The sequence below is a fragment of the Pedobacter sp. 05L430 genome, assembly GCF_056397585.1.
The window spans coordinates 1-57,671 of the sequence record NZ_JBFTNT010000025.1; the positions used below are offsets into that span (position 1 = coordinate 1).

A 57,671-nucleotide genomic window follows, 5' to 3' on the forward strand; every position below is an offset into this window, starting at 1 on the left:
TTTCAATCCCATCCTGGGATTTTAGATGGCAAGAAATTTACCAATTTAAAAGTTTAGTAAAAATTCCCAAGGGCTCTGTATTAACCATAGAGGGTACTTATGATAATACAAAGAGTAACCCTAACAATCCCAGTAGTCCGCCTCGAAACGTTTATTCGGCCAATGACATGAAGTCAACCGATGAGATGATGACCATGTTGCTTGTATTTTTACCTTATAAAGAAAATGACGAACAAATAGAACTAAAATAAAGATTTGCAGCTACCCATGTAATAATACTTTAGGTTGATTTAAAAAAAAAATACCATGAAAATAAAGATATGGCTATCTGCACTTTTCTTCTCAGTACTAGCTGTTGTTAACAATGCCAATGGGCAACAGCCTTTATTTTCCTTGCTACCAGCAAAAGAAACAAATATCAGTTTTGTAAATAGGGTAATTGAAACCGATTCATTACATGTGATGAATTATGAATATTTGTATAACGGGTCGGGAGTTGGAGTAGCGGATTTTAATGGTGATGGTTTGCCTGACATTTTTTTTTCGGCAAATGCCGGAGATTATAAATTATACCTTAATAAGGGTAATTTAAAGTTCGAAGATATTACCAATAAAGCAGGTGTAAAAGGAAATGGCACCTGGGCCACAGGAGTAAGCATAGCAGATGTAAATGGAGACGGTTTGCCTGATATATATGTTTGTCATTCAGGAAAATTTCCTGATGATAAACTCAAAAATGAATTGTTTATTAATCAGGGAATTAAAGGAGGTATACCTATTTTTAAAAACATGGCCGAAACTTATGGTCTTGATGCAATAGGAACTCAATCCACACAGGCCGTTTTTTTTGATTATGACAATGATGGTGATTTAGATATGTTTTTGCTAAATCATTCCAACCAAACTTATAAGCCTTTTTTAAATACTAAAAAAGTACGATCTACCCCAAATATGAAATACGGGAATCGTTTATTTAGAAATGATTCTAAAAATAATCAACCTCATTTTGTAGACGTTACTTTAGCCTCAGGGATTATAAACAATGCCTTAAATTTTGGGCTAAGTGTAGCGGTAAGCGATTTAAACAATGATGGCTGGCCAGATATTTATACCTCAAGTGACTATACCGAACAAGATTGCCTTTACATCAATAATAAGAATGGAACTTTTTCGGAAAGTATCCGGAAATCAATTAAACACATCTCAAAATATTCAATGGGTTCGGACATTGCCGATTATAACAATGATGGAAGACCGGATATCTTGACTCTTGACATGCTGCCAGAAGATAACCACAGGCAAAAACTGCTTAAAGGGCCGGATGAATACGATCAATATCACTTATTGTTAGACAGTGGATATTATAACCAGCAAATGAGAAATATGCTACACTTAAATGAAGGTGTGGCGCAGGATGGTAGCTTGCGCTTTAGTGAAATAGGTCAGTTGGCAGGTGTTTCTAATACAGATTGGAGTTGGGCATCGTTATTTGCAGATTTTGACAACGATGGCTGGAAAGATTTATTTATATCCAATGGTTATTTAAGAGATTTTACCGACATGGATTTCTTAAAATATACAGTTGCCAGTGCACAAAAAGAATCGCTTAAACAAGGGAATTTAAAGTTTCAAACTTTCGATTTGGTAAAAAAAATGCCCTCAAACAAAATTTCAAATTATATTTTTTCTAACAATCATGATTTAACTTTTAGTAACAAAACGGCAGAGTGGGGAGTTTCAGAGCCTTCTGTTTCCAATGGTGCCGCTTATGCTGATTTAGATAATGACGGTGATCTGGACTTGATTGTTTGTAATATAAACTCACCTGTAATGGTGTATAAAAATAACTCAGAATTACTAAAACCCAACTATTTGAAAATTGAGCTTGTCGGTACAGGGTTAAATACGGCTGCAATAGGAGCTAAAATTTATGTTAAAACAAAAGATAACATACAGTATCAGGAAAAATATGTGGTACGTGGTTATCAATCTAGTGTAAGTCAAACAAATTGTTTTGGTGTAGGTAAAAATACTGAAATAAATTCCGTTAGGGTCATTTGGCCTGATGGAAAAGAGAGCTTTATTGAAAACATACAATCGAACCGAACATTAACTTTCAATCAGAAGGATGCGGTAATCAAAAAAGAGAATATTACTAAAACAAAACCCTTGTTTGTAGATAACAAACTAGAATCGGGACTAGAATTTAAACATAATGAGAATGATTTTATAGACTTTAAAGTCGAAACGCTTTTACCTTATCAGCTATCAAAATTCGGCCCTGCTTTAGCCAAGGCAGATGTTAATAAAGATGGAATAGAAGATGTTTTTATAGGAGGGGCAATTGGACAGACAGGTCAATTATTCTTAGGTAATAAAGAAGGAAACTTTAATCCCTCGCCAAATCAACCTTGGGATGAAGACAAAGTGAGTGAAGATGTAAATGCAGTTTTTTTTGATGCAAATGGCGATGGGGCTCCTGATCTTTGGGTGGTAAGCGGTGGAAATGAATATGATGAAAACGCGCCTGAATATCAGGATCGATTATATCTAAATGATGGGAAAGGTATTTTTCACAAAGCTAAAGACGCATTGCCGAAAATGTGGAGTAGTAAACAGGCTATTAGCGTTGTTGACTTTGATAAGGATGGAGATTTAGATGTTTTTGTTGGCGGAATGAGTAAACCGGGCTCTTTCCCGCTATGTAGTAAAAGCTATTTGCTGCGAAATGAATCAAAAGGAGGGGAAGTAAAATTTAGCGACGTAACCAGCCAACTTTCTCCCGATTTGGAGTACGCGGGAATGGTTGTTACATCTTGTTGGCAGGATTTGAATAAAGATGGATATCCAGAATTGTTAATTGGCGGAGACTGGATGTCGTTAAAGAAGTTTAAAAATGAGAATGGGGTTTTGAAATATGATAAAGACTCGGGCTTAGAAAATTCAGACGGTATGTGGAGTAAGATCGTACCAATGGATGTGAATAATGATGGAGCAATTGATTTCGTTGTAGGGAATTGTGGTTTAAACAATCAATTTAAAGCGAATAGTAAGCAACCAATGACCATCTATGCTTCAGATTTTAATAATGATGGCGTATTAGATCCAATTATGTGTTACTACATTCAGGGAGAAAACTATCCAATGGCATCTAGAGATGAACTACTTGATCAGATGGTTCAATTAAAAAAACGGTTTTTAAGTTATAGTTCCTATTCGGACATAACTATAGATAAGTTATTTACACCGGAGCAGTTAAACCAAAGTCAGAAATTTTACTGCAAACAACTCGAAACATCAATTTTGTTAAATGATGGAACCGGGAAGTTTACCATTAAGCCCCTTCCGATCGAAGCGCAGTTTTCCAGAACATGGGGTATAGTTGTAGATGATTTTAACAAGGATGGAAAAGATGATCTCCTTTTGAGTGGAAATTTTTATCCCTATCGGGTTCAGCTAGGTCAGGCAGATGCTGGTTTGGGTTTACTTTTAATTGGAAATGGCAAAGGTGATTTTAAACCAATGTCTCCTTACGATTCGGGGCTGTATATAGATGGAGACGTTAGAAATATGATTGAGATTAAAGGAGAAACCAAAAAAATTATTATCGTTAAAAATAATGATAAAGTTCAGCTTTTAAAGGCTGCTAATTAAATCGAACAGCATGAAGATATACTTGTTTTTATTTATTTTTTGTATTTCTACAGGTGCAAATGGGCAGTGGAGCAAAATTGAAAATGATCCCTTTCCTCTGCACAGATCTCAAAAAGCCCTTTCTGATATTATTGTAAGCGATATATTTTCTCCACCTGTTGCGAGTAGAATATTTGTTTATTCAAACATTGCCGCATATGAAATTCAGGCTAAGAGTAATAGTCAGTTTCAATCCTTAAAAGGACAATTGAACGGCTTTAATGGAATTCCAAACGCCGACAACAAACAAATTAGCTATTCACTAGCTGCTACCTACGCATATTGGCAGGTTGCAAAACGGCTTGTATTCTCCGATCAGGTAGCTTTAGATAGTTTAAACAGTATCCTTTTGTGGTATAAAATAAAAGGATATCCTGAAACTGTAGTTCAGAACTCAATTTTATATGGTAAAAAGGTGTCAGATTCTATATTAAGGTGGGTTGATCAGGATCAGTATAAAGAAACACGTAAATTAAGACGTTATAGTATTGTTAAAAAAGAAGGTAGTTGGGCACCTACTCCACCTGGTTATATGGCGGCAGTGGAACCTTATTGGAATAAAATAAGACCACTATGTATGAAAACGGCCGATCAATTTAAACCTTCTCCTCCTCCGGCTTATAGTAGGGATAAAAATAGTGCCTTTTACAAAACTGCCAATGAGGTTTATCTAACGGGTAAAAACCTAAATGATGAACAATTAAACATTGCAAAATTTTGGGATTGCAATCCTTTCTTTTTAAATGTAAATGGACATATGAATTATGCAACGAAAAAGATATCACCAGGAGCACATTGGATTTCTATTGCTGGCATTGCCTGCAAACTGAAAACTTTTAATTATATACAAAGTAGTTTTGCATACACGTCTACATGTATTGCATTGTTTGATGCGTTTATTAGTTGTTGGGATGAAAAATACAGGAGCAACTATATCCGGCCGGAAACATTTATAAATTCTAATATTGATGAAAATTGGCAGCCAATTCTGCAAACGCCACCATTCCCAGAATACCCAAGTGGGCATAGTGTTGCTTCAACATCAGCAGCCTATATTCTAACTAAAATATTTGGAGATAATTTTAAATTTCAAGACAATACAGAGGTTGATTATGGATTACCAATAAGAAGCTTTACTTCTTTTGATCAGGCGGCTAAAGAAGCGGCTATCAGTAGGCTTTACGGTGGAATTCATTATAGGCCGGCTATTGAAAATGGCCAAATTCAGGGGAGGGATATTGGGAAGCATCAGACAGAAAAAATTATAATGCAAAAAAAATAATTTAAGAACACAGTCGAGATTCAACCGTTTGAAAGCACCAAGCCAATACCTTATCTTTACAATCTTAGAATTTTGCAGGATGAAAAGATACCTTTTACTACTCTTATTATTCACCGCGCTGTCGGGGTATACACAAAACACGATCAATAACTACAAATACATACTGGTGCCTGAGCAATTCAGTTTCTTTAAAGAAGTGAACAAGTATGGTCTGAACAACCTGACCAGGAAGTTGTTGGAAGAAAAAGGGTTTACGGTTTATTTTGATAATGAAAATTTGCCGGTGGAAATCGCCGCTAACAAATGTAAGGCAATGACTGCAGATCTTACAGAAAAAAAAGGAATGTTTACCACCAGACTTACGCTGATATTAAAAGACTGTCAGGGTAACGTAGTTTTCAAGGGCGAGGAAGGTAAAAGTAAGGAAAAGGATTTTACTGCGGCTTATCAGGAGGCCTTACAAAACGCCTTTRTTTCTTTCAATGAACTTCCCTATGCTTTTTCAGGTGATGTCCAGATGGCTGAAAGTGTAAAAGCACCCGAGGTCGTTGCTGCGCCGGCAAATCAACAGGCAGCAGGGGCTGAAACTACCGAGCCATCAGGTACACTATATGCCCAGGTAACGACAACTGGTTTTCAGTTGGTCGATACCACACCGAAAAAAATGCTGACCCTATTTAAAACTTCTGTTGAGAATTGTTTTATTGCCGAGGGTAGTCAGCACAAAGGTATGGTACTAAAAAAAGACGGGAAGTGGTTCTTTGAATACTACAACAATGATAAACTGATTATTGAAGAATTACTGATTAAGTTTTAGTTTCTCATTTTAAAGTAAGGTTATTGATGTTGTTTAAGCCACTCTGCGCGTCGTTGATCGGGAAGATGTTTTACAGAGAAATTTTCAAACCGGGCCTCAAAGCCGTTTCCATCAGGAGAGGCAGCCATAAGGCCAACCATAACAGGAGTATTGTCCTGTAACGGAGCATTGCGGGTCATGATATAGTTTTTATCATCAAAAGAATAATAAATCTCGATAGCATCCAATCTCCGTAATGCCTTAATCCAAATAAAAGGAGGCATCTTGTTAAGTGTGGTCACGCTCCAGTCACTCTTTTCATTGGTCACCACTGTACTGATATTAAATTTACCATCCACAAATTCAACCCCGGTTTTAATATAGTTTTTTTGATCAATACGAATCATAAGTCCCATTTGATCGAATCGGGCTTTGTAATCACCTGTTAACTTTACCTTTGTTTCAAACTCGCCACCGTAAGTGCTGTAATAAAAAGGCGCATCGTCAACCGTGAAACCATAATGTGATATTCGCCAATAATCAGTTTTGGGTGTTACCTGCATAATTAAGCTGCCGTCTTTGATCTGCCATCGTTCCGGTTCATTATACCAATTCATTTTCTCCAGACTCTGGGCACTGATTTCGCTGAAACTCAGCATTAGCGTAATCGCCAGTAAGGTTTTTTTTATATTTTTCATAGCTTCGAAAGCTTAACTTGTGCACTCCAAATTTACAGTTTGCTAATCTTACACAAATGGCTATAAATAACCATCAATACACCAAAGAGATGCGTGATTTGCTTGACATAAAACTATTTTCTCAACCAATTTCTGGTAAACTTCAACCTGATCTGCTACTCGATGACGGCAAAATAATCGCTGGAATGTATTCAAAACTAGAAAATGCCATCAGCGTATTGAGTGATATGAGGGCAAGAAAAAGTTATATCTATCCTGGTGGAGTTGCCCGTCAACTTGGTTTTGAACCCACGCGAACAGAAATAAATTCAATCTGGGAAGATGAACTGTTAGCCCGGGTTCATCCTGAAGATCTTCAAAAGAAGTACAGACTGGAATTTAAATTTTTCCAGCTAATTAAATCTATTGACTTAGCTGATCGTCTCAATTACAGTCTGATCACAAGGTTACGGATAAGAAACAGCGAAGGAAAATATGTCATGATCAAACATCGTCTGCTTTACCTTAGCAGTACCAAAGAAGGGGATGTTTGGTTAACCCTCTGTTTATACAACGTGGTGTATGATCATCCTGGATTTGACGTCCCTGAAGGTCTTATCATTAATTCCGGTACAGGTACAATAGTAGATAGTGAGCAGGGACGGTTCGAAGACATACTCTCTATACGAGAAGGACAGATTCTTCACCTTATTAACCAGGGGTTAAGGAGTAAAGAGATAGCCAGTAAACTGTCTCTGAGTATCCATACTGTGAACAGGCACAGGCAGAATATTTTTCAGAAACTCAATGTAAACAACGCAATGGAAGCCTGCAGGGTTGCCGATGCTGCGGGTCTACTACATCGGCCATAGAGAATGGATTAATAAACAAGGGACATTCGGAATGTTTTGGCATGATTTTGAACCGATTTTTCATTATTTACTTATTAAACGCTCAGCACATTGACCAGATCCAGTTTATCAGCAAATGCCAAGTATTTTAAAGACGGGGGTGAGATGGGAGAACTTACCCGGAACTTTGACTGGTCAAAGTCTGTTTTAGGTAGTCCGGAAAAATGGCCGCAAAGTTTGCTGACCACCGTAAATATTATCCTCAGATCAAAGTTTCCAATGTTTTTGTGGTGGGGGAAAGAACTCATTCAGTTTTACAATGATGCTTACCGCCCAAGCCTCGGTAATGAAGGGAAACATCCTGTCGCATTGGGACAAAAGGGTGCGGAATGTTGGCCGGAAATTTGGCCTACTATAAAGCCGTTGATMGATCAGGTTATGGGAGGAGGAGCGTCTACCTGGAGCGAAGATCAACTCATTCCTATCTATCGCAATGGCAGAGTAGAGGATGTTTACTGGACTTTCAGCTACAGTGGTGTGGATGACGAAAACGGAGCCGTTGGCGGGGTATTGGTCATTTGTTCTGAAACGACTAAAAAGGTAAAAGCCTATGATGAAGTTGAACAAGCCAAAAAGGAATTGGAATTTGCAATTGAGGCTGCAGAACTTGGCACATGGGATCTTAATCCACAAACCAATAGGTTTATTGGAAACCAACGGCTAAAAGCTTGGTTCGGCTTGTCTGCGGACGATGAAGTTGAACTGCCTAAGGCGACAAGTATTATTGCTGAAGCCGATCGTCCGCGTGTATTGGATGCCATCGGCGAGGCGATGACTTATAGTTCCGGAGGAAGTTATGACATCGATTATATCATTCAGCCTCCTGACAATCCTATCCCCAGGCATGTACGCGCTAAAGGGAAAGCATTATTTAACACGGATTTGCAGGCCATTCGATTCAGTGGCATATTGCAGGATATTACGGAGCAAAAGAAAGATGAGGTCCGAAAAAATGACTTTATTGCGATGGTCAGTCATGAACTGAAAACACCATTAACCTCATTAAAAGCTTATGTGCAGGTGTTGATGCGAAAAGCGAATATCAAATCTGATGAATTCAGTGCAGCGACGCTGATTAAACTCGATACCCAAGTGAATAAAATGGCAGGCCTTATAAACAGCTTCCTGGATGTCTCCCGTTTAGATTCTGGTAAAATACACCTGGATAAGAAAGAATTTCTGATCAACGATCTGATTTTGGAAGTGCTGGAAACCTTTTTTGCACCTGTTATCATTACCCCCCTTCATTTTAAGCCTGGTCCAGATTTAACAGTCATGGCCGATCGGGAAAAGATTGGTCAGGTAATCAATAACCTGGTCAGTAATGCCATAAAATATAACGTGGGAGGGATGCCCGTAGCCCTGAGCTGCCATAAAGAAGACGGTAAAGCTATAATTTGTGTGTCTGACCAGGGCTTGGGCATAAAAGAAGAGGACCTCCCTCATGTATTTGAACGTTTTTATCGGGTGAATGATGAACAGGGCCGATCCATTTCCGGGTTTGGGATAGGGTTGTACCTCTGCTGGGAGCTAATTCATTTTCATGATGGAGAAATCTATGCAGAAAGTGAGTGGGGAAAAGGTTCTGTTTTTTCTTTTAGTTTACCCTTAATTTCTGATTAATCAATTTCAAGATTGTATCCTTCATTCAACCAATGGAATTAGCCGGCTAAAATTAATCTTTTACAACCTTAATAAACGAAGGCCCAAACTGGCATACTTTATCTTTGATTCTGTTCCATACTACAAATTTATGGCGATATGGGTATGCGAAAGTTATTCTAAACCGGCAATGTTGTTGTTGGATTAACGATGGTAAATAAAAATCAATTATTTAGGCAATGGTTACCAAAAACAGAAAAAGATTGGACAAGGCTTAACAATAAGTTATATTTCCATTCCAAAAGATTAGGCGGAGCCGGAAGGAATTTGTTTACCTCAGCCTCCTTTTATATAACAATATGGAAATCAAATGAAATTAATTAAGACCTTACTACTCCTTGCATTAGTTAATAGTTGTATGCATCTGTTTGCACAAAAGCAGCAAAGGGGAACTGCGGCAAAACGACCAAATATTGTGATTATCATTTCAGATGATCATGCCTATCAGACCATAAGCGCCTATGGTAGTAAATTGATGAAAACCCCCAATATAGACCGGATTGCAAATGAAGGGGTTCGTTTTGATAAGGCATATGTAACCAACTCCATTTGTGGTCCCAGCAGGGCAGTAATCCTGACTGGAAAATACAGTCATAAAAATGGATTTAAAGATAATGAAAGTTCAGTTTTTAATGGCGACCAGGACTCCTTTGCAAAGCAGTTGCAGAGAGGCGGCTATCAGACTGCATGGATTGGCAAATGGCATCTGGAAAGCAAACCCCAGGGTTTTGATTTTTGGCAGGTATTGCCTAATCAGGGACAATATTTCAATCCGGATTTTGACATGATGGACGGTAGCAAAAAAAGAATTGACGGCTACGTAACCAATGTAATTACGGATGAAGCTGAAAACTGGTTGGATAAAAGAGACGAATCCAAACCATTTTGCCTTGTTATCGGACATAAGGCCACACATCGTGTTTGGTTGCCAGATACTGCTGATCTGGGGCGCTTTGATAAGGTTAACTTTCCGCTTCCGGCCAATTTTTACGATACCTACCAAAACAGAAAAGCTGCCGAGATACAGGACATGTCCATTGAAAAGACCATGCTAATGGGGTATGACCTAAAGATGTTCGGTTCTGATGATAAGGAGAATAAAGATGGTAATTTTAGTAGGATGAACGCCGCCCAGCGTGCTAAAGTTGATGCTTATTATAAGCCTATAGAAGCACAATTTAATGCATTGAAATTACAGGGAAAAGCACTTACCGAATGGAAATTCCAACGTTATATGCGCGATTACTTAAGTACTGCAACCTCCCTGGACCGAAACATCGGGCGCACACTGGACTACCTGGATCAACATGGTCTGAGCAAGAATACTATTGTAATCTATCTGTCTGATCAGGGATTTTATATGGGAGAACACGGATGGTTTGATAAACGTTGGATTTATGAGGAGTCATTCCGTACCCCTATGGTTATGCGATACCCCGGCCAGGTAAAAGCAGGCACTGTTTCCAATCGTTTTGTGATGAACCTGGACATTGCCCCAACCGTACTTGATGCTGCGGGGTTGCCTATCCCAAAAGATATACAAGGCATATCTATGTTGCCGGCCTTAAAAAACCATGCTGATAAAGGCAGACAGGTTTTATACTATCATTATTATGAAAATGGTGAGCATTCAGTTTCCCCTCATTTCGGGATTCGCACAAAGAGGTACAAGTTGATCCGGTTCTATAAGCGTGTAGTAGGGTGGGAGTTGTACGATCTGCAAAAAGATCCACATGAAATGGATAATAAATATGGGAAAAAAGGATACGAAACCATCACTGCCGACTTATATCAAGAGCTAAACAGGCAAATCAATAAATTTGAAGATCAGGATGCGTTGCAAATCTTGAACGAAAGATAAGATCAAGTTATTGATTAAAAGAAAAAAAGCCGGTCTAAAATTTTAGACCGGCTCTTTTTATAAGAAATTGTTGTTATTTCCAACCACCACCAAGTTCCTGATAGATATTGGTTACAGCACTGAGCTGGTTCTTTTTTGTTTCTATGAGTTCCAGTTTTGACTCCAGGGCATCCCGCTGGGTCATTAGCACTTCCAGATAATCTGCCCTTGCCGATTTAAATAAGTCATTGGAGATATCAATAGATTTGTTGAGTGCATCTACCTGGTCAGACTTCAAACGAAAACTCTTTTCCAGGTTATCTATATTCGACATTTGAGTAGAAACTTCTAAGTATCCATTTAAAATTGTTCGCTCATAGTTATACATGGCCTGAAGCTGACGCAAGTTTGCATTTTTAAACTCTGCCTTAATTCCGTTTCTATTAATTAGCGGGCCAGCAAGATCTCCGGCAAGTGAATACAGCATTGATTCGGGCGATTTCACCAGATAAGATGGGTTAAATGCCTGAAACCCGAACGCTGCGGAAATATCGAGTGAAGGATAGAATTCCGCTTTTGCTACTTTTACATCTAATTTCGCAGCAGCCAGCTCCAGTTCTGCTTGTTTAATGTCTGGTCTGTTGGCCAGCAGCTGCGATGGAATACCTGTGCGAACTGCCGGAGGCAAGAGGTTCAGAAAATTGCCATGATCTCTTGGGATTTCCTGAGGGAATCGACCAAGTAAAAAATTGATCTTGTTTTCACCCTCCTTGATCTTTTGAAGAATGTCAAACTCCAAACTTTGAGAATTCAGTACTTCCGCTTTAAATTTCTGAACAGCTAATTCGGTTACCCTGGTTGCTTGTTTTTGAATTTTTACTATCTCAAGGGCATCCTTTTGAAGCTGGATGTTCTGTTTAACAATCTCTAACTGATTATCCAAAGCCAGCAATTCATAATAAGAGTTGGCAACCTCAGCAATTAAATTAGTCAGCACAAAATTTTTGCCCTCTACGGTAGATAAGTATCTGCTAATTGCAGCTTTCTTAGAGTTACGGAGTTTTTTCCAAATATCTACTTCCCAGTTTGCATACACTGCAGCGGTATAGTCCATCAGTGGGTCTGGAGTTTCTTTTCCCGGGGCAATTTCTGTTGAAGCATCACCCGCACCCTGGCTGGTGTACCTTCCTACTTTTTCAACACCCAAGCCAAGCTTTGCACCTACGGTTGGTAAAAGCGCTCCCTGTTTAAATTTGATGTCGTTCTTGGCTATTTCCACTTCCTGAAGTGTTATACTCAACTCCTGGTTATGTTTAAGGGCCGTGTCAATCAGATTCACCAAATTTGGGTCGGTAAAAAAGCGCCTCCATTCAAGCGCAGCCATATTGGTGGTATCCCTGTTGTCATTATAAGATTCGGGAACAGATTTGTTTTCAGCAGACTGCATGAACGCAGGGACCTTACAGCTTGCAACGGCCAGGCAAATACCCACCAGGCCAATGCATTTATATATCTTGTGTTTATACATTGTGATCAATTTCTTCAGTTAAAGGATTTTCTTCTTCATTTTTAACAAGAGCATATTTTTCTGAGATTTTGCCGAAGATGTAGTACAATCCCGGTATGATAAGAACACCGAAAACAGTTCCGAAAAGCATACCTCCGGCAGCAGCCGATCCGATTGTCCTGTTACCTGTTGCACCCGGTCCGGAAGCAAAAACCAATGGGATCAATCCGGCAATAAATGCAAAGGAAGTCATCAGAATAGGGCGGAACCTTACGGCCGAACCTTCAATAGCCGCCTGAAGTACTGAGCTTCCTGCCCTGTGTTTCTGAACGGCAAACTCTATGATCAATACAGCATTCTTACCCAGCAGACCGATAAGCATAACCATAGCCACCTGAGCATATATGTTATTCTCTAACCCGAATAATTTCAACAAGAGGAATGCTCCGAAAATTCCGGCCGGAAGTGAAAGAATTACAGGGAATGGTAAAATAAAGCTCTCATACTGTGCAGCAAGGAGCATATACACGAAAACAAGGCAGATGATGAAGATATAGATCGCTTCATTTCCACGGGCAACCTCGTCTTTGGAAATACCTGCCCAGTCAATCGAGAATCCTCTTGGTAAACTGGTTTTAGCCACTTCCGATACTGCATTAATTGCTGAACCACTACTATAGCCTGGCGCAGAGGAACCACTAATCTCTGATGCATTATACATGTTGTGTCTGGTGATCTCTGATAATCCGTAAACCTTCTCAATTTTCATGAAGGCCGAGAATGGCACCATCTCGTCACGGTTATTCTTCACATATAGTTTCAGAACATCTTCAGGTAAGGCCCGGTATTGTGGCAAGGCCTGCACCATCACTTTGTATTGCCTATCGTATTTGATAAAGCTGGTTTCATAGTTACTTCCCACTAATGTAGAAAGCGTATTCATCGCATTCTCAATAGTTACTCCTTTTTGCTGAGCAATGTCGTTATCAATCTTGAGCATGTATTGCGGGAAACTGGCACTGTAAAACGTAAATACCGATGATAATTCAGGGCGTTTACTCAGTTCCTTTACAAAATCCCTGCTCACCGTTTCCATCTTTTTGTAATCACCTGTTCCGGCTTTATCCAGCAAACGCAACTCAAAACCACCAGCAGCTCCGTAACCCGGTACAGCGGGTGGTTGGAAAAATTCAATGGTGGCCCCCGTTACATCTTTAGATTTCTCTTCCAATTCATTAATTACCTCCTGTACAGAGTGTTTACGTTCCTCCCAGCTTTTCAAGTTGATCAGACAAGTTCCTGAATTGGCTCCGGTACCCTCTGTAAGGATCTCATAACCCGCCAAAGAGGAAACGGATTGTACATCTTCCATGCCTTCGGCAATTTTCTGTAGCTTCTCGGCAACTTGATTTGTTCTTTCCAATGATGAACCGGGAGGGGTTTGTATTACCGCATAAAACATCCCCTGATCTTCGTTTGGTATGAAACCTGAGGGAAGGCTGTTGTTTAGTAGCCATATACCAGCGCAAAAGGCAACTAACATGATAAAAGTGACCGCCCGTCTGTTAACAATTAAACTTAACAACTTCTGGTACTTGCCCGAAACCCTGTTGAACCAATTGTTAAAACCATCCAGCACTTTATTAAGCCACGTTTTCTTTTGGGCTTTTCCATGATTATTCTTCAGCATAATTGCACACAGGGCAGGGGTAAGGGTAAGTGCAACCACTCCTGATAAAATAATTGATGTTGCCATGGTAATAGAAAACTGTCTGTAGAATATTCCTACGGGGCCAGACATAAATGCAACAGGAATAAATACCGCTGCCATTACAAAAGTGATCGCAATAATAGCCCCGCTAATCTCATGCATTGCTTCTTCGGTGGCTTTAAGCGGCGAAAGATTCTTTTCTTCCATTTTGGCATGGACTGCTTCAATTACTACAATGGCATTATCTACCACAATACCTATTGCCAGCACCAGAGCGAATAAGGTGATGAGGTTAAGTGTTATCCCAAAGAATTGCATAAATACAAAAGTTCCTATAAGAGATACCGGTACTGCAATGGCCGGGATTAATGTTGAGCGCCAGTCGCCAAGGAAAAGGAATACAACCAATCCTACAAGAATAAATGCCTCTACAAGGGTGTGTATTACTTTTTCAATAGAAGCATCCAGGAATTTGGATACATCATAACTGATCTCATAATCTACACCTTTAGGAAATGAGCTCGATTTGATTTCCTTCAGTTTAGCTTTTATGTCCTTGATTACCTGGCTCGCATTACTTCCATAAGATTGCTTTACAACTATAGCAGCCGAAGGTCGGCCATTAAGATTGGAATAAAGATCGTAATATGAACTTCCAAACTCCACATCAGCTACATCCTTCAGGTGAAGTATCTCTCCTTTTGCGGATGATCTTAGTATGATGTTCTCATATCCCTCTTTGGTACTAAACCTTCCGGGATATTTTAATACATATTCAAATGCCTGAGATCTTTTACCGGAGCTTTCTCCGGTTTTACCTGGCGAAGCTTCCAAACTCTGCTCGTCAAGTGCTTTTAAAACTTCATCGGCCGATATCTTGTAAGCCAGCATACGGTCTGGTTTTAACCATACCCTCATGGCATATTCGCGGTTACCAAGGATATCTGCAACTCCAACACCATCAACTCTTTTTAACTCTGATAATACGTTGATGTCGGCGAAGTTGAAAAGAAACTTCTGATCCATATGCGGGTCTTTACTGTACAGGTTGATGTACATGAGCATATTAGACTCTTCCCTCGTAATCTTTACACCTTCACGCACCACCAAAGGAGGTAGTTTATTGATAACAGAAGCTACACGGTTTTGAATATTTATTGATGCCTGGTTGGGGTCGGTACCCAGATTAAATACGGCCTGTATGGTGGCTTCACCATCATTACCGGCATCTGATGCCATGTATTTCATTCCTGGAACACCGTTAATCGCCCGTTCCAGCGGAATGATTACTGATTTGATCATTAGTTCACCATTTGCTCCCGGATATTCCGCAGTGATGTTCACCTTTGGTGGAGAAATGGAAGGGAATTGTGTTACCGGTAATTGGGTGGTAGCCAACACACCCAGAAATGTAATAATGAGCGATATTACTATAGACAGGACTGGCCTGTGTATGAATTTATTAAACATAGAATTACTTTTTTAAGGATGGAATTACTATTCCGTTTTCAATTGCAGACGGGAAATAACTTCCTTGGGTGCTATAAATTCATATTTGATCTTATCATCATCTTTAACCTTTTGTACACCTTCAAGTAGGATTTTGTCATTTTCAGACAGAGTATTTCCTACTACATACAAGTCAGGCATTCTGCTGCTTATACTAATATTCCGCGATCTCACTACTCCATTCTTGTCAACCACAAAAACATATACTTTGTCCTGAATTTCGTAGGTTGCTTTTTGAGGGATTATTAATGCACCTTTAAGTGGAACTGTCATTTGAACTTTACCTGTCTCGCCATTTTTTAAAAGCTTGTCAGGGTTTGGGAATCTTGCCCTGAAAGCGATGTTTCCTGTTTCATTATCAAATTCACTTTCAACGGTTTCTACCTCACCTTTATATTTCAAGGGTTGGCTATTAGCCAAAAGCAGGCTTACCTTGTTGTCGCCGCGACCTTTGATATTAGTCTGATAGTCCAGATACTCCGGTTCAGATACATTAAAGTAGGCAAACATCTGGCTGTTATCAGAAAGGTTAGTCAATAATTCACCTTCGTCAACAAGACTTCCCAGTTTCAAAGGAATGCGATCAATGGTGCCATCAAATGGTGCTTTGATTTCAGTGAATGACAAGTGTAGTTTTGCTAGCGCCACTTCAGCTTTAGCCTGATCAAGTTTAGCTTGAGCCATTGTCAGCTCATTTTTTGACACTACATTTTTATCAGCCAGAGTTTTGGTATTCTGTAATTCTATCTCTACAGATTTGGCTTCAGCCTGCGCTTTCATTAACTCTGCTTCGTACATTTTTGGCATGATCCTGAACAAGAGCTGGCCCGCTTTTACAGATTGACCTTCGTCAACATAAATGTTCTGCATATATCCTTTTTCTTGTGCCCTAATCTCAATGTTCCTTACAGATTTTATTTGTGAAACATATTCCTTGGTAAATGAGGTGTCAATTTTTAAAGGAGTAGTAACCGCATACTTGCTGATTTCTTCCTTTTCTTTTTTTTCAGATGTACAGCTTGTATGGCATAATATAACGCCCAAGCCCATGAGCATTGCAATTCTCTTCATAGTATGAATTAATTATTAATCGATTTGATGATCAGGAATCAGAGATTCCCTGAAATGAGAAATAGCATCAGTTATCGGGTATGAAACCAGAATTACCTCTACGGGCATGTATGATMACGACTTCGATAACTGAAGCGTATTGTTGATCATATTTTTAGAACTCTTTGTAGAATGTATTTGTAAGAAGAAGTGTAGGAAAGGTGCTTGCAAAAAGGCAAGCGGTTTTTGAAATAAGCGTTGGAATAAATTAAAATAGAAGCATAGGTAAGTGTTGCAAAGTACTTGGCAGGCAATACGGATTTCCTGACAGATACAAGATCATCATCTTCGTCTTCAACACTGATGAAGTCTTCTTTTTTATCACCTATGGTACTGGTTTTAACTTCTGAAAGGCCCTGATTGGCAATCACAAGATTTGTTTGTTGCGATTTTTCAACCTTTTGAACAGCAGAATAACTGCTTGTGCTTTGATGAGTGCCCGCATAAACGTGATTTGATCCTCCTAAAAGGAAGAAACACAGGGATAGGAAGAATACAACAGCAGTTTTCATATTCGGCCACAAAAATAGTATTAGCCTTGAAAGTTAACGTAACCTAACTCTTTTTAACTGTCAAAATTGTGTCAATAATTTTCTTCCTATCTATGTAGTACTTAAAAATGAACAACAGTAGTGTCAACCAGCCACTTATCGTTAATGGTAACTTTAAAACTGGTTGATGTAGAAGGGACTAGTAGTTTGCCTTTCACAATTGTACGCTTGTTTCTGTAAATGGGTACACTCAGGGTTTTTCTTACACCACCTCCGGATATCTCAATTAGAATAGGTCTTTCCGTACTCAGAATATAAATGCTGATTGGGCCATTTGCATTGCTTACCTCGTAACCCGCATTATCATCAATACGGCCGAAGGTTTTTTGATCTTTCAATGTAAAACCTGTTGCTTCGAAATTAACATCAACGATGAACTCAGGTACATCTTCCACAAGTACTTCCAGTTTGCCAACAACCCGCTGCATGGTAAGGTTTATTGTTTGGTTTCCATCGATGCTTATTACTGAAGATTTTGCATAAAAAGTATCATCTGTTTTATAATGCTTATCAGCCATTGTTGGGTTAGGTTGCCAATACTGCATGTTTGCCTCGGCAAGAGGTAATAGTATAGGAACTTCGTTGTCCCGGTAATATTTATTGATCCCAAAAAGTGATTTGGAGCCAACCGCAATAAATATATAATTACCAACAGGCAAATCGAAATATATTTCTCCCATGCCAGGCAAATTGCTGGTTTGAGTTGATCTATAATATTCATTTCCGGTGTCAAAATTAAATATGATAAAGGTCAATTGATTGACTAAATTTTCTATGGGCGTAACTAATGTTGTTTCAGTGCCACCATCTAAGCCTGTTTTTCCATTCTCAACAGAGAGACCCACTTTGTAGGTTGTTTTATTTGGTTCGGGAACTTCTTGCCCAGCTTTTTTACTGCATGCTGATGACAGCAGGATGAAAGTAATTGAAGAGATAAACGCTAATTTTTTCATGATCTTTTTTAAGATGAAAATACCCAACATTTAATGAAAAGAAATGGAACTTTTATGATTGTGTAGCAAAGTGTATAAATATCACATAACCTGTATAACCTGTTATTTATCGCAGTTTAAAGATCGAGAATTACCATTCAATAAGTTTGCTGTATAATCTGAACGTTTTCARATTAAATTGGTGTTATAAAGAACGCAATTATGATTAACAAAGATTTGTATTACACTCAAACCGAGGCTTGCAGTGTTTTAAGAATTTCTCTGAAGAAATTTAAGAGCATTGTTAAAAATAATAAACTCCTTATTTATAGAAGTTCTGAAACTTCAAATTCCTATGTGAAAAAGAGAGATTTTCTGAATGCAATGCTGAATGGAATATAGCTTCCTAAAAGCATTTGTATCATTTTTGTTGCGCAAACGTTTGTTTCGGGTTGTGTAAAGGCTGTCTTTTTCACCATTAAATAGTGCCTCTGGAGTGCTTTAAACTAACTTCTTAGTAGATAATTAAACATTGGGTTAATTATTATTCCCATAGAAATAAAAAAGATCATGATTCATAAGATCAAGCTTTGCCGAACAAAGCCTGACTGAAGTTTGATATACCTAAAAGCAATTTATTAAAGATTTCAAGAGGAAGTTATACTGGCGTCCGTGCTAAATCAATCGATTGCGTTAAGTTGTACATAATATGTGACCTCCCGACTCTATACATTAGAGCTGAAAAGTTTTAACCATCTAAGTCCTTCCTCTCAATTCATGAGATTAAATAGTATGATAACCTAACAAAGTAATTACTGCAATTCCAATAACTAACTAACAACTAAACTAAATAACAATTATGATTGACTATTATTTAAAACGGCAGCTAAGGCCGTTCGTTAAAACACTAGTATTGATAAAACTTTGTTTTTTAATATTGGTGACTGCATCTATAAGTGCTTATGCAGGAGGCCTGCCTGTAAACTACACACGAGCTGACATTAATGTTAAAGGAACAGTTAAAGACAGTCAAGGTAACCCTATACCTGGTGTTTCTGTACAAGTGAAAAATTTAACAAGCCGCGGAACGTCAACCAATGCAGAAGGAGCCTATGCACTCACTGTACCAGAAAATAGTGTTTTGGTTTTCAGAGCTATAGGTTTTAAAACCAAAGAAGTTACTGCAGCAAAAGCTGGTACAATAGATATAAGTCTTGAGGATGAATCTAGCAACCTGAATGAAGTTGTAGTTGTGGCCTATGGTACACAAAAAAGAACGAGTTTAACTGGTGCTATTGCCACTGTAACTCCTAAGCAGTTAAAGGACAGGCCAGTAACTTCAATACAGAATGCATTACAAGGTGTTTCTCCTGGTCTTACTATTTTACAGCGTCCTGGGGACTTAAGCCGAGATGCATCTGCTTCAACTACTGTAAGCATTAGAGGTAGAAGTAGCCTGGTGTCTGGTGGAAGCAATCCAATGTATGTTATTGATGGCATACCTGCCTCTGCACAGGAATTCGCTACCTTAAATCCTAACGACATTTCTAGTATGTCTGTTTTAAAGGATGCATCTTCTGCTGCATTGTATGGGTCAAGAGCAGCCAATGGTGTTATCATGGTAACTACTAAGCGTGGTAACGGAGAGAAAACTACGGTAGAACTTAATGCAAATTACGGATGGCAATCGCCTACCAAAATGGCGAAATATGTAGGCTCAGGCGATTATACTACACTTTACAATGAGGCATTAACAAATGCTGGTGGTGCTCCACTTTTTACTGCAGAACAAATTCAATGGTATAAAGATGGTTCAAAACCAGATCTTTACCCAAATACTGATTGGTATGATAAAGTTCTTCGCAAAACTGCACCCTTAAGTGATATCAATTTAAACATAAATGCACCAGGTAAAATTACCAATAGTTATTTAGGGGTATCTTATCTTAGTCAGGAATCTATTATTCCGAATAAAGATCAGAACMGTTTTGTGGCTAAGTTAAATACTGAAACTACTATTGTACCTGAAATTTTAAAGGTTGGAACTAACTTCTCGTTCATAAACCAAAATTTTGACCGTAAAGGCAACATGAGCTGGACAGAGCTTAACAGGTCTTTGCCAACTTCTGTATTTCGCCAGAGCAATGGCGATTGGGGATCAATCGATAATGGCAAAGCCAATGCGCAAACAGCAGGTCGTAATCAGGCACGCATAATTGAAGAAGGCGGTAAAGCCTGGGATCGTGATAATTATTTCCAGACCTCTGCTAATGCTACTTTAACACCATTAAAAGGGCTGTCAATAAATGGATTAGTTTCCCTAAAATATACAAATGGCAACTCATGGTCTTTTAACAATACCCTTGATCCTATTAATGACTTTTTAACCGGAAAGCCAATTACTTCAACTCAAAAAGTGCAGAATGATATGCTTGAATACTGGCGTAAAAGGAGGGAGCTTTTAACGCAGGTAACAACTGATTATGAACGTACTTTTGGCAAACATTATGGTAAATTAACAGTAGGTGCATCGCAAGAAAGCAATACCTACAGAACAGCATTTGTGGGGCGTAAAAATTTCCCGAATAATGATATGACCACTGTTGTATCGGGATCATCAAATCCTGAAGATATCAACTCTGATGACGATGGACAGGCAAACCGAAGTAACCAGCAAGATTGGGCTATGCGCTCTGTTTTTGGACGTTTCAATTATGCTTTTAACGACAAATACCTTTTAGAAGTTAATACACGTATAGATTATTCATCCCGTTTTCGTAAAGATATCCGCAGAGCAGTATTCCCCTCGTTTTCTGCAGGTTGGAATGTAAGTAAAGAGGACTTTATGAAAAATGTGGATTGGATCAATAATTTGAAATTGCGTGGTTCATGGGGTTCTTTGGGTAACCAGGATGTCGTATCAATTGGAAACTATTTCGACCTGTTAAATACTGGCTATCAATATAGTTTTGAAGAGGCTCCACAAGGCGGAGTGTGGTCAGCAAAAATTGCCAACCCATTGGCAACCTGGGAAAAAGTATATATGACAGATTTGGGTATCGACCTAAGTATGTTCAACGGTAAACTAGATATTACTACAGATTACTATATTAAAAATACTAAGGATCTTTTAATGAGGGTTCCTGCACTTGCAACCAGTGGAGTAAATACAAGCACTACCGATGCTATAAATAGTGGGCTTCCACTATCAAATGGTGCCGCTACCCAAAACAAAGGATTTGAGCTTGCGATTACTCACAACAACAAAATTGGCAGCGATTTTACGTTCAGCATTGGAGGTAATTTATCAATTATTAAGAGTACCATTACTAAGCTAGGCGATGGTAGCGAAACATTTGACGGACGATTTATACAGAAAGTTGGTGAATCAATAGGTTCTTTTTACGGATATGAATCAGAAGGTCTTTTTGTTGATGCTGCTGACGTAACAAATCACGCTTTCCAAACAGCTACCACCAAAGCAGGAGATATTAAATATAAAGATTTAAATGGTGATAACCTGATCGATGCTTCCGATCGCAAGATAATTGGCAACAATGTTCCGTGGTTAAATTATGGGTTTAATTTAAACGCTACATACAAAGGTTTCGATTTCAGTGTACTTACTTACGGGGTGGCAAAGGTTAAAACTTATTTATCTGAAGAGGCTGCTTATCCATTCTTTAATGGCGCCAATGTAAAAGAGCAGTGGTTAAACAGATGGACAACTGCTAATCCTGATCCGAATGCTGATTTCCCACGCATTTTAACAACAGCTGCTGGGGCACATAATTATAATCCTACTTCATCATTCTGGTTATTCAGTGGGGCCTATTTCAGAGTAAGAGGCATAACCTTAGGTTATACTATTCCACAAGATGTAACTAAAAGAATTGGATTGGCTAAACTAAGAATTTATGGAACAGCGAATAACCCTTTCACTTTTATGGCTGATAAACGATTAGCAGATTATGACCCTGAGTCTGATTCTGGACGTGGAGGTTACCCGGGTATTAAAACCTGGTCAATTGGTTTAAGTGCTGGTTTCTAATCATAATAATACGAATATCATGAAAAAAATAACATCAATATATATACTTACAGGGCTTTTAACAATAGGCGCTGTTACCTCTTGCAAAAAAGACTTTTTGGAAAGACCACCATTGGATCAATTGTCTGAAGCAACTTTTTGGAAAAACCCTAATGATGTCTATCAGGCAGTTATGGCTGTTTATAATCAGCTACCTGGCGATGGAATAATTTATGACGATGGTGCAACAGATAATGCCCATGCGCAGTATCCATGGGAAAGCTCTGCTACAGATGTTTCAGCCGGAACGCTTACGTCTACAACTGATGCGGGTTGGAGTTTCATCGACATCCGACGTGCAAATTATTTCCTTGCCAATGCAGATAAAGTAACTACAGTAGATGCTGCTTTATTGGAAAGATATAAAGCGGAAGTAAGGTTTTTAAGGGCACTGTTTTATTCCAGATTAACAAATAAATTTGGAGATGTTCCTTTAATTACAACGGTTTTAGCCTTGGGCGCGGAAAATGTACCAAGAACTCCAAAAGCTGAAGTAGTAAAATTTATTACTGATGAGCTTGATGCCGTTTCTAAAATTTTGCCCCAAAGTTATGCCGGCGGTAAACCAAATGAAAAAGGAAGAATCACCAAAGGAGCAGCCCTTGCATTAAAGGCCAGGGTACATTTAAATGAAAGTCAGTGGCAACTGGCCGTTGATGCATCAAGTCAGGTAATGACTCTGGGCTATAGCTTATTTAAAGTTGGTGCAGAAGARGCCATAGATGCTAAAGATGATTATAGCAAATGGGTTACGTTTGCCAATGCTAACGACGAGAAGAAATTCCGTTTGGGTCTGCGCAGTTATGAGGCACTTTTTCATAAAGTAAATGAGGGTAATACTGAGGTAATTTTAGACCGTCAGCAGATTGACCAAAAAGATGCGAATTTCCTAAATACTTATTTATTGCCGGGCACTATTGGTGGTTGGAGCTCAGTAACTCCAACTCAGGAATTGGTAAATAGTTATGGCAGTTATAAAACCGGCGAGGCAGTTATTCCAACAGATCCGGCTCAACGTGCTGACTGGTATAAAACTAACAATCCCGCATTCGCTAACGAGTATAAAAACCGTGATCCACGTTTTTATGCTACAATTCTGTTTGAAAACTCACCTTGGAATGCGGTTGAAGACGATTATAAATTTAATTGGGTTCAGGGCGCTTCCAATATGTCCTTAACAGGATATAATTTTCGTAAACTGGTTGACCCTGCAATCTATCGTCAACAGGTAGACAACCATGCCAATATAATTTTAATCCGTTATGCTGAGGTATTGTTGACCTACGCAGAAGCTAAAAATGAATTAAGCGGACCTGATGCTACAGTTTATGATGCCTTAGACGCAGTTAGAACGCGTTCAGGAATGCCTGTTGTTGATAGAGTAAAGTATGCAGGAAAAGATGCGCTTAGAGAAGTAATTCGTAATGAACGTAGGGTAGAGCTTGCCTTAGAGGGACAACGATATATGGATATTCGTCGTTGGAAAATTGCCCCTCAGGTAATGAAAACTATAAATAATATTAAAAATACTCAGGCTCAGGAAAGAACATGGAATGATAGATTTTATCTGATGCCTGTTCCGCAAAAGGAAGTGGATCTTTCAAAAKGAGTATTAACTCAAAATGCAGGATATAATTAATTAAAAGCATTTTCCTTAAACTATTAAAACGAGTGTCCTTATCATATGGACACTCGTTTTTTTATGCCCATCAATGTCGTAGTTATATAATCGGCATTACCGGTATAATTATCTAAAAAAAGAAATTCTTTTATAAATAATTATTCTCTTCCTAATAGGATTTAGCATGTATTTGTACTCATAATTTAATATTTAAGAGCCTGTAGGTGCAGGATGCCAGTCAGTATAGTACAGGTTGCTGCTCGATGAAACTATTAATATTATTGAAATAGCAACCAATAGTTTTCCCTCGAAAACGATTGTGCCTAACCAAATATAGATTTATTATGAGCTTTAATATCAGATCCTCTGCTGGTCTTTTATTGGTGCTGTGTGCCACTGTAACAAATGTTTTTTCACAGAAGCCACTAACCAATTATACTGCAACATTGCCAGCCACAGATGCTTTGGGCAGAAAACTACCCACATTTAATGAAGTAGGCAAAGAGAAAAGCGACAAATTTATTGGCCTGTTCTATTGGACATGGCATTATGCTCAAGCCAAGCTGAAACCAAATAATACGACTGCCTTTTTACAGAAACATCCCGACGCGCTTTACGATTACAAGCATCCGGCATGGCCACAAAACATCATGAATTTCTGGAATGAACCGCTGTTTGGTTATTACGTAAATACGGACAAATGGGTGCTTTGGAAGCATGCCGAAATGCTGGCTGATGCAGGTGTTGATATGATTATGTTTGATTGTACCAATGGAGATCTGGTGTGGAAGCCTGCGTATATGGCATTGTGTGAAGTGTTTTCAGAGGCTAGAAAAAATGGTATCCGTACCCCTCAGATCGCTTTTATGATGGGCTTTGGGGCATCAAAAGATACCAAAAGTGCCATTAGTCAGGTTTATAACGACCTATACAAACCAGGCCTTTATAAAGACTTGTGGTTTCAATGGAAAGGTAAACCCTTAATTATGGCTTACCCGGATAATATTGATCCCGAGATTAAGCACTTTTTTACTTTTCGTCCGGGACAACCGGTTTACAACAAAGGGCCTGAACGTAAAGATCATTGGGGATGGCTGGAGATATATCCTCAGCATGGCTTCGTAAAAAATGATGATGGAAGCTTTGAACAAATGACGGTTGGCACATCTCAAAACTGGACCAAGGAAAATGGTTTAAATCCAATGAACGCGAAAGGTGCATTTGGAAGAAGTTACACTAACAAAAATGGGCAAAATACAAATAAGGGCGCTCATCAATACGGGCTGAATTTTCAGGAACAATGGGACTATGCTTTAAAGCAAAACGTTGAACTGGTATTTGTTACCGGCTGGAACGAATGGATAGCCGGTAGATATGAAACCTGGCAGGATCAGCCAAATGCCTTTCCCGATCAGTTTGATACAGAACACAGTAGAGATATAGAGCCTATGAAAGGTGGTCATCAGGATAATTACTATTACCAGTTAATCGCTAACATCCGCCGCTTTAAAGGGATGCCTGCTCCTGAAAAAGCCTCTGCAGCAAAAACGATCGGCATGGATGGGAAATTCGATGAATGGCTTAACGTTAGGCCGGAATTTCTGGCGCATAAGGGAAATACCATCCATCGCGATGCTGATGGCTTTGCAGGTACACATTATACAAATACGACTGGGCGAAATGACATTGTAAAAGCCAAAGTAGCAAGAGATAACAAGTATGTCTATTTCTATGTAGAAACAGCAGATAAGCTTACCAATCACAAAGATCCTGCATGGATGCGCCTGTTTATAGATATTGATAGGGATAAAAAAACAGGATGGGAGGGATATGACTTTGTAGTGAATAGAAAATCTCCAGACCAAAAGGCTTTTTTGGAAAAATCCACAAAGGGATGGAATTGGAAACAGGTAGCGCAAGTCGATCTAAACTACATCGGTAATCAGCTTGAAATCCGTATTCCGAGAACATTCCTAACCTTAAAAAACGCATTAAATTTTGAATTTAAATGGTCTGATAACATGCAGACTGATGGTGATATTATTGATTTCCTGATCAATGGAGATGTTGCACCCTCGGGAAGATTTAATTATCCATATAAAGAAGATTGACACCAACAAAGCACACCTGAAACCTAACCTAATAAATCCAAATCAAACATTTCAAAAATGCTCATTATGAGGAAAAAACGACTATTCTCAAAGCTCTATTGGACTCCTTTGCTATTGCTGGCAATATGTAGTTCACTTAATGCTTTCTCACAGGAACAGATCACTGTCTCCGGAAAGGTATTGGATTCACTGGATCTTGGTCCCTTACCCGGGGTCACTGTTACGGTTCAGGGATCTAAGGTGGGTACCCAGACAAATGAAAACGGGACTTACACTATTAAAGCGCCGTCAAATGCCATATTGGTATTTGCATACATAGGATATATTCAAAAGAAAATAGCTGTAAACGGAAAATCAGCAATTAATGTAACTCTGGTAAATTCCGATGAGAAATTGGACGAAGTGGTTGTAGTAGGATATGGTCAACAGAAGAAAATTTCGGTAACAGGGGCAGTTTCTTCGGTCTCCTCCAGAGAACTTAAACAAAATTCTTCTGCAAGTCTTGCTAATGCATTGGCGGGTAAATTGTCGGGCTTAACATCCATTCAGTCTGGGGGTGGCCAACCGGGACGTGACGATGCAACTATGTATCTGCGTGGCGCCGCAACAACTAATACTAAAAGCCCTCTTATTCTAATTGATGGAGTTCCCCGTGATAACATACGGACCATTGACGCTAGCGAGGTCGCAACTATTTCCGTATTGAAAGATGCATCAGCAACGGCAGTATTTGGTGTTAGAGGAGCAAATGGGGTTATCCTTATTACCACCAAACGAGGTACGGAAGGTAAGCCCGAATTATCTGTCAATTTAGATCAGAGTTATTCATCATTTACTCGGGAACCAGAAAGGCTGCACTCTATAGACTATATGAAGCTAAGAAATGAAGCTTCTAAAAACGACAACATATCGCCACTTCCTTTTAGTCAGGAAACCATGGATAAATACCTAAATCCTTTGGCAGGCTTAGATCCAAATGATCCCGACTATGCACAAAAAGCGGCAGTTCGAAAATACATGTATCCGGATCATGATTATTATCGTGAGTTTATATCCCGTTATTCACCGCAAACAAGAATTAATACCAGTGCAAGCGGGGGAACAGAAAGAGTATCCTACTTTGTAAACGCTGCATATCTTAATCAAGGGGGTAACCTTAAAACTGAGCCTAAATCGGTATTGGGTTATGATCCTTCCGCAAAAATGGATAGGTTTAATTTTAGGGCCAATCTGGATTATAAAGTCACGAACTCACTAAAGTCATTTTTAAATATAGGTAGTTATATAGAACAGATTAATATKCCTTCAGCATGGCTATATGGCGGAGGTGATACAAATTGGATGATGAGAGATTTATTGTATCAGGCCCAAACCATTTTGCCGATTACGCCGGGACCAACAACCATAGGTGGTTTTGGAATAGCGCCAGGTCAAATAGTAGATCCGGGATACTTAGACCGTTCTGCCTTTGAAATTATGAACAGATTTGGATATCGTAACGAAGTTAGATCTAACCTGAATTCCACTTTAGGGCTCGATTGGGATTTAAGTAGTTTCGTTACCAAAGGGCTAAGTGTTAAAGGGATGATCTCTTATGATTCTAAATCAACTACCGCTACCCAAGGCAAGAAAAGCGAGCGTCTTTATCTTGCCGAAGTTAACCCGGAAACTAATCAGTTAAGTTATGCGGTTAAACGTCCCGATGAAGAATTGCTTTCATTAACTAAGGGAGCAGATTCCCGTTATAATATCAATATGCAGGCCTCGGTTAATTATGCCCGAACATTTGCTGAAAAGCATGAGGTTGGTGCAATGATCCTTGGTCAACGCGATTATTGGGAAACCCCGGGTGGTGATATTCCTTTTAACGTATTAGGTATAGCAGCCAGGGCCACGTATGCTTATGACAATCGCTATCTGGCAGAATTTAACATGGGATATAATGGTTCTGAACAGTTTGCGCCAAACAAACGCTTTGGCTTTTTCCCAGCGGCTTCAATTGGATGGATTCTAAGTAATGAGCAATTCCTAAAAAATAATAAGACAATTACCAGTCTAAAATTACGTGCATCTTATGGCAAAGTAGGTAACGATCAAATGGGCGGTTACAGGTTTCTTTATCAAAGTAACATCACAGTTGGCGGTGGCCCACTTGGCAGCCTTGGAGGTGGAATAAATCAGGCTCTTCTGGCTAATCCAAATCTAACCTGGGAGGTCGCTGTAAAACAAAACTATGGTATAGACCTACAATTATTTAAGGATTTAAGTGGTTCCTTCGATTATTTTGTTGAGAAAAGAAGCAACATTCTGATCGAGCGTAACACTGTGCCTGAATTTCAAGGCGTACCCTTAAATTTTATTCCAAGAGTAAATATKGGATTGGTCGATAATAAAGGATATGAAATTGAGCTAACCTATAATAAATCACTCGCAAAGGACCTTTCTTTAATGGTTAAGGGAAATTATGGATATAACCATAACGTAGTTAAATTTATAGATGAACAGATCCGTGATGAATCTTACGCAACAAAATATAGATCTACAGGGTACTCAATTGGTCAAACCCTTGGATACAAAATAGATTACAGCAACGGAAATGGGTATTTCAATTCAAAAGAAGAACTTGACAATTATCTTGCGCATACCACTTATGGCTTCGGTACGCCAAGAGTAGGCGATTTTAAGTATGTAGATGCTAATGGCGATGGAGTGGTTAATGATAAGGATCAGATGGCCATTGGCTATAGCACCATACCCAGGGTTACTTACGGTTTTACATTGGGCCTTAATTATAAAGGATTTGAATTTACAGCATTCCTGCAAGGTGTAAGCAAGTACTCCAATAATTATTCTGATCAGGGAGTTTATGAAACTATAAAACTGGGTACTTATTTCGATTATCATAAAAATGCATGGACTCCGGAGCGATATGCGAACGGCGAGAAGATTACTTATCCGGCATTAAGCACATTGAACAATACGAATCACACGGCCAATGATTTCTTCATTATGGACCGTTCATTTATTCGTCTTAGAAATGTGGAATTAGCCTACACACTTCCCCTGGGAATCCTTAATAAAATTGGAGTTCAAAGATTAAGGGTTTACGTAAGCGGACAAAATCTTTATACCTGGGATCATTTAAAAATGGGCCATTTGGATCCTGAGAACAATGATCCTCTCGGATACCCTGTAACCAAAATGGCAAACTTTGGCTTAAATGTTACTTTCTAATCCCCAATACAAGAAGTTATGAAAACGAAATATATAGTTTTATTAATCGCGCTCTCCATGTTTTTCCTTGCTGCGTGTAAGAAAGCTTTGGATACAGCACCCGATGGCAAGATCACTATGGAGGAAGTCTTTGCTGATAACGAAAAGGTGAAAGCTTTTTTAAATACCTGTTATGCAAACATGCCCGTAAAAGGGACCAGATACTTTTTTTGGCAAAGAGGCCCCGTTAACTGGAGCGACGAATCCTGGGATACGGATGCGGAAGCAGAGTCGGGACTTATGAGTGGCCGAATGTACAATGGCAATGCGTCTGCCGGTAATCATCCCATAACCAATGTAAGTGGGGATAGTGGAAATGGAAATTATTGGGCAAACTATTGGAGCGCTATCCGCAACTGTACCATATTTATAAGCCGCATAGATAATGCAACGGTGGGCAATGAATCAGATAGAAAACGCTGGAAAGCTGAAGCACATCTTTTAAGGGCTTACTATTACTCAGAACTACTAAAATGGTTTGGCCCTTCGCTACCTATAGAACGTGAACCATATGATTTTTCAGGTGACTTTTCCAAAGTAAAAAGAGAGACTTATTATGATGTAGTTAAGTTTATCATGGAAGATTGTGATGTTGCACTTGGCACAAATGAATTGCAATGGAGAATTAACTCAGATCAGGAAGCTGGCCGTGTAAACAAAGCAATGGCAGAGGCCATAAAATCAAAAATGATCCTCTTTGCTGCGAGCCCATTATATAATGAAGGCAAAAATTATTGGGAAGAGGCTTATCAAGTCAACAAAACATCATTAGAAAATTTAAGAAAAAACGGCTTTGAGCTTTATAATAAGGTAAACTATCCACAAACTTATCTTTCAGATGTTGCATACCTCGGGCCAAACAAGAATGAAAAAACGGCCATCTATAATGAATATTTCACTCAGACAATGGGTTATGCATCCAGCGTAGATCATGAAACAATATATCAAAGTCGCGATGGGCAAGGTAATATCTGGAATATTGATGGCATTGGTGCACAGGATGGATACAAATCAGGAACCTGCCCAACGCAGGAGCTTGTAGATGCATATGAGACCATTGATGGGAAGCCAATTCTAAATCTTGCAAATCCATATCTTGATGATAAGCACCAGCAGCCAAACTACAATCCTGAAAATAAAACCTATGATCCTAAAAACCCATATGCAAACAGAGATCCACGTTTTTATGCTTCCATCTACTACAATGGATCGAAAAGAAAAGCATTCTGGAATTTTGCGGAAGTGCCTGAATCTATTGAAAATTATCCTGCACCAATGGGTAATAGAACAAGGATTATTGCAACTTATGTCGGTGAACCGCAAACCGGTATTCATGCTTCTACCAGAAAGGCAACCCGTACAGGCTACTTCGAAAGGAAATTCCTGCATCCAAACTCGGGTAATGATAATCCTGTGGGCGGTGCAAATTGGAAAATGTTCCGTCTTGGAGAAGTCATCTTAAACTTTGCAGAGGCAGCTGCTGAAGCAGGTAAATTACCTGAAGCAACTACAGCTGTTAACGAAATACGGGCCAGGGCGGGGATGCCAGAAATACCTTCGAATCTATCTAAAGAACAGTTGATACTCAGGGTCAGGAATGAGCGTAGGGTAGAGCTGGCTATGGAAGAAAACAGGTATTTCGACGTTCGCAGATGGACGCTGCCAACCGGCGACCTTTCTAAAACCGATCAGTGGGTAACAGGGATGGAAATTACCAGAAACCCCGACGGAACCTTTACCTATAACCGAAGACCTGTCCGCACCAATGAACGCAAGAATTTTACCAATAAATTCCTTTGGGTACCTATACCGCTTGATGAGGCAAACCGCCTGCAGTCAATTACAGGAGTTAAGTGGCAAAGTAACGGTTGGTAATAATAGTTTTTAATAGACCTCAATGACAAATCAGATGATACATAAATTAATGATCAAAATAACATTGCTGCTGGCACTCTTGTTTTCCATAGGAACAAGTGTCAGCGCACAGGAGGTATCGGTCCCAGTGAAAGGCATAGTGAAGGATGAATTTGGAAGACCGCTTGCTGGCGTAACAATAAGCTCCCGGGATGGAGAAACAGGAACATCAACAAATGCAAATGGTGAGTACGCCATAATACTGGATGTGAATAGCCCACTGATATTTTCCTATGCTGGTTATTCTACACAAAAAATAGCTATCAATGGGAAAGCTCAGATTGATGTTGAGTTAAAACCAGATATACATAAAAAAGACGATGTAGTTCAACTGGGGTATACCTCACAGCTGCGACATGAGGTTTCCGGATCGGTAGCAACAGTTACAGGCGAAGAGCTGGAAAAATCTCCTGTAGCAAATCTTACCCAAAGTTTTGCTGGTCGTTTTGCRGGCTTAGTGACACAAGAAACGTACTCAGAGCTATCAAGAGCAACTACCAATATTTATGTCAGAGGGCTATCTGCTGCAAGGGGCAACGGACCACTCGTAATTATTGATGGAATTATATGTGCTTATAACAGCAATCAGACGCTCGAGTACATCAGTGCAAATGAAATCGAATCTGTTACTGTGTTAAAAGACGCATCTACCCAAGCGCTTTATGGTATTCAGGGTGCAAATGGATTAATCGTGATTACTACCAAACGCGGGATAAAAGGCAATGTCCAAATAAAAACAACTTTCGATCAATCCATACAGCAGGTAACAACCACACCAACGTTTTACAGTGCTGCCGATTACGCATCGATGAGAAATCAGGCATTGGTTAATGATAAAAAGGAAAAGTTATTTAGCGATCAGCAGATTGAAAACTTTCGTTCAGGCGGGAACGACCTTTATCCCAATAACAATTGGTATGATAGGTATTTTAAGGACTACGCAGCCATGCAGCGTGCAAGTCTTAACGTTACCGGCGGAAACGAAAAAGTACAATTCTATTCCAATGTGAACTTTATGCATCAGGGAGGACAGTTTATTACAGATCAGGATAAATACAATTCTAATGCAAACAACGTTTGGGTTAACTATCGCAGTAATGTTGATATGAGCCTAAACCGGTACCTTAAAGCATTTATCCGCTTAAGTGGTAATATTAAAAGAGAACGAACCCCTGGTTCCGGAAATTCAACAATATATGGCAGCCTTTTTCAGATTCCTCCAACTGTGTATGGTCCGTTAACTCCGAATGGTCAGGTAATTACAACGAGTAATGTGGGCTCGCCAACCTTTGGGATGTTAAACCGATCTGGGTATGTAAGACATACAGTGACCAATATCACCTCGCAGTTTGGGCTTGATCTGGACATGGGGTTCCTTACAAAAGGCTTAAATTTAACAGGTGTAGTTGCTTATCAGACTAATGCCGTTGGCAGTTTAAGTACTACTCAGGATTATGAACGCTGGACAAGAGATAATACCAAACCCGAAGAACTCCTGTTCAATAGAAAAGGTGACCAGAACAATACACCTTTGAAATATGGCAAGGGAAGTTCATACTATTATCACCTAACCTACAATGGAGCGCTTAATTACAGCCGGGATTTCGGTAAGCATCATGTAGGAGGTATGGCCTATATGTTCTTCCAAAATCTGACAAAGGCAGATACAGGTTCCCCGGGATTATTGCCTTATAACCGCCTAAGCTCGGGCGCAGAAGCAACCTACAGCTTCGATAACCGGTACCATATTAAGTTTGATGTTGGTTATTCGGGTTCTGAGCAATATGCGCGCAGCGACCGTTATACCTTTACTCCGGCAATTTCTGCAGCCTGGGAAGTGTCGAACGAAGATTTTATGAAGGATGCAGCCTGGCTAAGCAACCTTAAATTAAGGGCTTCTTATGGTAAAACAGCAAACGACCAAAGTGGCTTAAACCGGTTCGCCTACCTCGATGAGGTAACCGTTAGAGGAGGAGGACCAATTGGTTCCCTTCAGTATATTATAGATGAGAGGACCGTTGGAAATCCTCATATACAGGCTGAAATATCTACAAAACAAAACTATGGGTTAGATCTGGGATTATTTAATTCCCTATCTTTTACTGTAGATGTGTTTAAAGAGCGCATGAATAATATGGTAGTTAGTGCGCTATCAGCTATTCCTTTGTATCAGGGTATACCTTTAAATAATTATCCTAAAACAAACACAGGTATTTTTGAAAACAAGGGCTACGAAATAACCGCCAATTATACCAAGGCTTTAAATCAGGATGTGAAAATATCGTTGGGAGGTTTAATTGGTTATTCGAAAAATAAAGTGATTAATACAAATGAGCCACTGAGAAACGACGATTACATTTATAGAAAGCAGGAGGAGGGCTATTCTTATGGCCAAACATTTGGATACCTGGTTGATTATAGTAACGGCAATGGATTTTTTAATACTCAGCAAGAACTTGATGGTAACAAAATTGAGTACAAAGTTGGTAATCCACGTTTAGGGGATCTTAAATATCAGGATCTAAATGATGATGGTATTATAAATGAGGCTGATAAGGCTCCAATAGGTACCGGAGCACTTCCAAGGTTTACATATGGAATATCGGGAGGTGTTGCCTATAAATCCTTCGATCTGAGTTTCTTATTACAAGGAATTGGTCAGTACTCTTCGGTAATTGTTGGGCAGGGTGTTTGGGAAGCAGATTTTGATGGAATATATGGTTCCTTGCACAAAAATGCATGGACGCCGGAACGCTACCAAAACGGTGAAGCAATAACAGCCCCTGCATTGTCGACAGTTAAGTCCTCCAGTCAGGAAATAAACGATTATTATAAGTATAACAGATCGTATTTACGCATATTGTCCGGCCCCTAATACCGATAGAGCATCTTTTGGAGACGAATCTCAGGATGCAGATGACAATGTTGTGAGTTCCAGATATGCTGCCTGGTATGGTGGATCAATAACTTCCAGTTCATATGCCCAGTATTCTGCGGATGGTAGTCCATGGGGTAAGTTGTACGAGGGAATCCGTAAATGCAATGTGTTTATAGAAAATATCAAAACAGCAACAGTATTTGCAACTGAAGCAGAGAAAGGCGCGTGGACAGCTCAGGCACATACTTTACGTGCACTTTATTATTTGCAATTGATAAAACGATATGGAGGAGTGCCGCTTATAGATAAACCTTTAGGTGTAGACTATGATTACTCTAAGGATAAGAAAGCCACTTTTTCGGAGGTTGTGAAATTCATTCTTGCAGATTGTGATAAAGCTTTATCCTATCCAGCTGGACGTGATGGCTTTTCATGGGATATTTACGATAACCAATATGGTATCATGACCAGGGCAATTGCATATGCCATCAAATCAGAGTCAGTTACTTATGCCGCAAGTCCTTTATGGGCCGATGGAACTTACTCATGGGCCGATGCTACAAGCATAAACATAGAGGCGCTTGCTCAATGCCTTGCAAACGATTATAAGCTTTTTACCCAGATTCCGGCAGCTGATGTTGCTCAAAATGCATATGCGTATTACAATCTGATTGGTTCCAACGATCAAAGGTCTACGGATAAAGAAACGATTTTTCATGGAGGCGGTAAGTTGCAAATATGGAAACTGGCTGGTATGCCAACAAATCCAGGAATGGAAAAAACTGGCCCGAGTCCAACCCAGGATCTGGTAGATAGTTACGAAATGGCAAATGGAGAAGCTCCAATAATTGGATATTCAGGAACGGATAACCTTGTGGCAACAGTAAATCCGGCATCCGGTTATGATCCGGGGAACCCATACATTGGTCGCGATCCCAGATTCTATGCTTCGATATACTATAATGGTGCCGTAAGGAATCTGAATGATCCTAACGGTAAAAAAGTGGAAACCTTTGTGGGCGGTCTTGAAGGGATTTCAGGAACGGAAAGAACGCGCACCAGAACAGGATATTACCTTCGTAAGTTCAACAATTACAAATCGGGAATTAGCAATGATGCAGATGGTTCTATTAGGATCTTCCGTTTGGCCGAACTCTATCTGAACTTTGCAGAATCTGCGTACCAGTCAGCGGGGCCTGATGCTGCGGTGTCCTCTGGAACGCTTACCGTGAGTGCCCGCGAGGCAGTTAGTGCTGTACGTGCCAGAGCTGGAATGCCTGCGTTTCCAGCCGGGATGTCAAAAGAAGCATTCGAAAAAAAGTATCGTAATGAAAGACGAATAGAGTTTGCTTTTGAAGGCCATCGTTTCTTTGATGTCAGAAGATGGAAAATCCTTGATCAGACAGATAAATTTGTTACCGGGATGAGGATTACTAAAGAAGGCTCAAACCTTACTTTTAGCCGTTTCAAATTTGCCAACAGAAATGCCTGGTCCAATAAGTATTTGTTGTACCCAATAGACCAGGCTGAAGTGGATAAGATGATTAACCTTACCGGACAGAATTGGCAAAACCCGGGGTGGCTTGATTAACAGCATCCTAAAAGTTACAATAAGAGCAGTATAGTACAGGTTGCTGATTATTAAAATAATTAATAGTATTGGTACAACCAAATGAAACCATTTATGAATTCAAACATCAGATCTTTTAAGGGTACTGTATGGGAGCACTTTGCCCACTTTGTGATACCGGTATTAATTTTAATAATTTCCGCTTGTTCAAGTACTAACAAAAACATTGCTTTCACTAAAGTTGAGAGTGGGTTTATAGTACCTCCGGATTCAATACAGACCAGTGTGTATTGGTATTGGATTTCAGACAATATCTCTAAACAAGGAGTTATAAACGATCTAAAGGCAATGAAAGCAGTAGGTATAAATCGTGCTTTTATTGGTAATATAGGTTTAACCGGAGAAGTTCCTTATGGAAAGGTCAAGTTGTTTTCTGATGAATGGTGGGATATTACACACACTGCTTTAAAAACGGCTTCGGAGTTAGGGATAGAAATAGGAATGTTTAATAGWCCTGGCTGGAGCCAGTCAGGCGGACCCTGGGTTAAACCTGAACAGGCAATGCGTTATCTGGCATCATCAGAAACTGTGTTCAAAGGACCTGCAAAAATTTCCCAAAAGCTTAATAAACCTGAAGGAAGTTTTCAGGATGTTAAACTGCTGGCTTTTAAAGCACCAAAAGGATATGGGAGCAGTATCGCTGATTTAAAACCTGTTATTACTTCCGATCCGGCTATAAAAAGCATTGCAAATATCCTTGATAAAAACCAGAAAACTGAAGCATTGCTGCCAGGTGGTAAACCTTCTGTTATTACCATAGCTGCCCAAGAAAGCTATACTGCAAGAAGTTTAACCATCTATCCATCCAAAAAGAACATGAGTATAGATGTGAAAATAGAGGCATTGGATAATGGTAATTACCGCGAAATAAAACAGTTCAAAGTAGACCGTAGCAATAACGCGTTGAATGTTGGTTTTGCTCAGTTTGCTCCGGTTATCATTTCATTTGATGCAGTAACATCAAAAGCCTTTCGTCTAACGTTTACCAATACATCCCAGGATGCCAGCATTGCTGAACTGGAAATTTCTTCGGTGCCAAAAGTGGAAAGATTCATCGAAAAAACACTCGCTAAAATGCACCCAACCCCACTTCCTTATTGGCATGAATATCAGTGGGCACAACAAAAAGAGGTAGCAGATAAGTCATTGCTGATAGATGAAGGCTCAATAAAAGATATCAGTTCAAATTTGTCGGCTGATGGTACACTTACATGGGATGTTCCCGAAGGTGAATGGATTGTAATGCGAACAGGAATGGCACCCACAGGTGTTCAAAATAGCCCGGCATCCCCAGAAGGAACCGGACTAGAGGTAGATAAAATGAACCATGAGCATGTGATAAAACACTTTGATGCATTCATGGGCGAAATTCAGAGAAGAATTCCTGCCGAAGACCGTAAAACATGGAAAGTCGCGGTTCAGGATAGTTACGAGATGGGCGGCCAAAACTGGACAGATGATTTCATTGCCAAGTTTAAAAAGCGTTACGGATATGATCCTATGCCACTTATACCGGTTATGTATGGGCACGTGGTAGGAAGTCAGGATAAATCAGATCGCTTTCTATGGGACCTGAGAAGATTTGTTGCAGACAATGTTGCTTATGAATATGTTGGCGGATTGCGCGATGTAAGTCACAAACATGGGTTAACCATATGGCTTGAAAATTATGGACACTGGGGTTTTCCCGGTGAATTTCTTCAATACGGAGGACAATCTGATGAAGTAGGCGGAGAGTTTTGGAGCGAAGGTGAACTTGGTAACATAGAAAACAGAGCAGCATCATCGGCAGCACATATTTATGGTAAAACTAAAGTTTCTGCAGAATCATTCACTGCTGCAGGAAATACCTTTGGTCGTTATCCGGCAATGATGAAACAACGTGGCGATCGCTTCTTTACAGAAGGGATCAATAATACGTTGCTACATGTTTATATTCAACAACCATATGAGGACAGGAAACCCGGTGTTAATGCCTGGTTTGGCAATGAGTTTAACCGTTTCAATACCTGGTTTTACGATATGGATATGTTTATCCATTATCTTAAGCGCAGTAATTTCATGCTGCAGCAAGGTAAATATGTTGCAGATGTAGCCTATTTTATTGGTGAAGATGCACCAAAAATGACTGGAATACAGGATCCTAAGCTCCCCGAAGGTTATTCCTTTGACTACATCAATGCAGAGGTGATCATTAACCGATTAACTGTTAAGGATGGCAAATTTGTACTTCCTGATGGTATGTCTTACCGGGTATTGGTACTTCCTGCACTGGAAACTATGAGGCCGGAATTGTTGGAGAAAATAGCAAGTCTGGTAAAAGCAGGTGGAGTGATATTGGGCCCAAAACCAAAACGCTCACCTAGTTTAGAAAACTACAGCACTGCAGATGACAATGTAAAAAAACTTGCCAACGAAGTTTGGGGAAAAATTGATGGACAGGGTATTAAAACAAATGAATATGGTAAGGGTCTGGTAATGGATGGTCTTGATTTACAACAGGCATTAGATAAAATAGGAGTGATTCCAGATTTTAAAACCGTTGGTAATGATCTGGCCCTGTATATCCATAGAAAGACTAACGATGGCGAAATATACTTTGTGTCTAATCAGAGTGATAAACCTATAAGCATTAATCCTGCATTCCGGGTTACCGGAAAAGCACCCGAATTGTGGAATGCTATAACAGGGAAAATGCGTGATCTTCCAGAGTACAGCTCAACACCAAATACAACATCTGTTCCTTTAAAACTCGATGCATTTGAAAGTGCTTTTATAATCTTCAGAAAAGACCAGTCCGGTAATGCCACGGCCGAGAAAAAGGTTAATTTCCCTGAGCCAATTGATGTAATTAAATTAACTGACCCATGGACCGTTAAATTTGATAAAGAGGGCAGAGGCCCAGAAGAACCTGTGGTATTTAAAACTTTAATAGATTGGTCAAAACACCCGGATACACGAATAGCTCATTATTCTGGAAGTGCCTTATATAATACTTCGTTTGAGATTAAGAAACCAGCTGCAGGGCAGCGTATTTATCTAAACCTCGGCGCAGTTACCGCATTGGCCAAAGTAAAGGTTAACGGTAAAGAGGTTGGTGGTGTATGGACACCACCTTACAAAGTAGACATTACCGAGGCAGTGTTGGCGGGTGAAAATAAGCTGGAAGTAAAAGTGGTTAACACCTGGGTAAACCGGTTGATAGGTGATTTAAAATTGCCAGAAGATCAACGTAAAACCTGGTCTTATATTAACCCGTACAAAGCAGACAGCCCGCTGCATCCATCAGGGTTAACAGGTCCGGTATCTATTGAAATAAATCCGTATTAAACACAACATTTATTATGAAGTCATTATCTTATAATAGATCGCTCTTTTCTTTGGCAATAGCAATAGCTATTGCCATTATATTTCAATCGTGCAACATCAAAAAGAAAATTACCCAGGATTATGATGTAGCTGCATTCTATTGGCCTGCCTATCACTATGAGCCTAGAGCGGAGTTTTTATTTCCAGAAAAAAAGGGGGAATGGGAGATCATTTATAAAGCGCAACCTAAAGAAAAAGGACATGCCCAACCAAAAGTCCCGCTCTGGGGATATCTGGACGAGGCAAATCCAAAAGATATGGATAAAAAGATCACTGCTGCTGTTGATCACGGAGTGAATACATTTATCTTCGATTGGTACTGGTATGAGGGAAAACCATTCCTTGAAGATTGTATCAACGAAGGCTTTTTAAAAGCCAACAAAGGCAGGATGAAGTTTTACCTGATGTGGGCAAATCATGATGCTACAACTTATTGGGAGCGCAAGAACCCGAAAAAAGATTCAGTGATCTGGAAAGGCAGTGTAGATCGTAAACAATTTAATATTGTGGTCGATCGTGTGATAGCAAAATATTTCAAAGATCCTGGTTATTACAAGATTGATGGTGCCCCGGTATTCTGTATCTACGAACTTCATACGCTGATTGCGGGATTGGGCGGTGCAACGCAAACCAAAGAGGCTTTGGATTACTTCAGAGAAAAAACAATTGCCGCAGGGTTTCCCGGACTGCACTTACAGGGAATTCTTTGGCAGGCCTTACCTTCAAGTATTGCAGGGGTACCCGGCGAAAAAATTGGAACACAGAATAAAGTTATGGAGTATTTTGGCTTTAACAGTTTAACAAATTACTGCTGGGCACATTTGCAAAATCCAGATGGAGATTACGAGAAATGGGCAGATCTGTCTACCAATATGTGGCAAGGATTTAGTAACGATTTTACCATTCCTTATTTCCCTAATCTCACAATTAGCTGGGATGCTAACCCAAGGTTTCCGTATAAAACCGGTTATATAAATAATCCCGCTCCTGAAAAATTTGCAAAGTATGTCGAAAAGGCAAAAGTATTTGCAGATACACATCCAAAACAACGCAAATTAATTACCATCAATGCCTGGAATGAGTGGTCGGAAGGAAGTTATCTCGAACCCGATACCTTACATAAAATGGGTTATCTGGACGTATTAAAAAGGGCATTTGTAAAAAAATAAATCCTATGAGGTCTGTTCACTTTATAATACTTTTTGCATTATTGGGGATTGGTTCATCAAGCGCTCAGCCGTTTGCCGGAGCTGATGATTTGGGCAGAGTTCTCCCTCAAAATAAGGAGGTGGGTAATCCTAGAAAAAAAACGGTTGCCATGTTCTACTTTTTATGGCATGAAACAGCACCACGCAAATATTGGGATCTCCATGAAATCGTGAATGCACATCCCGAAGTACTCAATGATTTTGATAATCCATATTGGGGAAGCGGGGGGATGTATTACTGGGGGCAACCCATTTATGGATATTATAGCGCAAATGATTATTGGGTACATTTAAGAAGTATTCAGTTGCTAACTGATGCTGGTGTGGATCTTCTTGTAATTGATGCAACAAACCGCTTAACTTATCCAAAACAAGCCGACGTGTTGATGAAGGCTATGAATGCAGTTCGGGCGCAGGGTAAAACCCCTCCTAAAATCGTGTTTTATACCAATACCTCATCGGGCGAGACCATGCAGGAAGCCTACAATAATTTTTATAAACCTGGTGCTCCATACCGCTACCCCGAGTGCTGGTATTTAATGGATGGTAAGCCGCTTATAATTGGAATATCTGCAGAAGCTAAGGGAAAAGATTATGAAAATACTTTCACATACAGAGAATCACAATGGCCAAACGAACCTCAAAAAACAAACAGCTGGCCATGGATTGAATTTGTAAGACCTCAAAAAACATATAAGAACGCCAAGGGAGAAACAGAAATCATCAATGTCTCAGTTGCACAGCACCCTAATCCAACGGCAGGAATGGGTGGTTCGGCATTTTACGGTAATAAAGACAATTGGGGTAGGAGCTATCATAATGGGTCACCCGGAAATCCTGCAACAGATGTAATTTATGGTTACAATTTTCAGGAGCAATGGGACTATGCTATAAAACAAAACACGCCTTTTGTGTATGTTACAGGTTGGAATGAGTGGATAGCCGGAAAATTTCCTAGTAGAGATAACAACCCGGAACACTCATGGTTTTGTGATCAGGCAAGCCCAGAATATAGCAGAGATATCGAGCCTTCGCTTACTGCCGGTTTAAAGGATAACTACTATATGCAATTGGTTGGCAATATAAGAAGATACAAAGGCGTAGCCGCAAATCCTTCGGCTGGCTTACCTAAAACAATTAATGGGTTCGGTGATTGGACATCAGTACAGCCCGTTTACAAGGATTATACCGGCGACACTCAGGAACGTAACCATCCAGGCACCCCGATTGAGCCTGCAATTGTTTATACCAATGCAACAGGCAGAAACGATTTTGAGCAGATGAAGATTGCGCGTGACAAAGTCAACATTTACTTTTTTGTTAAAACTGTAGCTGACATCACTTCCAATTCAGGCAGTAACTGGATGAGACTATATCTGGATACAGATCGAAGCGCCAAAACAGGCTGGAAAGGATATGATTTTAGAGTTGCAGGGGGAAGCAATTTGCAGCAATACAGAGATGGAGCCTGGAAAGATATACAGACTTTAAAATATGTAGTTAAGGGTAATCAAATGATGGTTACACTTCCAAGAATCTATCTTAAAAACGTAGCTAAACCGCTCAATTTCGAATTTAAATGGTCTGATAATATGCAGAACGATAACGATCCGTTAGACTGGTATCTAAATGGCGACACAGCACCGGGTGGCCGTTTTAATTTCATATATAGCGCTACCAATTGATGATGGGTTTAAAAAAAATCTTCTTATCGGGATTGATTTGTATCTCCTTTTATCAGACTGAAGCTCAAGTTTCATCATCAAATGCTGATACATGGGTAGCAAAAGATGCGCTTGGCCGCACTATTGAGCCAGCAAAATATAAAACTCCACGTAAAGATAAGTATGCAGGAATATTCTATTTCATATGGCAGGGAGCTCACGGCTATGATCAGCATAAAGGAGGTGCTGCTGATGGTGGGGTGATGCCCAAAACACCAGGGGATACGGTTAGCCCATATGACATTACCAAGCTTTTAAAGGCCAATCCAACTGACCCTAAATATGGACCAATTCACGCTTTTCACCATTGGGGTGAACCTTATTTTGGGTATTACCTTGCCGATGATGAATGGGTGATCCGTAAACACGCACAAATGTTATCTGATGCTGGTATTGATGTAATTATTCTTGATGTAACCAATGCCGCTATTTATCTGCCGCAGGTTACAAAGATTGCCAATACTTACCTTAAAATGCGTGCCGAAGGATTAAGCACCCCATCTATTTCCTTTATTGTAAATAGTGTGCCCAAGCAAACGGTTAATAACCTTTATGAGCAGATTTATAAAAAAGGATTGTTTAGTAACCTTTGGTTTTTGTGGAAAGGAAAACCCCTGTTGTTGTGCCCGCCAGAGGCAGTTACACCCGAAATTAAAAATTTCTTTACCACCCGGCATTCCTGGGCATGGAGCAAAGGCCAGCAGTGGTTTGCAGATGGTAAAGACAAATGGCCATGGCTTGATCATTACCCTCAATCTTATGGCTGGCACGATTCAAAAGATAAAGCTGAACAGGTAACCGTTTCTATTGCACAACACCCGATGTCGAACATTGGCAGAAGCTTTCATAATGGTAAAGAGCCAGAAATATTTTCGACCGAAAAAGGACTTTACTTTGAAGAACAATGGAAAAGAGCCCTTGAGGTAGATCCTGAATTTGTATTTATAACCGGATGGAATGAGTGGGTGGCCATGCGCTTTAACGACGGAGCATCCAAAACCTTTTTAGGTAAGTCAATCGAAAAGGGAGAAACCTATTTTGTAGATCTTTATAATGCCGAATTTAGCAGAGATGCGGAACCTGAAAACGGCGTAACCAAAGACAATTATTATTACCAGCTGGTAGATAATGTAAGGAAGTTTAAAGGCACAGGAAAACTTCCCGTTTACAAAACCAATACATCAATGAGCATTGATGGGAAATTTAGTGATTGGAAAAAAATACCGGCGGTATATAAAGATGATAGTGGAGATACCTTCCATCGCAAACACCCAGGCTGGGGCCGAATAAATGAATATGTAAATAACACAGGTCGCAATGATATTATAGAATCCAGAATTACTTCAGATCAGCAAAATGTGTACTTCTATGTAAAAACAAAAGATCCATTAACACCATCGGATTCTCCAGATTGGATGCATTTGTTTATAGGTGTAAAAGGTGCTGCCAACCAAGGCTGGGAGGGCTTTCAATATGTAGTTAACCAGCGTGTTTTAAGTAATAATACTGCTACATTACATAACCTTAAAAAAGACTGTAGTTTAGGTAAATCATCTTCCATAAAATACAGAACAGACAAAAACGAATTGGAACTTGTTATCCCAAAAAAACAACTTGGTATTATAGGAAACGAGTTTACATTAGACTTTAAATGGGCCGATAACTCACCTGTTGACGGAAATGCCATGCATTGGCTAGACAAGGGTGATGCTGCTCCAAATGCACGGTTTGCCTACAGATATATTAAACAATAAGACCAGGTACTGGACAGTACAGGTTGCCATTCTACTGTAATTGTGGTATTTTAAAAAACCAAATGTTAACCAATGAGACGAACTAAAAATATATTTATTGCATTGCTATTTCTGTGTTTATCGGGGACCGCCTTCGCCGCCAAAATAACCGATGTAACCAGTTCCGTTGTTCCGGGAAATACGAGATGTGAATATCTGATCAACCCAAAGGGTCTGGATGAATTACAACCCCGTTTAAGCTGGACACTTACCGCAACCGATACCGCTGCTTTTGGACAAAAGCAAACTGCTTACCGGATTTTAGTTGCATCAACAGAAGGCGGACTTAAACTTAACAAAGGTGATATATGGGATTCCGGTTGGGTAAGTTCATCGCAGATGCAGCAGATAACCTACAAAGGAAGGCCGTTTGTATCTGATAAAAACTATTTTTGGAAAGTCTCGGTTAAAGACGAGAAAGGCAAAATCTCGCCTTGGAGTAAAGCCGCTCAATGGACTACGGGTTTACTTAAACCAACAGATTGGAAAGCAAAATGGATTGGCACAGATCAGATTTTTGATCCTGCCCAGCAAGATTGTAACATCTCCGATCCATGGCTTCGAAAAACCTTTACACTTAAAACAAAACCCGGAAAGGCAAACATATTTGTAGCCTCTGTAGGTTTCCATGAAATATACGTAAACGGTAAAAAAATAGGCAACGATGTTATGGCGCCAAGTGTAACAGACCATATGAAAAGGGCGCGTTACGTGGCCTACGATATTGCGCCGGAACTTAAAGCAGGTAAAAACGTAATCACCATCTGGTTAGGAACATCATGGTCTATTTTTGGACCCTACATCGTAAAAGACCGGCCAAATACCCCAATTGTAATTGCTCAGGCCGCAATTTATGCCAATAAAAACACTACACCGCTATCAAAACCTGAATTGGTAATAAGCACAGATGAAAGCTGGAAAACCCACAAGAGCCCAAATAAATTATTAGGCGTGTGGGATTCTAACAGAATGGGAGGAGAGATTTGGGATGCAAATAAAGAAGTTGCAAACTGGAACACTACCGCCTGTGATGAAACAACATGGGATAAGGCAATAACCTATCAGCCTAAGCTAGTCCTCTCTGCTCAAAAAATAGAGCCTAACCGTGTTTTTGATGAAATAAAGCCAATTGGAATTGTAGAAAGAAATGATGGGACATACCGGGTTGATATGGGTGTCAACTTTGCCGGGTGGACAGAAATTAAAGTAAAAGGTAAGCAAGGGGATACTGTGAAATTTTTATTCTCGGAAAGGGAACAATCCGATATCACTTTCAGCAACCACAGCGCTTTTGTTATTGGTAAAACAGGACAGGGAACTTTTCATAATCGATTTAATTATAGCTCAGGTCGCTGGGTTACTATTAAGGGTTTAAAAAGTAAGCCCTCACTTAATGATATCCGTGGTTGGATGGTACGTACAAATTACAAAGAAGCTACCACTTTTGAATGTTCAGACCCTTTGCAAAACTGGACATATAATACCATAAAATGGACCTTTCAAAATCTCTCAATAGGAGGGTATATTGTAGACTGCCCTCAGCGTGAAAGACTGGGCTATGGAGGCGATGCACATGCAACTTGCGAAACAGGAATGTTCAATTATCATATGGCTGCTTTCTATACCAAATGGATGGAAGACTGGAGAGATGTACAAGGAACTGAATCTCTGGTAGGAAACATGTACGACGAAAACTTTGCCCGCAAAAGCATAATGAGTGGTCGCATCATGAATAATGGTGTTCTGCCACATACTGCACCTACTTACATGGGGGGCGGTGGCCCTGCATGGGGCGGTATAGTAGTCTCTTTGCCCTGGTTTATTTATCAGCATGAAGGCGACAAAAGGGTGCTTGATAAGAATTTTGAAATGATCAAAGGCTGGCTTTCATTTTTGGATCTGAATACTAAAGATGATATGTTGGTTCGCTTTGGCGGATCATGGGATTTTTTGGGTGATTGGTTATGGCCTGGAGCCACAGCCGAAGGGATGAATAACAATAAACCCCAAACCGTTTTCTTAAACAATTGCTATAGAATATTTAACCTGCGTACGGCTGCTAAAATTGCTCGCGTACTTCATAAAGATAAAGAAGCACAACAGTGGGAAAAACAAGCAGATGTATCAAGCGCAGCAATTCACGCTAAATTTTACAATGCAGATGATCATAGTTATTCTGATAAATCAATGTCTAATCTTGCTGCGGCCTTATTGGGTGAGGTAATGCCTCAAGACTTGAAACCATTAATCATGAAGCGGCTTGAAAATGAGATTCTGGTGGTTCATAAAGGGCACATCAATGTAGGGATAACAGGCGGAGCAATGCTCTTTAAAGTATTAAGAGACGCCGGACGCGATGACCTTATTTATGCCATGACCTCGCAGACTGATTATCCGAGCTGGGGCTACATGAAAGCCAATGGTGCAACAACCATTTGGGAAATGTGGGAAAAAGACCTGCCTGGACATTCTCTATTACATAGCTCATACCTGTATCCGGGTGCCTGGTATATTGACGGAGTTGCTGGTATAAAACGCGATCCGCAGGCACCCGGATTTCAACGCTTTATCGTTCGCCCCCCACTGTTAACAGCCACGCAAATGGAATGGGCCAAAGCCAATATAGAATCGCCTGCAGGTTTAATCAAAACGGCATGGAAACGTACAGGTAATCAGCTCACCATGAACATAAACGTACCTCCTAATTGTACGGCTATACTTCAGCTACAGGAAAATGAGACAAAAAATGTAACTGATAAGTCAAACCACATTAAGGACTTAGGTTTAAAGGATGGTTTCAGATCTTTTGAGCTTACATCAGGTAACCATATTATTAAAACAGAGAAAATCTAAACAGATCATTATAAATTAAAAACATGTTACAAAAATTCTTATATCCTCTTTTTGCCATTTGTTTAATAGCCGCTAGTACACATGCACAGCCAGGCAAGAAACTAAGTAGTTCTGCTAAAGCTGATAATATTAGTCCTTTAACCAGACAATATATTTCTCCTGTAAAGATTTTATGGAAAGAAGGCCAGGTTAACAACATTGAGCAATTGTTGAAACCGGGAATTAGTCAGGCCGATCTGGCCAATCGTAACATGGCGATCTTGAAAAATGATGGCTCAGGTAAAAAAGCATCTATATTACTGGATTTTGGTAAAGAACTGCAGGGTGGATTGGAGATTGTAACCGGCATGTGGGGGCCAAAAAATGTTCCCCTTAAAATACGTGTGCGTTATGGTGAATCGGCAAGCGAAGCCATGTCTGACGTTGGTGGTCCAAAGGGTGCAACCAATGATCATGCTATCAGGGATTTTACCACATTGGCTCCCTGGTTGGGCCGAATCCAATTGGCGGAAAGCGGATTTCGCTTTGTGCGCATAGACCTTGAAGAGGAAAATGCAGAACTGCAATTGAAAGAAGTACGTGCAATTTTTACCTATCGTGATATTCCTTATATTTCCTAAAAGTTTAGATTTATCAAAGGAAACTACTCCTTTACCAGGTTGGATGAATGGGATAAGTACTTATTCTATGTGGTGGATTATTCTTCATTACGATTGGTATATGCAGAACGGAGATTTAAATTACCTGAAACAACAGAAGCAGTATTTAAATGGATTGGTAAAGCAAATAGTAGCAAAAGTTGGTGATGATAATCAGGAAAAACTGGATGGGACGCGTTTTCTGGACTGGCCATCAAGCGAAAATCCTAAGGGAATTCATGCAGGCTTGCAGGCCATGACGGTTTGGTCATTGGCTACGGCATCCAAAATAAGTAACCTTGTAGGCGATAAAGAAACCGCTGATTTATGCAACAAAACGGTGGCCAGGATGCGCAAATATATACCCGATCCTAATGGTTCAAAACAAGCGGCAGCTTTGCTTGCCATTACTGGTTTAATGCCTGCAGAGAAAGCCAATAAAGATGTACTTTCAGTTGGTGGTGCAGCAAATTTCTCTACTTTTTATGGCTACTATATGCTCGAGGCAAAAGCTAAAGCAGGGGACCATCAAGGTGCTATTGATGTAATCCGTCAGTACTGGGGTGCAATGCTCGACTTAGGAGCCACCACTTTCTGGGAAGATTTTAATATGGACTGGATAGCGAATGCTTCCCGCATAGATGAGTTAGTACCAGAAGGTAAAAAAGACGTACATGGCGATTATGGAGCATACTGTTATGTAGGTTTCAGACATAGCTTATGCCATGGATGGGCCTCGGGGCCAACAGCATGGTTAACTGAACATGTTTTAGGTGTTAAAGTAGTGGAAGCGGGTTGTAAAGCAATTAAAATAGAACCGCATTTAGGTGATTTAAAGTTTGTAGAAGGTACATACMCTACACCTTATGGTGTTTTAAAAATTAAACATACTAAACTGGCTAACGGTAAAATTAAAACGGATATAAATGCCCCTAAAGGAGTAAGGATAATTCAATAGAATTATCCTTGTTAAAATTAATGCACTCATCATCAGTTGTTTGTGTTAATTTTTAAAATTCTTTTGGTAAAAAATGGAATAGTCCCGCACTTGTGCTTATAAATCAATTATAGGCGATAAAAATGGATTATTCTTTATATACTATTGAGGACTTTCTAACCGACGAAAGTTTTGTTAAATATTGTTTGCGCGATAACCATCAGGATATTGCATTCTGGGAAAACATCCTTATCCGGTACCCGGAACTTTCGACAAAAATACACCAGGCCGAATCGCTTTTCTTTTTACTTTCTGTAAAAATTGATCCTCAGGAAAAGGAGCAGGAATTATCCAAACTTAAATCTTCTATTGAACACTTACAGACATTAGAGTCTGAACAGATACCTGCGAAAACGATTCGTTTAAAAAGCCGGACGCTTTGGTTCTCATCGGCAGCAGCAATTTTAATTGCTATAGGCGCCTATGCACTGTTGAATAGGAAGGATTATAGCACAACCATTCCTGTCTACAATGAACTTAGCACCAAAGCCACTATAAAAACAGGATATAACGAACGTAAATCTATAAGGCTGTCAGATGGAAGTACTGTGTTGATGAATAGCTTAACAACACTAAAGATAGACGACAATTACAACGAAAATAACCGGGTTTTATGGATGGATGGAGAGGCTCATTTTAGCGTTGCTAAAAATAAAGACAAACCTTTCATTGTAGTTTCAGGCAAAACAGCCACCACAGCCCTGGGCACCTCTTTTAAAATCAACAATTACAAAATGCATACTTCTACCTCTGTAATGCTCACCACTGGTAAGGTTAGTGTTGGAACTGTTAATCATCAAAAAATAATAAACAAAGTTGACCTGATTCCCGGAGAGCAGGTTGAGATTGTGGAGACTCAAAATAAATTTACAAAATCAAACTTTGAGCTGGAAAAAGTAGAGAACTGGGCAGAAAGAAAACTCGTATTCTCAATGGCTTCTTTAAAAGATATTAAATCGGTTTTAAAGGAGATCTATGGAGTTGAAATCAGAACAGAAAAACAACCTAAAAAGCCAATCGCTTTTACCGGTCAATTTAAAAATGAAAATCTTACTGATGTGCTTAATGCCATCGGATTCGCTAACCACTTTACTTACACTATAAAAAATGATACTGTAACACTGGCATTCTAAACCGCAACAACCTAACCAAACCAAACAATATGAAAAAAAACTTACCAACCTATTATTTCTTTTATGGGCTTTTATTTAAAATAAGCTTATGCGTTGTTCTAATCCTGTCAACGTCCGCATATGCACAGTCCAAAGATAAATTGTACTCATTTAAATGGAAAAACACCACCATCCTGGATGCTTTTAAACAAATAGAAAGTCAGGGACAAGTGCACTTTTCTTACAACCCACTCGATTTAAATGTAAACGCAAGGTTTGATCTGAATATCGAAAAACAGAAAATTAACGACGTTCTGGATGCCATTTCAAAAAAGGTGAGTATCAAATATCAGATCAACGGACAAACGATAATGATCCAATCTTACAAGCCGGTGGTTGTAAAAATTGAATTTACCATAACCGGAACGGTTACCGATGAAAAAAACATCCCGATTCCCGGAGTTTCTGTGATTAATGCCACGGCTAACAAAACAGTTTCAACTAATGAGAACGGGAAGTTTTCTATTGCAGCCAATAAAGGCGACATCATCAGGTTCCGGATGATGGGCTTTCAGCAAACCGGCATTGTTGCCAGTGAATCACAGAAAAATATAACTGTGGTGCTGAAAGAGGAATCGCTTGAACTGAAAGAAACAGTTGTTACCGCACTGGGTATCAAAAGAGAAGAAAGATCTTTGGGGTATGCGGTTTCTGAGGTAAATGGCGAGGGATTAAAAAAAGCAAGAGAAACAAACGTAATTAACTCTTTAGCTGGAAAGGTAGCAGGTCTTATCATTAACAGTACAGCAGGTGGGCCTGCCGGATCTTCCAGAGTGATCATTCGTGGTAATACCACAGTTACGGGCAATAACCAGCCTTTGTATGTGGTAGATGGGGTTCCAATAGATAACTCGAATTACGGAGGTACAGGATCTGAGATGTATGCTCAGGGATATGATTTCGGAGATGCAATATCTGCAATAAATCCGGACGACATTGATAAAATCAGCGTATTAAAAGGTCCCTCTGCATCGGCTTTGTACGGTGCAAGAGCCGCCAATGGAGTTATTTTGATCACAACGAAACGGGGTAAAGGCACTTCTGACCTTGGTATAGAAGTAAACAGTACTGCATCATTTGAGAATCAGCTTACTTCCTTCGATGGGTACCAGTACTTATATGGTCAAGGCCGTAATCAGACCATCAATACCTCCTCTTTACAGGCAAGAACATCAATGTTTAATAACTTTGGTGCCAGACTGGATCCTGATTTAATGGTGGTATCGTACGACGATGTGTATAGGCCTTACCAAAAGATTGGCGACAATATTGGTGGCTTTTTCAGAACCGGTACTACATTTACCAATAATGTTTCCTTCAGTAACGCCAATGAAAAATCATCTGTCAGATTTTCTGCTACTGATCTTAGAAATAACGACATCATTCCTGAAAGTGGCATTAGAAGAAATTCATTTACTTTTAATGGTACATCAAAATTTGGTTCTAAGCTCTCTCTCGAAGCCAGGGCTTTTTACATGGACGAAAATGTAAATAATCGTCCTGCTTTGGCTGATGATCCGGGGAATATTGGAAATGCTTTTATAGGACTTGCAAATAATGTAGATCAGGCATGGTTTGCAGAAACTTATAAAAACCCAGATGGTTCTTATATCGAATGGGGTGGTGGTCAGTATCGTTTAAATCCATATTGGGTAATTAACGAAATGAAGAACACAACCAAAAAGAATCGTCTGTTAGGTGCCCTGCAATTAAACTATGAAATCACCGATTGGTTAAGTATTCAAGGTCGCGGATCAACAGACCTTACCTATATCAATTTTGAAAAATTCAGTCCAAGAACTACACCGGGTGTAGTAACCGGAGCGCTGGATCAGATCAACAGAAAGCACGTAACTACAGAGGCCGATGTATTAATTACCGGGCAAAAACAGGTTACACCTTCTCTTTATCTGGCCGCCCGTTTAGGGGGTAGTATTTCGAGGGTACACAACAATGCAGACTTTATGCAGTTCACAAATCTTACTGTTCCTGATGCAATTACCCCTACAAGTTTTACCGATAAAAGTATTATCCCTGTGCCGTATAAAAAGAACTTAAACTCTGTTTATGCACTGCTTAGTGTAGGCTATAAAGGTTATCTGTACCTGGATGCAACAGTTAGAAATGATGCTTATTCTACATTGAATAAAGACTATGTTTATCCATCACTGTCTTCAAGTTTTGTCTTCTCTGATGCCTTTAAATTAAGTAAGAAAGTCTTAACGATGGGTAAATTAAGAGCGGCAATTTCTGAGGTGGCTAGTGATACCGATCCTTATTTACTGGACCTATACTATTCGGTAAATCCATTGTCTTTTAACGGAATGTCTTATGGAGGATTGAATACGGCCAGAATGCCAAATGCCAATCTGTTGCCAACCCGTACACGCTCCTGGGAAATAGGTACGGAACTAAAGTTCTTTGAAAACAGAATTGGACTTGATGTTACTTATTACAACCAAAGATCAAGAGATCAGATCAATAATGTTCCAAGTCCTTTCTCCTCAGGTTTTTCTACAAGGATGATCAATGCAGGAGTGGTTTCAAATAAAGGGATCGAGGTACTGCTTACTGCAAGTCCGGTTGCCAAGAAAGATTTTAAATGGGATGTGAGCTTTAATTTCGCCCGTAATGTCAATAAAGTTGAATCTCTGGCCGATGGTGTTCCTTTTTTAACCCTATCGGAGGCGAGATGGATGGGGGTTGCGGTAATAGCAAAACCAGGTGAAAACTATGGCTCTATCTTGTCGTTCGACTATCAGAAAGATCCCAATGGAAATGTGATACTTGACCCTACTACACTTTTGCCTCTGCAAAGCGACGAAAGACAAGTAGTTGGTAAAGGAATTTACGATTGGACAGGTGGTGTTAGCAATACGGTTTATTTCAAAAACTTTAGTTTAAGTGCACTTATCGATGTGAAGTTCGGGTCAGACCTGTTTTCAATGACTAATCTTTTTGCCGCCAGTCGTGGTAGTTTAAACACTACACTTGCCGGACGTGAAGAATGGATTGCATCGGAAGAAGAAAGACAGGCCCAGGGTTACACACTTGACCAATGGAAGGCAATAGGAAAGGTGAGGGGCTTAGTTCCTGAAGGTGTAGTGAAAGACGAGAATGGAAACTTTGTTAAAAACACAAAAGCCGTTGATCCTTCAGTTTACTGGCCACAGATCGTATCAAGCGGTGGTGTAGCCAGACCTTATATCTACTCTGGAACTTATGTTAAAATGCGTGAGATCACCTTGGGGTATACCATTCCTGAAAGAATCTCTGCTAAATGGGGAGTTAGAAATATACAGGTAGCGCTGGTAAGCCGAAATCCATTTATTCTTTTCAGCGATGTACCAAATGTAGATCCTGATTCTAATTACAATAATGGAAACGGACAGGGTCTGGAGTACGGCTCTTTGCCAACCAGACGCAGCTGGGGCTTTAATTTAAACTTTAAGTTTTAAGAGATTCATCAAGGGAGATAAACATGAAAACGAATTTAAAAAAATACGCATTCGTACTTGCCATAATGGTATTGATGCTCAGTGCCTGTAAAAAATTTGGGGATGTAAATATTGATCCTACCAGATCAAGCAATCTTGATCCTTCTTTACAGCTCACAAACGTTCAACTACGCTTCTCAGGAGATCTGGAAGTAAATGAAAAGCTGGGTCTTGTATTTACAATGCCTCTTGTACAGCAAATTGGAGGAATCTGGCTGAATAGAAATGGCCAGTTCTACGTATACGACCGAAACTACCTTTCCTCTTTATGGAATAACACGTACAACAATGATGTGGTAAATATTGTAGATGCGGTGAACCGGACTAAAAACGATCCTTTAAAAACGAATCTGAATGCCATCTGTCGTATTATGAAGGTGTATGAATTTGCCAGAATAACAGATGTGTATGGAGATATCCCATATTTTGAAGCGGGAAAAGCATTTACAGATGGAATAGTACAACCCAAGTTTGATAAACAGGAAGAAATCTACAACGACTTTTTTAAAGAACTTGCCGAGGCCTCGGCCCAACTTGATGCTTCTAAGGATGCCGTGAAAGGCGATCTTTTCTATAATGGTGGAATTGCTTCATGGAAAAAATTCGCCAATTCGCTTAGGCTAAGGTATGCCATGCGTTTGGTAAAGATTAATCCTGATAAAGCAAAAACGGAAGCTCAGGCTGCATTTGCGGCGGGTGTTTTTACCAGCAATGCGGAGATGTGTAAAATAGTTCATCAGGATGTACAAAACAGCTATATAGATATTAGAGGAAATGGCGTGTCTGCAGCTTTTTGTCAGTCTGAGGTTATTCCTCGTGTTCAGGACCCTTTCATAGAACAACTGAGAAGTACTAACGACCCTCGTCTTTCACATATGGTGAGGTATTATATTGACATTGTGAACAGACCTTTTGAACGCACAGACATCACAGATCAGGTTAAAGCGCAGATTGGTTATAACGGGGTACCTCCTAATGAGTACATTTGGGATGGCTGGATGAATCCGATCACCATTGACATACCAGGTGTTGGGCCAACTGAGGCCGTTAACAACGATCAAAAAGCGCAGCTAGCTAATTTCCTCATTCGTAACAATGCCCCTTTTCTTCACCAGACTTATGCCGAAGTTGAATTGCTACTTGCCGAAGCAACAGTAAGATGGGGCGCAACTTTTGGTGGCACAGCTGCAGAACATTATGCAAAAGGTATTGAAGCTGCAATTTCGCAGTTAAGCCTTTTCCCGGGCGGGCCTTCTATCAGCTCAACAGACATCAGCAATTTCATAAAAGGGAACAACCTGATTCCGGGAAGGGAAATTGAGATGATCAACAAACAGCTGTGGATTGCATTGCTTTTAAACGGACCGGAAGCTTACGCAAACTGGAGAAGAACAGGCTTTCCTGCCTTAGCTTCATCTACTAATTACGACTCATCCGTTCAAACCACGCCAAGAAGATTTGAATATCCAATTTTTGAACTGGAGCAAAATGCAGTGAATGCTGCTGCTGCGGTGGCTGCAATTGGGCCTGGTGGTAATACCTGGACCAACAGGGTTTGGTGGGATAAACCATAATGTTAAACCTAATTTTCATACGATGAGAAAGTCAAGAATTTTTATACAAATCATTTGCTTGTTTGCATTAGTGTCCTGTGCCAAATCAAAAGCAACAGATCAGAGTATGCCAGACAAAAAAGATAAAGGGTTTTATGTTGTTGGATATATATTTGGAAGCGGCGACCTGGATGCGGAATCAGCAAAGCTGGACTTCAGCAAGATCACACATTTGAACATTGCTTTTTTAAATCCGGATGCCAATGGATTGTTTAGTCCATCTGCAGGTTTAACGGCAGCCATAAAAAGGGCACATGACAATAAGGTAAAGGTTTTGTTCTCCATTGGAGGAGGGAATGCCCCGCAACATTTAAAGGAACTGATCAAACCAGCTAAACGTGCTGAATTGATTAAGGAACTGGTTAAGCTAACCAATACCTATAATTTTGACGGGGTAGATGTTGACCTGGAAGGAGACTTTATTGATTTGAACTATGAAGGGTTGATTGTTGAATTGTCGAGCGCCTTAAAGCCGCATAAAAAACTACTAACAGCGGCAGTAGCAACCTGGAACGGAAATGCAATATCAGATAAGGCACTGGCTTTGTTCGATCTGGTTAACATCATGTCTTATGACCAGACGGGTCCGTGGAATAAAGAAAAACCGGGCCCCCATTCAACCTATGAAGCGGCAGAAACAGACTTTGCTTATTGGAACACTTCCAGAAGCGTGCCTGCAAATAAGCTTACACTTGGCTTGCCATTTTATGGATATGGTTTTGGCCCCTCAATTCAGGAGAGCTATTCTTATGGCGATATTGTAACAGGATTTCCAGGCTCAGAGCTTGTTGATTTTGTTGTAGTGCCCAATAAGGGAACGATCTATTATAACGGATTACCAACCATAAAGAAAAAGGTCGGCTTTGCTTTGAATAAAAAAGCAGGAGGCATCATGATCTGGCAATTGCTGGGAGATGCAACAGGAGATAAATCACTTTTGTCGGCCATAAATACCTTAATCCAATAAGAGAAATTATTTAAAATAATAAAGATATTCAGATGAAAAAAATAGTATACCTTATATTTCCCCTGCTGATATTTATGCTCGGGTGTAAAAAAGACAATGATGAGGTTGGCGGAGATTTTCATCCCCGGATCTTCGACCAGGGATTGGTATTTCAGTCGCCATCCAGAATTATACAGGAAGGGCAATCGGCCGTTTATAACCGCCTGCTATTTTCCCCGGCTCCCGGAGCTAAAACAAAATTAAGCTGGAAGGTAGATGGTAAAGAGGTTTCAACAGATACTGCCTTTACATTTACCCCCACGGCAGGAGGTGAATTTGAAATTAAACTGGAAGCCACATTTAATGGACAGACTGCCACACGCCTATCTAAGGTTCTGGTTAGCCCATCCACTTATACACCAAAAGTTAGCCCATTTGTAAATATGCCTTATCTTTCTGAAAACGGGGTTTCGGCCAATGTTACCTGGGCCAATGTTTCCCATGTGGCTTTTAGCGGGGCAAGGGTGCTTCCCGATGGAGAGGTTGATTTTTCGAAGGGAAACCAGAATCAAAACATAGATGAACTTGTTGCCCGGGGCCATATGAATGGCGTTCCGGTGCTGCTGGGTGTTACTGGCCGACTGTCGGGAGTAGATGGATGGTCGTTATACAACAGTACAGATTTTGGTTTGGTGATCAGCGATGCAGCAAAAAGAGCTCATCTGGTACAAGCCCTTACTCAATATGTTGTAAACAGAAAGCTGGACGGAATAGATGTCATGATGACAGACCTAAGTAACGACGTTTACGATATCTCTGCTAAAAGTGCTCAATCCGTTGGCCCTTTCGTATCAGAGTTAAAGGCGGCATTACCAGTTGGAAGCATTGTTACCGCCACGGTAACCACAAACTATATGCATTGGGAATATACTGATCTTTCTAAAGCAGATTGGATAAATGTTCACGCATTTGAGGATGGTGCACACGTAGGCCCGGGAGCTCCTTTAGGACAGCAGTCATCACTTAGTTTTATGAATGATGGCGCAACCATCTGGCGAAATAAAGGTTTCCCTGCTAACAAAATTGTGCTAGGAATACCAGCTTTTGGTGTAAGGTATCTTGAATTAGATGGAGACGGTAATAACCTGAGCTGGGGATCTTATGATTATATGCAGTTTAAAGACATATTAGTAAAAGACCCAACGGCTGCTCAAAAAGAATTTACAGCTGTTGAAGCTAAAGGTGTATATTTCAATGGAATTCCGCTGGTAACTCAAAAAGCCAATTACATAAAAGAAAAAGGCTTTAAAGGAGCGTATCTTTGGGCAGGCGACTATGATGCAGTGGGCGAAAATTCCTTAATGAATACATTAAGCAAGATACTCAAATGACAGCTAAGCCAGGGGTAACATTATCCAGACTGATTTCTATCGATGCCTTCAGGGCAATAGTGATGATATTGATGATTTTTGTAAACGATCTGTGGACCTTAATTGACATTCCGGGTTGGCTTGAACATGTTTCGGCCGATGCCGATGGTATGGGGCTTGCCGATGTTGTATTTCCCGCTTTTTTATTTATCGTAGGCTTATCTGTGCCCTATGCAATAGAGAGCAGAAGCAAAAAGGGCGATACAAACACCACAGTATTTTTTCATATTGTAGCAAGAACGATAGCACTGTTGGTAATGGGCTTGTTCCTTGTCAATTCAGAAAGCTATGCAGATAATGCAATTTTGCCTAAGGATGTCTGGATGATTTTATTGGTAGCCGCCTTTTTTCTGATATGGATGGCCTATAAAAACCCTGAGTCATTAACCGTAAAACTGTTAAGGGCTGGGGGAGTTTTACTATTGGCTATATTGGCCGCCCTCTATAAAACAGAAACCGGCAATGGAATAACAGCTATGGGTATTCATTGGTGGGGTATACTTGGGTTAATTGGCTGGGCTTACTTCATTGCTTCCTGTGTTTATCTTTTCTCGGCCGGAAAACCCGTGATTCAGGTGCTTGCCCTTGTTTTTTTTATGCTTTTTAGCAGTGCCTCATTTCTCGACTGGCTGGGGCCAATAGAAAGCATAAAAAAGTACGTTTGKATCGCAGGGGATGGGTCAATGCCTGCATTTAGTATGGCAGGCATCATTACTTCCATTGCGTATCGAAA

32 protein-coding genes and 1 pseudogene (1 of these 33 running past the window's edge) are annotated in these 57,671 nt (G+C 39.9%); 27 read left to right on the forward strand and 6 right to left on the reverse strand.

From position 1 onward, the window contains the following. From AC1DG9_RS06940 to AC1DG9_RS06955, 4 genes and pseudogenes are all read left to right on the forward strand, one after another. Positions 1–251, forward strand: a pseudogene (locus AC1DG9_RS06940) (cytochrome c); the annotation flags it as partial. Between the two features lie 55 nt (positions 252–306). After that, on the forward strand, positions 307–3,654 hold the full coding sequence (locus AC1DG9_RS06945; RefSeq protein WP_337715905.1) for a VCBS repeat-containing protein: 3,348 nt from the start codon (positions 307–309) through the stop codon (positions 3,652–3,654). A 10-nt stretch (positions 3,655–3,664) separates the two neighbouring features. Beyond that, the gene (locus AC1DG9_RS06950; protein ID WP_288879525.1) at positions 3,665–4,975 is read left to right on the forward strand and encodes a vanadium-dependent haloperoxidase; all 1,311 of its coding nucleotides are present in this window, start codon (positions 3,665–3,667) and stop codon (positions 4,973–4,975) included. A 79-nt stretch (positions 4,976–5,054) separates the two neighbouring features. Next, positions 5,055–5,792, forward strand: coding sequence for a hypothetical protein (locus AC1DG9_RS06955; protein WP_477634446.1), 738 nt, complete (start codon positions 5,055–5,057; stop codon positions 5,790–5,792). A gap of 20 nt (positions 5,793–5,812) precedes the next feature. Here the strand turns inward: AC1DG9_RS06955 and AC1DG9_RS06960 are convergent, their stop codons facing one another. Then, a complete protein-coding gene (locus tag AC1DG9_RS06960; RefSeq protein ID WP_288879528.1) occupies positions 5,813–6,469 on the reverse strand; it encodes a DUF1349 domain-containing protein in 657 nt (218 codons plus the stop codon). A gap of 56 nt (positions 6,470–6,525) precedes the next feature. On the opposite strand from AC1DG9_RS06960, the gene AC1DG9_RS06965 reads away from it, so the two are divergent. The 3 genes from AC1DG9_RS06965 (at position 6,526) to AC1DG9_RS06975 (ending at position 10,882) form a co-directional block, all read left to right on the forward strand. Continuing rightward, entirely contained in the window at positions 6,526–7,320 is a 795-nt protein-coding gene (locus AC1DG9_RS06965) for a response regulator transcription factor (protein WP_172661054.1), read from the forward strand. A gap of 90 nt (positions 7,321–7,410) precedes the next feature. After that, positions 7,411–8,982, forward strand: coding sequence for an ATP-binding protein (locus tag AC1DG9_RS06970; RefSeq protein ID WP_172661053.1), 1,572 nt, complete (start codon positions 7,411–7,413; stop codon positions 8,980–8,982). 349 nt (positions 8,983–9,331) lie between these two features. Further along, on the forward strand, positions 9,332–10,882 hold the full coding sequence (locus AC1DG9_RS06975) for a sulfatase family protein (RefSeq protein ID WP_288879533.1): 1,551 nt from the start codon (positions 9,332–9,334) through the stop codon (positions 10,880–10,882). Positions 10,883–10,955: 73 nt separating this feature from the next. On the opposite strand, the gene AC1DG9_RS06980 is transcribed toward AC1DG9_RS06975, so the two are convergent. From AC1DG9_RS06980 to AC1DG9_RS07000, 5 genes are all read right to left on the reverse strand, one after another. Then, complete coding sequence (locus AC1DG9_RS06980) at positions 10,956–12,389, reverse strand: TolC family protein (RefSeq protein WP_172661052.1); 1,434 nt, start codon at positions 12,387–12,389, stop codon at positions 10,956–10,958. Beyond that, a complete protein-coding gene (locus AC1DG9_RS06985; protein WP_288879536.1) occupies positions 12,382–15,549 on the reverse strand; it encodes an efflux RND transporter permease subunit in 3,168 nt (1,055 codons plus the stop codon). The genes AC1DG9_RS06980 and AC1DG9_RS06985 overlap by 8 nt, the downstream gene beginning before the upstream one ends. Positions 15,550–15,576: 27 nt before the next feature. Then, the gene (locus AC1DG9_RS06990; protein WP_048903825.1) at positions 15,577–16,659 is read right to left on the reverse strand and encodes an efflux RND transporter periplasmic adaptor subunit; all 1,083 of its coding nucleotides are present in this window, start codon (positions 16,657–16,659) and stop codon (positions 15,577–15,579) included. A 146-nt stretch (positions 16,660–16,805) separates the two neighbouring features. Next, the gene (locus tag AC1DG9_RS06995; RefSeq protein WP_288879538.1) at positions 16,806–17,210 is read right to left on the reverse strand and encodes a hypothetical protein; all 405 of its coding nucleotides are present in this window, start codon (positions 17,208–17,210) and stop codon (positions 16,806–16,808) included. Positions 17,211–17,311: 101 nt separating this feature from the next. Continuing rightward, positions 17,312–18,202: a FimB/Mfa2 family fimbrial subunit gene (locus tag AC1DG9_RS07000; RefSeq protein ID WP_288879539.1), complete on the reverse strand. Its 891-nt coding sequence runs from the start codon at positions 18,200–18,202 to the stop codon at positions 17,312–17,314. 919 nt (positions 18,203–19,121) lie between these two features. Here AC1DG9_RS07000 and AC1DG9_RS07005 point away from each other — a divergent pair. The 20 genes from AC1DG9_RS07005 to AC1DG9_RS07100 form a co-directional block, all read left to right on the forward strand. After that, positions 19,122–22,232 (forward strand): SusC/RagA family TonB-linked outer membrane protein, encoded by a 3,111-nt coding sequence (locus AC1DG9_RS07005; RefSeq protein WP_477634447.1) that lies wholly within the window; start codon positions 19,122–19,124, stop codon positions 22,230–22,232. 19 nt (positions 22,233–22,251) lie between these two features. Then, a complete protein-coding gene (locus tag AC1DG9_RS07010) occupies positions 22,252–23,910 on the forward strand; it encodes a RagB/SusD family nutrient uptake outer membrane protein (protein WP_477634448.1) in 1,659 nt (552 codons plus the stop codon). 326 nt (positions 23,911–24,236) lie between these two features. Next, positions 24,237–26,003 (forward strand): hypothetical protein, encoded by a 1,767-nt coding sequence (locus AC1DG9_RS07015; protein WP_288879542.1) that lies wholly within the window; start codon positions 24,237–24,239, stop codon positions 26,001–26,003. 66 nt (positions 26,004–26,069) lie between these two features. Beyond that, the gene (locus AC1DG9_RS07020; protein WP_477634449.1) at positions 26,070–29,237 is read left to right on the forward strand and encodes a SusC/RagA family TonB-linked outer membrane protein; all 3,168 of its coding nucleotides are present in this window, start codon (positions 26,070–26,072) and stop codon (positions 29,235–29,237) included. Between the two features lie 18 nt (positions 29,238–29,255). Beyond that, on the forward strand, positions 29,256–31,151 hold the full coding sequence (locus AC1DG9_RS07025; RefSeq protein ID WP_288879544.1) for a RagB/SusD family nutrient uptake outer membrane protein: 1,896 nt from the start codon (positions 29,256–29,258) through the stop codon (positions 31,149–31,151). 49 nt (positions 31,152–31,200) lie between these two features. Further along, positions 31,201–34,065, forward strand: a complete 2,865-nt coding sequence (locus AC1DG9_RS07030; RefSeq protein WP_477634450.1) for a SusC/RagA family TonB-linked outer membrane protein — start codon at positions 31,201–31,203, stop codon at positions 34,063–34,065. Then, on the forward strand, positions 34,040–35,659 hold the full coding sequence (locus AC1DG9_RS07035) for a RagB/SusD family nutrient uptake outer membrane protein (protein WP_477634457.1): 1,620 nt from the start codon (positions 34,040–34,042) through the stop codon (positions 35,657–35,659). Before AC1DG9_RS07030 ends, AC1DG9_RS07035 begins: the two co-directional genes overlap by 26 nt. Positions 35,660–35,752: 93 nt before the next feature. Next, positions 35,753–39,028 carry a glycosyl hydrolase gene (locus AC1DG9_RS07040; protein WP_477634452.1) on the forward strand — a complete coding sequence of 1,092 codons (3,276 nt, stop codon included), beginning with the start codon at positions 35,753–35,755 and terminating at the stop codon, positions 39,026–39,028. A gap of 14 nt (positions 39,029–39,042) precedes the next feature. Then, the gene (locus tag AC1DG9_RS07045; protein WP_337715896.1) at positions 39,043–40,236 is read left to right on the forward strand and encodes a glycosyltransferase WbsX family protein; all 1,194 of its coding nucleotides are present in this window, start codon (positions 39,043–39,045) and stop codon (positions 40,234–40,236) included. Between the two features lie 5 nt (positions 40,237–40,241). Next, positions 40,242–41,960 (forward strand): hypothetical protein, encoded by a 1,719-nt coding sequence (locus AC1DG9_RS07050; protein ID WP_337715894.1) that lies wholly within the window; start codon positions 40,242–40,244, stop codon positions 41,958–41,960. Next, the gene (locus tag AC1DG9_RS07055) at positions 41,960–43,753 is read left to right on the forward strand and encodes a glycoside hydrolase family 71/99 protein (protein WP_337715892.1); all 1,794 of its coding nucleotides are present in this window, start codon (positions 41,960–41,962) and stop codon (positions 43,751–43,753) included. Before AC1DG9_RS07050 ends, AC1DG9_RS07055 begins: the two co-directional genes overlap by 1 nt. Positions 43,754–43,825: 72 nt before the next feature. After that, a complete protein-coding gene (locus AC1DG9_RS07060) occupies positions 43,826–46,645 on the forward strand; it encodes a family 78 glycoside hydrolase catalytic domain (protein WP_337715890.1) in 2,820 nt (939 codons plus the stop codon). A gap of 23 nt (positions 46,646–46,668) precedes the next feature. Then, positions 46,669–47,265, forward strand: a complete 597-nt coding sequence (locus tag AC1DG9_RS07065; protein ID WP_477634453.1) for a hypothetical protein — start codon at positions 46,669–46,671, stop codon at positions 47,263–47,265. Next, the gene (locus AC1DG9_RS07070) at positions 47,243–48,241 is read left to right on the forward strand and encodes an alpha-L-rhamnosidase-related protein (RefSeq protein WP_477634454.1); all 999 of its coding nucleotides are present in this window, start codon (positions 47,243–47,245) and stop codon (positions 48,239–48,241) included. The genes AC1DG9_RS07065 and AC1DG9_RS07070 overlap by 23 nt, the downstream gene beginning before the upstream one ends. 122 nt (positions 48,242–48,363) lie before the next feature. Continuing rightward, positions 48,364–49,413 (forward strand): FecR family protein, encoded by a 1,050-nt coding sequence (locus AC1DG9_RS07075; protein WP_337715887.1) that lies wholly within the window; start codon positions 48,364–48,366, stop codon positions 49,411–49,413. A gap of 29 nt (positions 49,414–49,442) precedes the next feature. Then, entirely contained in the window at positions 49,443–52,910 is a 3,468-nt protein-coding gene (locus AC1DG9_RS07080; RefSeq protein ID WP_337715885.1) for a SusC/RagA family TonB-linked outer membrane protein, read from the forward strand. 23 nt (positions 52,911–52,933) lie between these two features. Further along, positions 52,934–54,523: a SusD/RagB family nutrient-binding outer membrane lipoprotein gene (locus AC1DG9_RS07085; RefSeq protein ID WP_337715883.1), complete on the forward strand. Its 1,590-nt coding sequence runs from the start codon at positions 52,934–52,936 to the stop codon at positions 54,521–54,523. Positions 54,524–54,545: 22 nt separating this feature from the next. Then, positions 54,546–55,529: a glycosyl hydrolase family 18 protein gene (locus tag AC1DG9_RS07090; protein ID WP_337715881.1), complete on the forward strand. Its 984-nt coding sequence runs from the start codon at positions 54,546–54,548 to the stop codon at positions 55,527–55,529. 32 nt (positions 55,530–55,561) lie between these two features. Continuing rightward, positions 55,562–56,899, forward strand: coding sequence for a glycosyl hydrolase family 18 protein (locus AC1DG9_RS07095; RefSeq protein WP_337715879.1), 1,338 nt, complete (start codon positions 55,562–55,564; stop codon positions 56,897–56,899). Beyond that, on the forward strand, positions 56,896–57,671 hold the 5' portion of the coding sequence (locus tag AC1DG9_RS07100; RefSeq protein WP_477634455.1) for a DUF5009 domain-containing protein. Its footprint extends 418 nt past the window's final position; the window shows 776 of its 1,194 coding nt (coding positions 1–776); it begins with the start codon at positions 56,896–56,898; the stop codon falls past the right edge of the window. The genes AC1DG9_RS07095 and AC1DG9_RS07100 overlap by 4 nt, the downstream gene beginning before the upstream one ends.

What these genes read in the sequence shown, in the direction of transcription:
- AC1DG9_RS06945 (WP_337715905.1), top strand. Translation starts at nt 307, where the DNA reads ATGAAAATAAAGATATGGCTATCTGCACTTTTCTTCTCAGTACTAGCT.
- AC1DG9_RS06950 (WP_288879525.1), top strand. Translation starts at nt 3,665, where the DNA reads ATGAAGATATACTTGTTTTTATTTATTTTTTGTATTTCTACAGGTGCA.
- AC1DG9_RS06960 (WP_288879528.1), bottom strand. Translation starts at nt 6,469, where the DNA reads ATGAAAAATATAAAAAAAACCTTACTGGCGATTACGCTAATGCTGAGT.
- AC1DG9_RS06965 (WP_172661054.1), top strand. Translation starts at nt 6,526, where the DNA reads ATGGCTATAAATAACCATCAATACACCAAAGAGATGCGTGATTTGCTT.
- AC1DG9_RS06975 (WP_288879533.1), top strand. Translation starts at nt 9,332, where the DNA reads ATGAAATTAATTAAGACCTTACTACTCCTTGCATTAGTTAATAGTTGT.
- AC1DG9_RS06980 (WP_172661052.1), bottom strand. Translation starts at nt 12,389, where the DNA reads ATGTATAAACACAAGATATATAAATGCATTGGCCTGGTGGGTATTTGC.
- AC1DG9_RS06985 (WP_288879536.1), bottom strand. Translation starts at nt 15,549, where the DNA reads ATGTTTAATAAATTCATACACAGGCCAGTCCTGTCTATAGTAATATCG.
- AC1DG9_RS06990 (WP_048903825.1), bottom strand. Translation starts at nt 16,659, where the DNA reads ATGAAGAGAATTGCAATGCTCATGGGCTTGGGCGTTATATTATGCCAT.
- AC1DG9_RS06995 (WP_288879538.1), bottom strand. Translation starts at nt 17,210, where the DNA reads ATGAAAACTGCTGTTGTATTCTTCCTATCCCTGTGTTTCTTCCTTTTA.
- AC1DG9_RS07000 (WP_288879539.1), bottom strand. Translation starts at nt 18,202, where the DNA reads ATGAAAAAATTAGCGTTTATCTCTTCAATTACTTTCATCCTGCTGTCA.
- AC1DG9_RS07015 (WP_288879542.1), top strand. Translation starts at nt 24,237, where the DNA reads ATGAGCTTTAATATCAGATCCTCTGCTGGTCTTTTATTGGTGCTGTGT.
- AC1DG9_RS07025 (WP_288879544.1), top strand. Translation starts at nt 29,256, where the DNA reads ATGAAAACGAAATATATAGTTTTATTAATCGCGCTCTCCATGTTTTTC.
- AC1DG9_RS07045 (WP_337715896.1), top strand. Translation starts at nt 39,043, where the DNA reads ATGAAGTCATTATCTTATAATAGATCGCTCTTTTCTTTGGCAATAGCA.
- AC1DG9_RS07050 (WP_337715894.1), top strand. Translation starts at nt 40,242, where the DNA reads ATGAGGTCTGTTCACTTTATAATACTTTTTGCATTATTGGGGATTGGT.
- AC1DG9_RS07055 (WP_337715892.1), top strand. Translation starts at nt 41,960, where the DNA reads ATGATGGGTTTAAAAAAAATCTTCTTATCGGGATTGATTTGTATCTCC.
- AC1DG9_RS07060 (WP_337715890.1), top strand. Translation starts at nt 43,826, where the DNA reads ATGAGACGAACTAAAAATATATTTATTGCATTGCTATTTCTGTGTTTA.
- AC1DG9_RS07065 (WP_477634453.1), top strand. Translation starts at nt 46,669, where the DNA reads ATGTTACAAAAATTCTTATATCCTCTTTTTGCCATTTGTTTAATAGCC.
- AC1DG9_RS07075 (WP_337715887.1), top strand. Translation starts at nt 48,364, where the DNA reads ATGGATTATTCTTTATATACTATTGAGGACTTTCTAACCGACGAAAGT.
- AC1DG9_RS07080 (WP_337715885.1), top strand. Translation starts at nt 49,443, where the DNA reads ATGAAAAAAAACTTACCAACCTATTATTTCTTTTATGGGCTTTTATTT.
- AC1DG9_RS07085 (WP_337715883.1), top strand. Translation starts at nt 52,934, where the DNA reads ATGAAAACGAATTTAAAAAAATACGCATTCGTACTTGCCATAATGGTA.
- AC1DG9_RS07090 (WP_337715881.1), top strand. Translation starts at nt 54,546, where the DNA reads ATGAGAAAGTCAAGAATTTTTATACAAATCATTTGCTTGTTTGCATTA.
- AC1DG9_RS07095 (WP_337715879.1), top strand. Translation starts at nt 55,562, where the DNA reads ATGAAAAAAATAGTATACCTTATATTTCCCCTGCTGATATTTATGCTC.